The sequence below is a fragment of the Burkholderia sp. EMB26 genome (genome assembly GCF_024730645.1).
GTDB lineage: Bacteria > Pseudomonadota > Gammaproteobacteria > Burkholderiales > Burkholderiaceae > Burkholderia > Burkholderia cenocepacia.
Genome location: NZ_CP078072.1, coordinates 1 through 57,671, shown reverse-complemented (window position 1 = coordinate 57,671; position 57,671 = coordinate 1). Strand labels below are relative to the sequence as shown.

Below are 57,671 nucleotides of genomic sequence, written 5' to 3'. Positions count from 1 at the left end.
TTCGACGTCGCGGCACCGCCGCTCTGCCGCGCCATTGCGGGTTCCGCAGCAATCGCACTTTGGTTATCAGAAATCGATGCTTTTCGCGCGCGGCGAAACGTTCAACACTCTGCTGACCACGCAGCAGCCGGACCGCGGCGCCCGCCGGCACGGGCGCGCTCGGCCCGGCCATCCAACGGTTCATCGCCATGACTTCGATTTCCGCATCGCCACGCCCGCTCAATCTTCGTATCGTCGCCGCATCGCGCGACCCGGCTGCACGGCAGGCCGCGGCGCCGGTGCTCGCGCTGCCCGAACGTCACGCACCGTCCCGCGCGCAGGCGCAGGTGTTCGCCGACCCGCGTTCGCTCGCGCTGCTCGAACAGGTTCGCCGCGTCGCGCCGAGCGACGCGAACGTGCTGATCGTCGGCGAGACGGGCACCGGCAAGGAACTGATCGCCCGCCGCGTGCACGCGCTCGGCGCCCGTCGCGACGGACCGTTCGTCGCGGTGAACTGCGGCGCATTCTCCGAAACGCTCGTCGACAGCGAACTGTTCGGCCACGAGAAAGGCGCGTTTACGGGCGCGTTGAGCACGAAGCCCGGCTGGTTCGAAGCCGCGCACGGCGGCACGCTGTTTCTCGACGAAATCGGCGACTTGCCGCTCGCGATGCAGGTCAAGCTGCTGCGCGTGCTGCAGGAACGCGAGGTCGTGCGGCTCGGTTCGCGCACGGGCATTCCGGTCGACGTGCGTGTGGTCGCGGCGACCAATGTCGACTTGCAGCAGGCGGTCGCGGCCGGACAGTTTCGCGGCGACCTGTTCTACCGGCTCAACGTCGTCCAGCTCGCGGTCCCGCCGCTGCGCGAGCGGCCGGGCGACATCCTGCCGCTCGCGCGGCACTTCTTCGACGTTTACCGCGACCGGCTCGGCGGCGGGCCGCACCGCCTCGATCCGCGCGCCGAGCGCCGGCTCCACGCACACGACTGGCCCGGCAATATCCGCGAACTGGAGAACGTGATCCATCACGCGCTGCTCGTGAGCCGCCACGACACGCTGCAGGACACCGACCTGCACATCGCGCCGCCGTGTCCGCCGGCCATCGCCGCGCCCGCGGCCGATTCGTCCGCCGACGCACAGGCGGCGCTCGAACACGCGCTGCGCGACCTGTTCGACGACGGGCACGGCAATCTCTTCGAGCACATCGAGGACACGGTCATGCGCGTCGCGTTCGAATTCAGCCATCGCAACCAGATCCGGGCCGCGCAACTGCTCGGCATCAGCCGCAACGTGCTGCGCGCGCGGCTGATTCGCGCGAAGGTGATCACGGCGCTGAAGTAACGGCGCCCGGCGCACGCCGCCGTTCCGCCCCGGCGCCATGACGCCATCGCGCCGCGATCCGTGCCGCAACGTCCGAACCTGATGTATCGTGGCGCGAAGCGTACGCTTCGTTGCCCGCCCCGCACCCGGTCGTCGGTCATGCGATCGGCTGCGACAGGCAACGGCTCGCGCACGATGCTCCGCAACACGAAAGCCGTCCGGCGCCCGTGCGCGCCCGGCCGAGCCCCGTTCACCCGTCCGGAATCCTTCGCCATGAAAAAGCTTGTGAACCGCCCGTCCGACGTCGTGCGAGAAATGCTGGAAGGCATCGCGCGACAATCGCCGCATCTCGCGATCCTCGGCGACGAGCACGTGCTCGTCCGCCAGCCGCTGCCCGAGCCGTCGCAGCGGCCGGTCGCGGTCCTGTCCGGCGGCGGCAGCGGCCACGAACCCGCGCACGGCGGCTATGTCGGCGAAGGGATGCTGAGCGCGGCCGTGTGCGGCGAAGTGTTCACGTCGCCGTCGACCGACGCCGTGCTCGCCGCGATCCGCGCGAGCGCCGGCCCGAACGGCGCGCTGCTGATCGTGAAGAACTACACCGGCGACCGGCTCAATTTCGGGCTCGCCGCCGAGCTTGCGCGTGCGGAAGGCATTCCGGTCGAAACCGTCATCGTCGCCGACGACGTGTCGCTGCGCGGCCGCGTCGAGCGCAGCCAGCGACGCGGGATCGCCGGCACCGTGCTGATCCACAAGCTCGCGGGCGCCGCCGCCGCGCGCGGGCTGCCGCTGGCCCGCGTCGCGAGCATCGCGCGCGACGCGGCGGCCGAGCTCGGCACGATGGGCGTCGCGCTCGACGGCTGCACGATCCCGGGCGCCGACAAATCGGGCTTCAGCCTCGCCGATCACGAGATCGAGCTGGGCCTCGGCATCCACGGCGAGAAAGGCGTCGAGCGCCGCGCGCCGCTGCCGGCCGATGCGCTGGCCGATACGCTGCTGTCGAGCATCGTCGCCGATCTCGTGCTCGACCGCGACGAACGCGTCGCGCTGTTCGTCAACGGTCTCGGCGCGACGCCGGACATGGAACTCGCGATCGTGCTGCGCGCCGCGTTCGACAACCTGAGCCGGCGCGGCATCGTCGTCGCGCGCGCGTGGGCCGGCACGTTCCTGTCCGCGCTGAACATGCCGGGCTGCTCGATCTCGGTGCTGCGGCTGAACGACGAACGCGCGGCGCTGCTCGACGCGCCGACGCAGGCGCGCGCGTGGCCGGGCGGCGGCCTCGTGAACACGCGGATTCGCGTGGCCGCGGCCGCGTCGCAGGACGCGCCGCCGCCGCCGCTCGATGCGGCCGGCCGCGCATGGGCCGCGCGCCTGCAACCGGCGCTGCACGCCGTGGCGCAGACGCTGATCGATCACGAGCAGATGCTGACGGATCTCGATGCGGCAGCCGGCGACGGCGATCTCGGCGCGAGCATGCGGCGCGCCGCGCACGCGATTCTCCAACTACCCGACACCGCGTACGGCACGCCGTCCGGTGCGCTCGCGGCGCTCGGCGCCGCGTTGCGCCGCGCGATCGCCGGCAGCTCCGGGCCGTTCTATGCGACCGCGCTGCTGCGCGCGTCGCGCCGGCTGGCCGATCTCGCCGAGCCGTCGCCGCGCGACTGGGCCGCGGCATTCCGCGCGGCGGTCGATGCGATCGGCGAACTCGGCGGCGCGCAGGCAGGCGACCGGACGATGCTCGATGCGCTGGTGCCGGCCGTCGATGCATTCAGCCGTGCGCTCGACGGCGATCGCGATCCCGCGAGTGCCTGGACGGCGGCCGTGGAAGCGGCCGAGCGAGGCGCGGAGGATACGGCGCGCATGACGCCGCGCGCGGGACGGGCCAGCTATCTCGGCGAGCGCGCGATCGGCACGCCGGATGGCGGGGCGGTGGCCGTGTCGTACTGGTTGCGGGCGTTGCTGCCGCACGTGCGCTGAACGGTGGCGGCGCGCGCGTCAGCCTGGCGTGCGCGCGTTCTTCCGCCCCGACACGAGAGAGAACGGCACGCGGGCCGCGCGGCCCATCGGCGGCCGGACCGGCATGGCGGAAGCCGTCGTCAGGTTCATGGTCGCGTCGCGCACGGCGGATGGCCGCGCTTTCGCCATGCACATGCGTGCCGCCTACCCGCTCACCCGTTCCCGTCGAACCGGTACAGCGCCGCCGGCGTATCGACCAGTACCTGTCTGCGTCCGGCCTCGTCCGGCAGCAGCGTCGCCAGATACCGGTACGCGAGCGCATCGTCGACGGCCTTCTCGTATCCGACATGCGGCCAGTCGCTGCCCCACACGAGCCGCTGCGTACCGAACGCGTCGCGCAGCGCGCGCATCGCCGTCAGCCCGGACGCCTGCCAGCGATCGGCGCGGTCGTTCCGGTAGGCGCCCGACACCTTGACCCACACGCGCTTGCTCGCCGCCGTCGTCAACAGATAGCGGAAGCCGGGATCGTCGATCCCGAGCCGCGGATCGGGCCGGCCGAAATGGTCGAGCGAGACGTCGACGCCCGCGTCGAGCAGCGGCGGCATCAGCGCCGGCAACCGGGCGGCCTCCGCATGCAGCTCGACTTGCCAGCCATGCGCGCGCAGCAGCGGAAACAGCGTGCGCCACGCCGCGTCCGCGAAATCCGGATCGCGTTCGCCGATCAGGTTCAGCCGGATGCCGCGCACGCCGAGCGGCGTCCATGCGGCAACCTGCTCCGCATCGCGCGCGGGATCGATCACGACGATGCCGCGCAAACGCGCGGGTTGCGCGCGCAGCGCGGCAAGCAGATAGCGGTTGTCGGTGCCCAGAAAGCTCGGCTGGATCAGCACGCCATTCGACATGCCGTGCCGGTCGAGCATCGCGAGGTACTGGTCGAGCGACGCGTCGTACGCGATCGTGTAGCGATGGCCCGGCACGAGCGGCAGCGACTTCAGGAACACGTGCGCGTGCGCGTCGACGCCGGTAACCGTCCGCCGATCCGGCGTCGCGCCGGCGCATCCGCCCAGCACCTCGGCCATCGCGATGCCGGCGAGTGCGCGGTTGAACGACCGCCTCGAAATCATGGGTGTCTCCTGTTTTTTTCGATTGAGGGTGAACGGCGCGGCCCCGCCGGCCGCGAGGCGGCGCATCAGCCTACATCGTGCGCGCGACGAGGAATATCGGGACGAACGACAGCACCGTCGACAGCGCGACGACGAACGCCATCAGCCGATGGTTGCCGCCGTACTGCGTGGACAGCACGTACGAGTTGCTCGCGCACGGCAGCACCGAATAGAGCAGGATCAGGTTCCCGGACAACGGCGTCACGGCGAATGCCTTGGTCGCGGTCAGCGCGAGCAGCGGAAAGCCGACCAGCCGGATCGCGGTGGTCACGAGCCCCGCGCGCACCAGTGCCGCCTCCTTGCGCGGCAGCGGCAGCCGCAGCGCGGCGCCCACGCAGATCAGGCTCAACGGCAGCGCGGCGCCGCCGAGCACGTCGACGGTCTGGTCCACGGCGGCGGGCAGACGCCAGCCGGTCAGGTTCAGCACGACCCCGAACGCGCTCGCGACGATCAGCGGATTCGCCGCCACCTTGCCGACGATCCGCACGAGCCCGCGGCCGCCGGCCTGGCCATGTTCGAACGACAACAGCACGAGCGTATTCGAGATCGCGACCATGTACGCGACGACGACCGCCGCGATCCCGTAATCCGCGCGGCTCAGCAGCCCCGACGCGACCGACAGGAAGATGTAGCTGTTGAAGCGGATCGAGCCCTGGACGATCGACGTGAACGATGCGTGCGGCACCGCGCACCATCGGCAGCCGAGCACGACAGCGGCCAGCACCGCGAGCGTGAGCCCCGTCAGCAGCACGATCGTCGACTTCGACGACGCGTCGAGCGGGCCGGCCAGACCGATCGAATGCACGAGGAAGGCGGGAAACAGCACGTAGTGGGTGAGCTTTTCGGCGGACGGCCAGAACGCCGCATCGACCAGCGCGAGGCGGCGCACGGCGATGCCGATGCAGATCAGGGCGAAGGCGGGTGCGACGGCGACCCAGGCGAGTTCGGTATGCATGGTTGGACGGATTCGGTGAGGGAAGCAGCGGATTTGTCTGCCCGGTGGCAAAGCGGTGGCTCGGGTGCGGTCGTCGCGGCATCGGGTTCGAACGGCAACCCGACGGCGGCGAGCGCCTCGTACGCGAGGGCCGGCGCGAAGCGCACGCCGGAGCCCGACGCGCCGGCCACCGCGCAGCCGTCGCGACCGATCGGCGCGACCCGCGGATTGCGGTCGGCCGTGTACCCGTCGACCGCCGTACGCGCGGCGAGATGGGCATCGCGCAAGCCGGGGAAATGACGATCGAGCAACGCGTGCGCGAGCGCGCGCTCGTCGGCGCTCGGCGCGACGCGTGCGCCGGCGGCGCAGCCCCACGCGTGCGACGTGATGCTCAGCAGCCAGCCGCGCCGCGCATGCACCGGGGCGAGAAAGGCCCGCGCGTCGGGCAGGTAGACGACCGGCGCATCCGCCGGCGGCGGCAAGCCGCGACCGTCGACGTCGAACGCGACGATCTTCTTCGTGACGATGTCGGTTCCCGCGTCGACGCCGGCTTCGCCGTCGATGGCCGGCCACGGGCCGCTGGCACGGATGAGCCGGTCGGCGCGCAGCGTCACGCCGGGGGCGACGACGGTCCAGCCGCCGGCATCGCGCGTCACGTGCGTGACCGGCGCATCGAAGCGCTCGACGGTGCGCGCGCCCGTCAGGTAGTGCGCGACCAGCCGCGGCACGTCGACCAGCCACGCGCGGCCGCCGCGCCACAGGCGCGCGCCGGCCGGCAGCGCAACGAGTGGTGTGGCGCCGGGGTCCGGCGGATCGTCGGTCACCGGCGGCGCGAGCAACGGACCACCCGCATCGGGTGCGTCCGCAACGAAGGTGAACGGCGCGGCGCGCACGCAGCATCCGGCCCGTGCCCACGCACCGTAGTACGCGTGCGCGACCAGCGATCGCGCGCGCCGCGCGCCGCTGCCGCAGAACGGCGTGACCACGCCGGCCGACAGCGCCGTGGCCGTCTGCACGGCCGGCCGCGCATCGAACACGGCGATGCGCAGCGCGCCCGCATGCCGAGCCGCGACGTGCGCGATCGTCGCCCCCGTCACGCCTGCGCCGATGATCGCGAGATCAAACCGCATCGGCCTGCCACCAGACGGTGCTGATCACGAGCGGCGTCGCGCCGTCGTTCTGCACCTGGTGCGAGCGGTGCGATTCGAAATACAGCACGTCGCCGGCCCGCACGCGCACGGGTTCGCCGTCGTAGGTCAGCCGGCCGCTGCCCTGCGCGATCATCCAGCATTCGCGGACCGCGTGAACGTCCAGCCGCGACGTGCAGTTCGGCTCGACCGTAAACAGGCCGCCGCGAAACGGAATCTCGCCGTCGCCGAGCCCGGCGAAATCGGCCTGGCGCAACACGACGCCCGGCACATGGGACTCCGGCGGCAGCGCGCCGACGTGCGGAAACTTACGCGCGTTCATCGTGCACCTCCTCGCCGACGAGGCCCAGTTCCGCGAGAATCGCGTCGCGGTCGCGATCGAGCGCCGGCGCGGCCCGGCGCGTGGCCGGGTCGGGGCAGCCCGAGATCTTGATCGGCGTCCCGACCAGCCGGTATGGACCGACGTCGGGATCGTCGACGTCGATCAGCATGTTGCGCGCGGCCGTCTGCGGATGGACGACGGCCTGGTCGACCCGGTTGATCGGGCCGGCCGGCAGGCCCGCGCGCGCGAACCGCTCGCACCAGGCCGCGACGCCGTGCGCCGCCAGCAGCCCGTTGAGCGTGCGTTCGAGTTCGGCCTCGTGATCCTTGCGCGCCTCGCCGCCCGCGAAGCGCGGATCGGCCGCGAGCGCCGGCACGCCGAGCGCGTCGCACAGCAGCCGGAACAGCTTGTCGTTGCCGGCCGCGATGATGAGCGGGCCGTCCGCCGCGCGGTAGACGCCGAACGGCGGCGCGATCGCCGGCCGATAGCTGCCGACCGGCCCCGTGACCTCGCCGGTCGCGAAGTAACGGCCGATGAAATATTCCATCAGCGCGAGCTGGCAGTCGAACATGCCGATGTCGACCTTCGAGCCCTGCCCGGTGCGCCCGCGCCGCACGAGCGCCATCAGCAGCCCGGTCGTCAGAAACAGGCCGGCCGCCAGATCGCCGATCGACGGCCCGACCCGCACGGGCATGCGCCCGGGCTCGCCCGTCACGCTCATGATCCCGCCGAGCCCCTGGACGATCATGTCGTATGCACGGTGATCGCGAAATGGCCCGGTATGGCCGAACCCCGACGCGCTGCCGTAGATCAGGCGCGGGAAACGCGCGTGCAGCGTGTCCCAGTCGTAGCCGATGCGCGCCATCGTACCGGGCCGGAAATTCTCGGTGACGACGTCGGCCTTCTCGAGCAGCGCGTCGAGCACGCGACGATCGGACGGATCCTTCAGGTCGAGCGCGATGCTCTCCTTGCCGCGGTTGAGCGACGCGAAATACGCGGACTTGCCGCCGTACCACGGGCCGTACGCGCGTGCATCATCGCCGGTCGACGGCCGTTCGACCTTGATCACGCGCGCACCGTGATCGGCCAGCAGCATCGTGCAGAACGGGCCGGCCAGCACGCGCGTCAGGTCGACGATCAGCAATCCTTCGAGTGCGCCTTCCATCATGCGACCTCCCGCATGCCGGGCGGCAGGACCGCCGCCAGATCTCCCGGCGTAACCGGGTCGAAGTTCGCCAGCGGCGTGACGACCGGCGACGACAACCGTGCGAAGTCGCCCGCGTTCGGCTCGCCGCTCAAGCCGAGCGCCCGCCACGCGGTCTGCGCGAGCGCCGGCATCAACGGCCACGCGAGCAGCGCGAAACCCTTGGTCCAGCCGTACAGGTCGCCGGCCGCGCGCGCGCCGTCGAAGCGCGCGCTCCAGCGCTCGACGATGCCGGCCATCGCCGTCGGGTCGAACGTCGCGAAATCCATCGCGCGCTGCGCGTCGCGCCACGCCGCCTCCGCTGCCCGCACCGTCTCGTCGGTCGGCACGCGCGCGGCGAGCGGCCCGCCGATTGCCTCGGCCACATGCCGGCGTACCGTCGCGTACGGCCCGTTCACGAACCGGCAGAACGCATCGCGATCGAAGTCCGTGCGTCCGGCAACCGGATTGGTCGACGCGACGAAGCCGCGCACCGCATCGGCCGGCACGCGCGTGCGCGCCGCGAGATCCTCGACCCAGATCGCCCAACGCAGGCTCGTCGAGAACTTGCGCCCTTCCAGCGTGTAGAAATGATTGATCACGAAACGATCGAACGGCTTCGACACGCCGTCGGCCATCGCCATCGCCTGGATGCCGACCAGATGCGACACGCAGTTGTCGATCCCGAAGCCGTTGACGGTGATCACGTCCGAATCGCGATCGAACGGGTTGGCGCGCAGCCCGTGCCTGCGCGCGTAGAGATCGCCGACGAAGCGGATCGCGCCGAACAGCAGCCCGTGCCCGAACAGCGTGCGCGGCTCGCCGTCCAGCACATACGGCAACCCCCAGCCGGCATGGCTCGTCAGGCGGAAACGCGCGCCGTCGCGCGCCAGATGGCGGCGCGCGATATCGACGAACACCGGCGCGGTCTCGGTGCCCACCAGTTGCGCGACCAGCGCGGCCGGGTCCGCGATGTCGAAGAACAGGTTGTCCTGCTCGCGCATCGCGAGCGTCTCGCCCCAGCGTGCCGACGGTTCGCGCACGTCTTCCGGCTGGAAATGCGCGCCGCAGTCCTCGCAGAAGAATCCCGACACGTCGCGCGCGCACTGCGGGCAATGGCCCAGCAGAAAACTGCCGGTCACGTAACCGTCGCGCGCGGCCGAATACGGCATGCGTTCGCGCACCGTCGACACGCGCCGCTGCGCGGCCAGCCGTGCGACGAGCCCGTCGTGCGCGGCGAGGTACGCGTCGTGATGCGCATCGCCGAGCGGATCGACGAACAGATCGACGTCGATGTTCATCGCGGCGAGATCGTCGACGATGCCCGCGCAGCTCTGCCGCGCGAGCGCCGCCGCGTCGATGCCGGCCTGCCCGGCGCGCAGCGGGATGTAGGAATCGTACGGGTCGCTCGCGCATGCGATGCGTGCGACCTCGCCGCGGCTGCGCAGATGGCGCGCAAGCATGTCGAGCCGCAGGTACGGGCCCGCGATATGACCGAGGTGCAGGCGCCCGTTCGGCGCCGGCATCGCGGGGACGAGCAGGTAGTGGCGCGGGTCGCGGATCGTGTCGATCGGCATGATGGCCTCCGGGTCAGTCCAGCGTGACGGTCACGTCGGCCGCGAGCTCGCGCAGCAGCGCCACGATGTCGCGATCGAGCTCGCACTGCGCGATCAGGTACGCGATCTCGTACGCCTTGAACACGTCCTTCGGCAACGCCATCTGCGCGCCCTTGCCGGCGACGACCTGCAGAAAGCGCAGTTCCGGCCGCCGCCACAGCCGCTCGAAGCCCTCGACGCGGGCGATGCGCCCGAGCCCCGGCGGCATCACGATGCGCTGGCCCGCGCGCGTCGACGCGGTGCCGAGCCGGTCGTCGAGCGGGCCGTCGATCGCGCCGCGCGCGAGATCGAGCACGGTGCGGTACGGCGAGAAGCCCGCGACGCTGTACGGGATCAGGTGCGAGTTGATGAACTCGCCGCCGAGCCGCCCGCCGATCTCGAGAATCTTCGGGCCGTCGCGCGTCACCATCACGTCGGCGTGGAAGCCGCACCAGTCGATGCCGGTCGCCGCGACACCCGCACGCACCATGTCGCGGATCGCCGCCTGCGTGTCGGCCGGCAGCAGCGACGGCGTCACGTTCTCGTACTGGATCGGGATCGACCGGTCGAAGGTCTTGTCGATGATCGCGTTGATCGCGACGCGGCCTTGCGCGACGACGCCGGACACCGAATGCTCGCTGCCCGTCAGCTGTTCCTCGAGCAGCGCGTGATCGCCGTACAGGCTGAACATCTCGCCCTTCTCCGGCGAGTTGTACGCACGAAACGCACGATAGACCTCGACGGGATCGGCGAGCGCATCGACCGGAAAGATGCCGCGGCTGCCCGAGTTGCCGGCCGGCTTGAGCAGCGCGGGCGCGCCGATCCGCTTCAGCGCGGCGGTGAATTCGGCTTCGCTGCTGACCACCGCATAGCGCGGGTTCGCATTCGGCACCGCGTCGAGCACGCGGCGGGTCGCGGCCTTGTCGCGCACGTTGAGCGCGGCATCCGGCGCCGTGCCGCGCAAGCCGAGCCGATGCGACAGCCGGCTCGCGAGCACGACTTCGAGATCCTTCCACGCGACGACGCCGGACAACTCGACGCGATGTTCGCGCAGGTAGTCGAGAATCGTCCGTTCGGCCGCGTCGTAATCGCCGAGGCGCGTCGGAATGATGCCCGCGCAGCCGAACGAGCGGAATGCGTCGGGCGTCGGCGTCGCCACGTAGAGGTCGAGCCCGAGACTGCGCGCCGCGTCGATTTCGGCGATCCGCTCGCCCGGAAGCGCGCGTGTGTCGAGATACAGCATGGCCGGTGCATGGGTCATGGCGGTGTGCTCCTGTCAGTTCACGAGTTGTTGGGTGGCGGCCTGCGGCGCTTCGCCGTGCGGCCAGTCGACGAATCCCGGCGGCGTGCCGACTTCGTAGATGGACGCGCCCGCGATCGCGTTGGCGATCCGGCCGCTGCGCCACGCGGCAAGGCTCAGGTTCGGGTCGGCGATGCCGCGCGTCGTGCGCGCGGCGTTCTGGAAGAAAATTCGCGCGGCGCTCGGCCGGTTCCAGCGCACCGCGTAGTCGTCGTCGAGTTCCGGTGCGCCGTCGCGCGTGTGCATCTCGAAGCGCAGCGATTCGAGCGCGCCGGGCATCTGGAATTCGCTGCCCGTCGCGAGCAGCACGACGTCCGCATGCAGCGGCGCATGCACGCCGGTGCCGTCGTCGACGCTCAGCACGAAACCGCCGTCCGCCCGGTGCAGGTTCGCCATGCTGCGGCCCGGCATCAGCGCGCAATGGCCGGGACGCCCCTCGATGTGCGTGATCTCGTAGAGCCGCTGGTAGATTGCCGTCAGCAGCGGCAACGTGACGCCGTCGCTCGCGAGGCGCTGCGTCTCCAGCGCGTCGCGCTTGCGCTGCGGCGACAGCCGCGAGAAATGTTCGTTGTATTGCGGCACGAACCATTCGTTGACGAACGGCGAGTCGTCCATCGGCAGGAAGTTCTCGCGCCGCGTCAGCCAGGCGATGTGCGCGGGCGCGGCGTCGCCCGTCAGGCCGAGCAGATGCAGCGCGAGCTCGGCGCCGCTCTGGCCGCCGCCGACGATCGCGACGCGCCGGCCGGCGAGCGCCGGCCGCACGGTGCAGAACTGCGACGAATGCAGCACGTCGGCGCCCAGGTGCGGCCGCGCGCAGGCAGGCACGGTCGGGCGCAGGCCGACGCCGACCACGAGGTTCGCGGTGCGCACGACGCCGTGCGAGGTCGTGACGCGCAGCGCGCGCCCGTCGCGCACGACGCTTTCGACTTCGCAGTCGAACCGCAGGTTGTCGAGCGACGCGCACACCCACCGCATGTACTGCTCGAACTCGCGGCGGCGCACGGTCGGAAAGCGCGCGTTCGCGAACGAATACAGTCGTTCGGTGCGTTGCAGGAACGCAATGAACGAGTAGCGGCTGCACGGATCGGCCAGCGTCACGAGATCCTTCAGGAAGCTGGTCGTCAGCGACGAATCCGCGAGCATCAACCCGGGATGCCAGCGGAACTCGGGCCGGCGCTCGACGAACAGCGAACGCAGGCCGTTCAGCGGCGCCAGCAGCGCCGCCAGGCTCAGGTTGAACGGACCGACGCCGATGCCGAGCACGTCGACTTCTTCGCCGGCGAATGCCCGCGGCTTCGCGCCGTCGAGCGTCTGGATTTCGAAAGGGTTCATCGCGCCTCCCCGGCACCGGTGATCGAATCGTGAAAGGCAACGTCGTCGGCGTGGCCGAGCACGCGCGCGGCCAGCGCCGCGCCGCCGTGAACGGCCGTGGCGATCCCGCTGCCGCAATAGCCGCCGCACCAGCCCAGCCGCCCGGCCATGCCGACGTGCGGCACGCCGGACGCGGTGAAGCCGAGCGGCGCGGACCATACGTGCTCGACGTGCGCGTGTTCGAGCGCCGGGAAATACGCGGCCAGCCGCGCGCGCAACGCGGCCTTGACGCCCGCGGGCGGCACATCGGCCGACAGGCCGAGCCGGCTGCCGAACAGCAGCCGCCCGCGCTCGTCGAGCCGGAAATAGTCCTTGTCGGCGGACAGCGTGCCGTACACGCGCGGCTGCCGCGAAATGCGGCGCTGCGTCGCGTCGTCGAGGATGCGGGTCGCCAGCAGGTGCGTGCCGTAGCGTTCGAGCGGCGGGCGCAGGTCGGCCGGCAGCAGCGACCATGCGTCCTCCGCGCATACCAGCACGGCGCCGGCGTCGACCGTCGCGTCACCGAGATCGAGCACGGCCGCACCGGGCGCGGGCCGCACGGCATGCACGCGCGCGCCGCGCCGGATCCGCACGCCGAGCGTCGAGGCCCGCACCCGCATCGCATCGCGGAGCGCGCGCGGCCGGATCAGCGCGAAGCGCAGGTTCAGCAGCCCGGCGATCGCGTGCGCCGCGCCGGTTTCCTGCGTGACCGCCCGCGCGTCGAGCCACGCGACGCACGCCTCCTGCTGCGCCGCATGGCACGCGAACCGGTGCGCCAGTTGCGCCGCCGACGCGTCGTCGCACGCGAGCGTGATGTGGCCGGGATGCGCCCAGCCGCAGGCGAGGTTGCGGCTGTCGACGAAGCGCTTCAGGTAGGCGATGGCCTGCGCCGCCGTGCGTTCGGCGGCCTGCGCGTGCGCGGCCGAAACCGGGCCGCGCGGCAGTGCCGGCGCGACGCTCGCGACCGAGCCGAAGTTGAATGCGCTCGGCACGTCGCCCGGCGGATCAGCGTCGCAAACGTCGACCGTCGCGCCCTGCTCCGCCAGGTGGATCGCGGCGGACAGCCCCGTGTAGCCGCCGCCGACGATCGCGACGTCGGCGGTTCGTGTGCCGGGCGTCCTCATGCGTGCTCCAGCTGGCGTTGACGCGCGTCGACGAATGCACGGTACGGCGCGTCGAAGAAGAACGCGGGCTCGCCATCCGGCGGTTCGAGCTGGTCGAGCCAGCAGGCCGTCGCCGAATACTTCGCGAGAAACGGCCGGCGCAGCCAGCGCGGATCGCGCGCCTGCAGGAAATTCAACAGGAAGTAGCGCTGTCCCTGCAGCTCGAGCGTGCCCGCGACCTCGACCTTGCCGGGGCCTGCGCTCATCGACGGGCCGCGCGCGCTGCGCGCGAGCCCCGACACCGACGCGATCGCGGTGTTGTAGATATCGAGCGCCCGCGCGAGCGGCAGCTCGAAATAGCCGCGCGGCCCGGTATCGCGCTCGACGAACATGTAGTACGGCACGATGCCGAGTCGCACCTGCCCGACCCAGTTGCGCCGCCAGACTTCCGCATCGTCGTTGATGTGGCGCAGCACCGGCCCCTGCGAACGGATCACGACGCCGATGCGGCGCAGGTTCGTCACGGCCTGCTCGGCGACCTCCGTCGACAGTTCGCGCCAGTGGTTCAGGTGCGCCATGACCGTCACGTTGCGCCCCGCATCGATCAGCGTGCGCAGCAGCGCGAGCAGCTCGGGCGTATCCGGATCGCTGACGAAACGGTACGGCCAGTAGGTCAGCGCCTTCGTGCCGATCCGGATGTTGCCGACGTGCTCGAGCCCGGGCGCCAGCAGCGGCATCAGGTACTCGCGCAGGCGCGTCGCGCTCATCACCATCGGATCGCCGCCCGTCATCAGCAGGTCGGTCACTTCGCCGTGCGCGCGCAGGTACGCGTGCAGCCGCGCGGCTTCGCTCGACGCGAATTTCAGCGACGCGTCGCCGACGAACTGCGGCCAGCGAAAGCAGAACGTGCAGTACGCATGGCAGGTTTGCCCGTGGCTCGGGAAGTACAGCACCGTCTGCGCGTACTTGTGCTGGATGCCCGGGCACGGCTCGCCGTCGAGCTCCGGCTCGTTGAGCCGCTGGTCCGCCGGATGCGGGTTCATCCGGGCGCGCAGGCGCCCGATCAGCGCGTCCAGGTCGGCACCGCGCGCCGCGTCGCGCGACAGCATGGCCAGCTCGCCGAGATCGTCGGGCGCGAGCATGTCGGGCTGCGGAAACGTCAGCCGGAACAGCGGATCGTCCGGGACGTTGGTCCAGTCGATCAGTTGCTCGACGACATAACGGTTGACCTTGAACGGCAGCACGCGCGCGACCAGCCCGATCTGCTCGCGCATTCGCGGCGGCAACCTCGCGAGCTGCGGGAGGTCGTCCAGCTTCGACCGGTTGTACGCCTTGAACACGGGATGCACCGGGATCGGCGGCCGTGGCAGCGCGCCGTCGTGCGTGGATATCCGTTGGCCCTCGGATAGTTGGATCATTGACTCGACTCCATTCTTTTAGATGTACTAATGTAGGTCGTGTGTCTCGTCTGCTCGCCGCCGGCGGCCAGGCAGCCCGCCGGCGTTCTGCAGATACTAGAAGCAATCGCCGCGGCGAAGCATTACGCCGGTGTTATTTATCCATAAGCGTTTCGCATGCGGCTTCGCACCAATTCAACGCGGTGCGGCGGCGCCCACCGCCGGCCGCGCCGCCGGCGCGCGCGGTGCCGGACGGGTTTCCGGCATCCGCCAGTACACGATCAGCGAAATCGCCGCGCACGCCGCCACGTACCAGAAGAACATCGTCTCGTTGCCGCCCGCCTTCAGCCGCAGCGCGACGAACTCCGTCGTGCCGCCGAGGATCGCCGTCGTCAGCGCATAAGGCAGCCCGACCGCCAGTGCGCGGATCTGCGGCGGGAACAGCTCGGCCTTGACCAGCATGTGCACCGACGTGAAGCCGCTCAGCACGACGAGCCCCGCGAACACCAGTGCGAACGCGGCTAGCGGCTCGTGCACATGCCCGAGCGTCGTGAAGATCGGCACCGACAGCAGCGTGCCGCCGAGCCCGAACCACAGCAGCACCGGCCGGCGCCCGACGCGATCCGATACGAGGCCGAACAGCGGCTGCAGCGGCATGTACAGCAACAGCGCGAGCGTGCAGATCCAGGTCGCCGTTTCCTTGTGCAGGCCGACCGAGTTGACCAGGTACTTCTGCATATAGACGGTGTACGTATAGAACGCGACGGTGCCGCCGATCGTGATGCCGATCGCGAGCAGCAGTTCGCGCCAGTGCGCCGCGAGATCGGCCGTCACGCGCGTCTTCGCCGCGCGCGCCCGGCTTGCGACGAATGCATCGCTCTCGACGACGTTGCGGCGCATGTACAGCGCGAACAGCGCCAGCACGCCGCCGACGAAGAACGGAATCCGCCACGCCCAGCGCTCGATGTCGTGCGTGCCGGCGAAGATCCGCTGCATCGCCAGCATCAGGCCGAGCGCGACGAGCTGGCCCGCGACCACGCTCACCTGCAGGAAGCCGACGTAGAAGCCGCGCCGGTTCGGCGGTGCGATCTCGCTCAGGTAGGTCGCGCTGGTGCCGTACTCGCCGCCCATGCTGAGGCCCTGCAAGAGCCGCGCGGCGACGAGCAGCGCCGGCGCGAGCATGCCGATCGTCGCGTAGCCGGGCGTGACGGCGATCAGCATCGAGCCCGCGCACATCGCGAGCACCGATTTCGTCAGCGCGGCCTTGCGCCCGTGCCGGTCCGCGTACAGGCCGACGAGCCAGCTTCCCGCCGGCCGCGCGACGTAGCCGACCGCCGCGATCGCCGCGGTATTCATCAGTTGCACGGTCGGCCGGTCGGCGGGAAAGAACGACGGCGCGAAATAGATCGAGAAGATGCTGTATGCGAGGAAGTCGTACCACTCGATCAGGTTGCCGGCGAGCCCGCCGACGATCGAGCCGATGCGCGGCGGCGCGTCGCCCGCCCCGGTTGGGGAAGTTGTCACGGTTGTCTCCTGTTCGTTCTGTTTCGGGCGGCCGGCAGGCGGCCGCCCGTGCCGCATGCCGGCCTTACGGCTGCCCGGCCGCGTAGCGTGCGTCGAGCGCGTCGAAGCGCGCCTTGTCGACGAGCCGCTGCCGTTCCGCGAACGGCGCGACGAGCGCGGGGTTTTCGTCGAGCCGGCCCGTGTCGCGCAATTCGGTCAGCGCGGCCTGCATCCCGTGCACCGCGCCCTGCAACGCCGCATTCGCGTACAGCACGACGCCGTAACCGAGGCGCGCCAGTTCGTCGCGCGAGCGGGTCGGCGTCTTGCCGCCGATCACGATGTTGATCAGTTGCGGCGTATCGAACAGCGCGGGCAGCCGTTCGACGTCCTCCGGCGTGTCCATCGCCTCGATGAACAGCACGTCGGCGCCCGCTTGCGCATAGCGGTGCGCGCGCTCGATCGCGTCGTCGATGCCGTGCACGGCGGCCGCATCGGTGCGCGCGACGACCAGCAGGTTCGGATCGACGCGCGCGTCGACGGCCGCCTTCAGCTTGCCGACCATTTCCGCGGCCGGAATCACTTCCTTGCCCGCGAAGTGGCCGCATTTCTTCGGCAGCACCTGATCCTCGAGCTGGATCGCATCGGCGCCGCTGCGCTCGAGCGTGCGCACCGTATGCAGCACGTTCAGCGCGTTGCCGAAACCGGTATCGGCATCGACCATCAGCGGCAAATCGACGGCGTCGCGCACGCGCGCGGTGTGCTCGGCCAGTTCGCCGAGCCCGACGAAGCCGAGATCCGGCAAGCCGAGCGACATGTTGGTGACGCCGGCGCCGCTCAGGTACAGCGCGCCGAAGCCCAGATCGGCGGCGATCCGCGCGCTGAGCGCATTGAACGTGCCGGCGACGAGCAGCCCCTGGCGGGCGGCGATGCTGCGCCGGAAAGCGGCGCGACGAAGGGCGGTGGAATCGGTCATGCGAGGCCTCATTGGTCGAAACGAAACAGGGTGCGCGGCGAGTCGCGCAACACGCGCGCGCGTTCGCCGGCATCGGGCAGCCAGCGTTCGAGCGCCGCGCAGGTCGCGCCGAAATCGACACGTTCGCGATGCTGCGTATGCGGCCAGTCGCTGCCCCACACGAGCCGCTCCGGCGTGAACGCGCCGCGCAGCGCCTGCGCCGCGCCGAGCGCGGTGTCGGTGCCGTCGCCGGTCAGGCTGTTCCGGTACGCGGCCGACAGCTTGACCCACACGCGCCCGGTATCGGCAAGCGACAGCAGATGACGGAAGCCCGGATCGCGTTCGCCGAGCGCCGGCGACGGGCGGCCGAAATGGTCGATCACGAGCGTGCACGATTGCGCAAGCAGGCTCGCGGCGATCGCATGCAGGTCGGCCGCGTCGCGATGAATCTCGACATGCCAGCCGAGCGCGTTGATGCGTGCGAACAGCGCGCGCCACACCCGCGTGCCGAAATCCGGAATCGGCAGGCCGACCAGATTGAGCCGCATGCCCACGACGCCCGCGCGGTCGAGCGCGGCGAGCGCGTCGTCGTCGATCACCGGATCGACGACCGCGACGCCGCGAAAGCGGCTCGGGTAGCGCCGCAGCACGTCGACGAAGAACGTATTGTCGGTGCCGAGAAAGCTCGGCTGCACCAGCACCGCGTGCGTGATGCCGTGTGCGGCGAGATGCGCGACGTACGCGTCGAGCGACGCATCGTAGTCGGGCGCATGGCGCACGACCGGCGCGAGCGGCAGACCGCGCGCAAACACGTGCGCATGGGCGTCGACCGCCGCGACGGCCGTCGATGACGCGTACCACGCGGCCGTATCCGGCGCCGCTGAAACCGGTTCGACCGGCGGATTGACTGCTCGATCCATGACGACTTGCCTGCAAGAGGTGCCCGGCCCGGCAGCGAGCGACAGGGCGACGGAATGAACGAAGGACGAAAACTACAGCGATGCGCCGGCGCGCGCGTCGTCGTCGGCGCCCGGCCCGGCAGCCGCGTCGGGCAGACGGCGCCCGCGCGTTTCCGGCAGGAACCACACCGCGATCACGACGAGCCCGTACGCGATGCCCGCGTCGATGCCGAGCGCCGTGCCGAGCGGCAGCGATTCGCCCATCCGCCCGACCAGCACCGGAAAGCCCGCCGACACGATGCGGCCGAAGTTGTAGCAGAACCCGACGCCGCGGCCGCGCACGTTTTGCGGATACAGCTCGTTGAACAGCGTGCCGAGCGTCGCCGGGATGCCGGCCGAGCACAACCCGAGCGGGAACCCGAGCAGCAGCATCGCGACGTCGTTCAGCGGCAGGAACACGTACAGGTTCACCATCACCGCGCAACACGCGGCGAACAGCATCACGTTGCGACGCCGGCCGATCCGGTCCTGCAAATACGCGCTCAGGAAACAGCCGCAGATGAACGCGACGATCACGACCGCGAGATACGCGCCGGTGCCGAGCACCGACAGGTGCCGCTCGGTCTTCAGGTAGGTCGGCAGCCAGATCGTGATCGCGTGATAGCCGCCGTGCGCGCCGACGCCGATCAGGCCGCCGACCACCGTCGTGCGCAGCACCGACCGGTCGAAGATGCCCACCGTCGGCGCATCGTCCCCGTGCGCGGGCGCAGGCGTCGCGCGCGGCGGCTCGGAAATCGCGCGGCGGATATACAGCACCAGCAGCGCAGGCAGCGCGCCGATCGCGAACAGCACGCGCCACGCCCACTCGGACGGCAGCCACGCGAACACGATCATGTACAGCAGCACCGCCGCGCCCCAGCCGAATCCCCACGCGCTCTGCACGACGCCCATCGCCTTGCCGCGATGGCGCGCGCCGACCGTCTCCGCGAGCAGCACCGCGCCCGCGGTCCATTCGCCGCCGAAGCCGAGCCCTTGCAACGCCTTCAGCACCAGCAACTGCTCGAAGTTCTGCGCGAACGCGCTGAGGAACGTGAAGGCGGAGAACCAGCACACGGTGATCTGCAGCGCCCGCACGCGCCCGTAGCGATCCGCGATCGCGCCGGCCAGCAGGCCGCCGAGCGCGCCCGACACGAGCGTCGCGCCGCCAATTAGGCCGGCCTGCCCCTTGCCGATGCTCCAGGTCGCGAGCAGCGCCGGGATCACGAGGCTGAACATCTGCGTGTCGAGCCCGTCGAGCGCCCAGCCGGCAAAGCAGCCGCGCAACGTGCGCCGTTCGGTCGTCGAGAGTTCGCGCATCCAGGTCAACGGAGGTCTCCTCGTGTCGTCGCCGTGCGTCGCCTGAGCGCGCCGCTATCGGAGGCGCGGCCGGGTTCGACGACGCCCGATGTGCATCCTATGAATCATTTGGATAATTCGCTACTATGTTTCGAATAATTATTCATAACACACGCTTATGGAAATCAGGCACGTCCGCTACTTCCTCGCGATCGCGGATTCCGGCAGCTTTACGCGCGCCGCCAGCGAGCTGGGCATTGCGCAGCCGGCGCTCAGCCAGGCGCTGAACCGGATGGAAAAGGAGCTGGGGGTCCGGCTGTTCGACCGGTCGCGGCGCGGCGCGACGCTCACGCCGGCCGGGCTCGCGATGGTCGACGATCTGCGCCTGAGCGTCGCGCGGCTCGACGCGGCCGCGCACCGGGCGGGCGAAATCGGCGCGCAGCGCGCCGGGCGCCTGACCATCGGCTTCGTCACCGCGGCGCTGTTCGACACGCTGCCGCGCGCGATCCGTGCGCTGCGCGAAAGCGCGCCCGACGTCGAGCTGGTGATGCGCGAGATGAGCAATGCCGAGCAGGCGATCGCGCTCGAGCGCGGCGAAATCGACATCGGGCTGCTGCATACGCCGGTCGCGGTGAACGGCCGGATGCGCGAGCAACTGATCCGGCGCGATCCACTCGTCGCGGTGCTGCCGAAGGCGTTCCCGCGCCAGCCCGACGGCACGGTGACGCTGGCCGATCTGGCCGCGGCCGGCCTCGTGTGGTTTCCGCACGATCAACTGCCGCTGATCCGCGCCGGTATCCTCAGCGCGTTCCGCCAGGCCGGGCATCCGGTCGACATCGTGCTCGACGTGAACCGCACGCTGACGGTCGTCGCATGCGTGGCCGCCGGCTGCGGCGTATCGCTGCTGCCGACGTCGATCCACGCGTTCGCGTTCGACGGGGTCGCATACAGCCCGATCCGCGACGGCGCCGCGCTGCCGAATTTCGAACTCAGCGCGATCTGGCCCGCACGGTCGCGCCCGACGCTCGCCGACCGTTTCGCCGCGCTGCTGCCGTCGGCCGATACGCGGTCCTGAGCATCCGGCCCGCCGCCACACGGGCCGCCCCGCCACGGGAAAACCCCGATCCCCACATCGTCCTATGACATCGGGCATCGCGAATTGGCGGGATTACTTTGATCCTCGTCGGCGCCCGCCCGGGCGCATGCTGATAGCGAGGATCCCTCATGCGATACGTGCCATCGTGGACTTCCGTTTCCGCCGCGTCGTCGATTCCCGACGATGCGACCACCCAACGCGGCGAGGAGCCGCACAGTCTGCCGCGGGTCGCGATCGCGGCCGCCGCCCTCGGCAATGCGACCGAATGGTTCGATTACGGTATTTACGCGTACGGCCTCGCGTACATTTCCGCCGCGCTGTTTCCCGGCAACACCGCGAGCGCGACGCTGTTCGCGCTCGGCACGTTCGCGATCTCGTTCCTGATCCGCCCGCTCGGCGGCCTGTTCTGGGGCCCGCTCGGCGACCGGCTCGGCCGCAAGCGCGTGCTCGCGCTGACGGTGCTGACGATGTCGGGCGCGACGTTGCTCGTCGGCGTGCTGCCGAGCTATGCGACGGCCGGCTGGCTCGCACCGGCCGCGCTGATCGTGCTGCGCATGGTGCAGGGCTTCTCGACCGGCGGCGAATACGGCGGTGCGGCAACCTTCATCGCCGAATACGCGCCCGATTCGCGGCGCGGCCTGTGCGGCAGCTTCCTCGAATTCGCGACGCTCGCCGGCTTCTCGCTCGGTGCGTTCCTGATGCTCGGCTTCGCACTGCTGCTCGGCGATTCGGCGATGCATGCGTGGGGCTGGCGCCTGCCGTTCCTGGTCGCCGCGCCGCTCGGCCTGATCGGCTTCTACCTGCGCTCGCGCCTGGAGGAAACGCCGGTGTTCCGCGAACTCGAGGAACAGGCACACCGCCGCGAGCAAAGTGCGACGGCCGCGCTGCCGATCCGGCTGCTGCTGGTGCGCTATGCGAAGCCGCTGGTGCTGCTCGGCGGGCTCGTCGTCGCGCTGAACGTCGTCAACTACGTGCTGCTTGCATACATGCCGACCTACATGCACAAGGAACTCGGCGTCAGCGAGAACATGTCGCTGCTGATTCCGCTGATCGGCATGCTCGCGATGATGGTGCTGCTGCCGTTCGCCGGCTGGCTGTCCGATCGCGTCGGCCGCAAGACGATGTGGTGGATCTCGCTCGTCGGGCTGTTCGTCGCGGCCGTGCCGATGTTCACGCTGATGACGCACGGTCCGCTCGGCGCGTTCATCGGCTTCGCGGTGCTCGGCGTGCTGTACGTGCCGCAGCTCGCCACCATTTCCGCGATGTTCCCGGCGATGTTCCCGACCCACGTCCGCTATGCGGGCATGGCGATCGCGTACAACGTGTCGACGTCGCTGTTCGGCGGCACCGCGCCGATCGTCAACGACTGGCTGATCGGCAAGACCGGCAACGCGCTGATTCCCGCGTACTACATGATGGCTGCGTGCGCGGTCGGGTTGATCGCGCTGCTGGCGGTGATCGAGACGCGCGGGTGTTCGCTGCGCGGGGACACGCTTCCCGGTCAGCCGGGCTGACCCGCGCGCCGGCGGCGCCCGGCTTCCCATAAACGGTATCCATCGCATCGCCCGCCGTCCGGCCACGGACGGCGGGCGATGTGCATTTCGGGCGACCGAAACCGCCGCCGGATTGTTGTCGTCCGGACAACACGATGTGCCCCCGTGCGGCGCTGTCGGCGGGTGCGGGCCGTCACTACAATCGCTGACACGCTCGATCGGAATCCGGGCGCACCGACATGCGCGACCTTCGCGATCGCGCTCGCGAACCGCTCTGCACCGCGCAGTGCGGACTCCCTCACTCGACGAACAGGATTACTGAACATGAACGCACCCATCCGCAACGTCCAGCCGGTTGTCGCCCGCCTGGGCCACGAAGGTTCGGGCGAGCTCGTTTCGTCCCGCTACGCCGTGCGCATCGGCGCAGTCGACGTCGTACTGATCAGCGACGGCGTGTTGCCGCTGCCGACTTCCACCATGTCCACCAACGTGAGCGAAACGGACCGCAATGCGTGGTTCGACGGCCGTTTCCTGCAACGCGACATGTTCGACTGGGCGCTCAACATCGCGCTCGTGCGCAGCGCCGATCGCCTGATCCTGATCGACTCGGGTGTGGGCGACGGTTTCGAATACTTCACGCGCGCCGGGCGCTCGGTGATGCGCCTTGAATCGGCCGGCATCGACCTGGCCGCGATCACCGATATCGTGATCACGCACATGCACATGGATCACGTCGGCGGGCTGAACGTCGATGGCGTCAAGGCGAAGCTGAACCCCAACGTCCGCATTCACGTATCGGCCGCGGAAGTGGCGTTCTGGGAGAATCCGGACTTCAGCAAGACGGTGATGCCGGAAACCGTGCCGCCCGCGCTGCGCAAGGCGGCAGCGCGGTTCATGGCACTCTACGGCGAAAACATCGTGCAGTTCGATCGCACCGTGGAAGTCGCCGCGGGCGTGTCGGCGCGGGTGACGGGCGGACATACGCCGGGGCACTGCGTGGTCGACGTCGCATCGAACGGGGAAAAGCTGACGTTCGCGGGCGACGCGATTTTCGAAGTGAACTTCGACCACCCCGACTGGCAAAACGGCTTCGAACACGATCCGGACGCGGCGGTCGACGTGCGTCTCGCGCTGTTCAACGAAGCGGCCGACACCGGCGCACTGCTGGCCGCCGCCCACGTCGCGTTCCCGTCCATCGGCCATGTTGCGCGAAACGGCGACGGCTTCCGTTTCGTGCCGGTCGTGTGGGATTACTGAGTGACGATCGGTAGCCGACGCGCACCGCAGGCGATGCACTGACGGTTTGCTCGAACCGTATCCGTACCGGCAAGAAAAAACGCCGCCGCATCTGCATGCGGCGGCGTCATCTCGCGCGCCGAGGCGCGCATCAGCACCGCTTGAACCTCACGCAACGGCCGACAGGTTCCGTTCGGCGACCTCGTCCACCGCATCCTTGACGATCGCGACGATCTCGTCAGCCTCCGCACGCGTCATCACGAGCGGCGGCGCAAAGCCGAGAATGTCGCCGTGCGGCATCGCCCGCGCGATCACGCCGCGCTGCAACGCGGCCGCCGACACCTGCGCACCGATCTTCAGCGCGGGATCGAACGGCGTGCGCGCGTCCTTGTCGGCCATGAATTCGAGCGCGGCCAGCATGCCGACGCTGCGCACCTCGCCGACGAGCGGATGCGCGCCGAATGCGTCGCGCAGCTTCGCGCCGAAGTAGCCGCCGACGTCGGCCGCGTTGCCGACCAGGTTCTCGCGCTCGAGGATCGCGAGGTTCGCGAGCGCGGCGGCCGCGCATACCGGATGACCGGAATACGTCCAGCCGTGCCCCATCGGCCCGTGTTCCTGCGAGCCGCGCGCGATCACGTCCCACACCTTCTCGCCGACGATCACGCCCGACAGCGGCGCATACGCGCTCGTCAGCCCTTTCGCGACCGTAATCAGGTCGGGCTCGATCCCGAAGTGCTGCGCGCCCATCTTCGAGCCGAGCCGCCCGAACCCGCACACGACTTCATCGGAGATCAGCAGGATGTCGTGCTTGCGCAGCACGGCCTGGATCGCGGGCCAGTAGCCGGCCGGCGGTTCGATGATGCCGCCCGTGCCCATCACCGGCTCCGCGATGAACGCGGCGACCGTATCGGCGCCCTCGCGGGCGATCAGCTTCTCGAGCTCGTCGACGCAGTACGCGACGAACTGCGCCTCGCTCATGCCGGCCGGCGCCTTGCGATACCAGTGCGGACACACCGTATGCTTCACGCGGTCGATCGGCAGGTCGAAATGCTGGTGAAAGCTCGGCAGGCCCGTGAGGCTGCCCGTCACGATGCCCGAGCCGTGATAGCCGCGCTCGCGCGAGATGATCTTCTTCTTGTTCGGGCGGCCGAGCACGTTGTTGTAGTACCAGACGATCTTGACCTGCGTCTCGTTCGCGTCGGAACCCGACATCCCGTAATAGACCTTCTTCATCCCCGCCGGCGACCAGTCGATGATCCGCGACGACAACTCGATGATCGCGTCCGACGCGTGGCCGACGTACGTGTGGTAGTACGCGAGCTGCTTCGCCTGTTCGTACATCGCGTCGGCCACTTCGGTGCGGCCATAGCCGATGTTCACGCAATAGAGGCCGGCGAACGCGTCGATGTAGCGCTTGCCCTGGTGATCCTCGATGCGGATGCCTTCGCCGCCGCGCACGATCTTGCCCGGCAGCGCGCCGGTCTCGTGGTCGTATGCGTGCGTCGACGGGTGCATGAAGTGGGCACGGTCCTCGCGCAGCAGTGCGTCGATCGATTTCGTCATGATGAGCTCCTTTGAATGGGTCAGGCCGTCGCCGCAACAGGCAGGCCGAGATTGCCGAGGCAGAAGTACTTGGTTTCCGTGAACGGCTCGAAGCCTTCGGCGCCGCCTTCGCGCCCGAGGCCCGACGCCTTCATCCCGCCGAACGGGATCGGCGCACCGGTGAATTTCACGCCGTTGACCGACACCATCGCGAAATCGAGCCGCCGCACCAGCTGGAAGATCGTGTCGATGCGGGTCGCGCACACGTACGCGGCGAGGCCGTACTCGGTGTCGTTGGCCGTTTCGACCGCTTCGTCGAGCGTGTCGAACGCGCTGACGGCCGAGATCGGCGCGAAGTTTTCCTCGTCGACCACGCGCATGCCGGGCGCGGCATCCGCGATCACGGTCGGCTCGTAAAACCAGCCGCCGAGCGCGTGCGGCCGGCCGCCCGCGACGATGCGTGCGCCGCGTGCCCGCGCATCCTCGACCCGCGCCACGGTCGCGTCGAACGCGGCCTGGTGCATCAACGGACCGATGTCCACGCCCGGCTCGAACGCGGGGCCCGTCTTCAGCGCCCGCACCGCGTGCGCATACCGTTCGACGAACGTGTCGTACAGCGGTCGGGCGACGAGCATCCGGTTCGCCGCGCAGCAGTCCTGGCCGGACGTCTGGAACTTCGCGCCGACGGCAACCTGTACCGCCTGGTCGACGTCCGCATCCTCGGTCACGATGAACGGCGCATTGCCGCCCAGTTCGAGCGCGATCTTGCGGATGCCGGCCTTCGCGGCGGTTTCGGTCACGAGCCGGCCGACGCGCGTCGAGCCGGTGAAGCTCACCGCACGCACGCGCGCATCGCCGACCAGCGTTTCCATCGCCATCTGCGGTTCGCCGAGCACGACGTTGAACACGCCGGCCGGCAAGCCGGCCTCGTCGGCGAGTTGCGCGAGGGCGAGCGCCGAGAACGGCGTTTCGTGCGCGGGCTTCACGACCACGGCGCACCCGACCGCGATCGCGGCCGCCGCCTTGCGCGTGATCATCGCGGCCGGGAAATTCCACGGCGTGATCAGCGCGGCGACGCCGACCGGCTCCATCACGGTGCCGAGATGCGCGCCGTCGATATGCGTCGGGATCGTGCGGCCCGCGACGCGTTTCGCCTCGCTCGCGAACCATTCGACGAAGCTCGCCGCATAGCGGATCTCGCCGCGCGCTTCGGCCAGCGGCTTGCCCTGTTCCAGCGACAGCAGCGCGGCCAGATCGTCGACGTGACGCAGGATCAGCGCATGCCAGCGCAGCAACGCCGCGCTGCGCACCGCTTGCGGCGTCCAGCGCCAGGTCTCGTACGCGCGCTGCGCGGCGTCGACGGCCGCGACGATCTGTGCGCGTTCGAGCATCGGCACGTGGCCGATCACGGCCTGGTCCGCGGGGTTCACGACGGCGACCGTCGCGGCACTGTCGCTGTGGATCCAGCGACCGTCGACATAGCAGGTCGACTTGAACAGAACAGGGTGTCCGGGCAGCATGCTGCGTCTCCTCGTTGGTGGGCACGGACTTCATTGTGTCGCGCCGGCGCATGCGGAAATTTCGGTTTGCACGGCCGGAAATGCCGGTTTTTTCCGTATTGCCGCGCGTCGGCGCGAACTTTTACAGCCAGTCCGGCGCGCCGCCGGATTCGCACTTCACGACCTTCGTCACGATGTACGTGAAGTAGCGCTCGATGCCGAGGTCTTCCATCAGCAGCGCATCGATGAAGCGCTGGTAATGGTCGATGTCGCGCGCGACCACGTGCAGCACGTAGTCGACGCCGCCACCCGTCGCGTAGCACTGCGCGACCTCGGGTGCCGCGGCCACGCGATCCTCGAAGCGCCGCATGTCGGGCGCGGTGTGCCGCGACAGCGTCACCTCGACGACGATGCGGCTGCCCGAGAACGCGCCGATCCAGTCGACGTCCGCGCGATAGCCGCGAATCACGCCGCTTTCCTCCAGCTTGCGCACGCGCTCCCATGCCGGCGAAATCGACAGGTTCACGGCCTCGGCGAGCTTCGACTTCGTGATGCGCCCGTCGCGCTCGAGCAGGCGCAGGATCGCGAGGTCGTATCGGTCGAGCTTGATCACGTCGTGCGCGTCCTCATACGGCCACCGGAATGTTGCGCTCGACGATGTCGGCCACCACCGCGACCGTGTCGCCGGGCTGTACGATGCCCGGGAAGTGCCGGGCCGCGAGCAGCCCGCGCCGCCGCGCGACGTATTCGACCGGCGCGACGCCCGTGCGGTCGACGGCGTGCACGCGCGCGAGCACGTCGCCGGCGTCGACCTCGGTGCCGAGATCGCGGCACATCTCGAGCAGCCCGTGATGCTCGCTCGTCGTGAAGCACGAACCGTCCGGCATGTCGAGCAGCGTCGTCGTACGTGGCGCGTTGCCGTCCACGACGTCCTTCGCGATCACGCCCGCATGCGCGAGAAATCCGTACACGCCGCGCTCGGCGATCGCGACGCTCGCCGCCGTCGACGTGCCGCCGCCGCCCAGCTCGGTCGACACGAACACCTTGCCGGCTTCCTCGGCCGCGCTGTCGTAGAGACCGACGCTGTCGAGTTCCAGCATGCGCATCGAATACGGCGCGCCGAACGCGCGCATCGCACGCTCGCAGCGCGCTTCCTGCTCGCGATCCTCCAGCACGTGAATCGCCGCGAACGGCACGAAGTCGAGCGTGCGCCCGCCCGCGTGAATGTCGAGCACGTGCGTCGCGAGCGGCAGCAGGTGGCGCTGGAAGTAATCGGCGATCTTCTCGGTCACGGTGCCGTCCGGCCGACCCGGGAAGCTGCGGTTCAGGTTGCCGGCATCGATCGGCGACGTGCGGCAGCCGGCGCGGAACGCCGGATAGTTCATGAACGGCACGACGATCACGCGGCCGGTCACGTCGGCCGCCTTCAGCGAACCGGCGAGCTTCGACAGCGCGACCGGCCCCTCGTATTCGTCGCCGTGGTTGCCGCCGGTCAGCAACACCGTCGGCCCGTCGCCGCGCTTCACGACGGTCACCGGAATCATGATCGCGCCCCACGCGGAATCGTCGCGCGAGTAAGGCAGCTTCAGGAAGCCGTGCTGTTCGCCGTCCGCGTCGAAATCGACGGTCGGCGTAATCGGGGAAGCACGCATCGCCCTACTCCTTCACGAACAGCTTGCGCGGCACGTTGCAGAACGTCTCGACGCCGGTCTCGGTGATCAGGATGCTTTCCGTGATCTCCAGCCCCCAGTCGTCGAGCCACAGCCCCGGCATGAAATGGAACGTCATGCCGGGTTCGAGCACCGTCCGGTCGCCCGGACGCAGGCTCATCGTGCGCTCGCCCCAGTCGGGCGGATAGCTTGCACCGATCGGATAGCCGCAGCGGCTGTCCTTCTCGATGCCCGCGCGGCGCAGCACCGCGAAGAACGCGTTCGCGATGTCCTCGCACACGTTGCCCGGCTTCGCGGCCGCGAGCCCGGCCTCGATGCCCTCGACCACCGCGCGCTCGCCTTCGACGAAGTGCGCGGGCGGCTTGCCGAGATAGACGGTGCGCGACAGCGGGCAGTGATAGCGGCGGTAGCAGCCGGCGATCTCGAAGAACGTGCCGGCGCCGCGCGCGAACGTCGAGTCGTCCCAGGTCAGGTGCGGCGCGGCAGCATCCGCGCCGGTGGGCAACAGCGGCACGATAGCCGGATAGTCGCCACCGAAACCGTCCGCGCCGCCGATCCCGGTCGCATAGATCTGCGCGACCAGATCGCTTTTCTTCATGCCCGGCTCGATCGTCTCGACGATGTGCGCATGCATCCGTTCGACGATGCGGGCGGCCACGCGCATGTACTCGATCTCGCGCGGGGACTTCACCGCGCGCTGCCAGTTGACGAGCGCGGTCGCATCGACCCAGCGCGCGCCCGGCAGATGCCGCTGCAGCGACGCGTACGCCGCCGCGCTGAAGTAGTAGTTGTCGAGCTCGACGCCGATGCGCAGCGTGCTCCAGCCGCGCGCCGCGATCACCTCGGTCGACAGGTAATCCATCGGATGGCGCGCGCTCGACTGCACGTAATGATCGGGATAGCCGACGATGTTTTCGTGCGCCATGAACGCGGTGCGCTTCGCGCCGTTCGCGTCCTGGCTGCGGCCGAACCACACGGGTTCGCCGTCCAGTGCGAGCAGCACGCACTGGTGCACGTAGAACGACCAGCCGTCATAGCCGGTCAGCCAGCCCATGTTGGTCGGGTCGGTGACGATCAGCAGGTCGATGCCGGCCCGCTCCATCGCCGCACGCGTCTTCGCGATCCGCGCAGCATATTCGCTGCGCGCGAACGCGAGACGCGGCGCGGCTTCGTTGGTTTCGATGACTGCGGCCATCTGTCTCCTCTCAAGTCGTGAGGTCGTTGTGAAAAATCGTGCCCGCTTCGGCCGCGCGGGCGCGCTGCAGCGCGAGCACGGCGATCGCGGTGTCCTGCGCGCCGGTGCCGGTCAGGTCGCAGATCGTGATGTCGTCGCGATGCGTGCGGCCTTCGCGCCGGCCGGCGATGACTTCGCCGAGCTCGGGAAACACCGCATCGGCCGCGACCACGCCAGCCGCGATCGCATGCGCGAGCTCGCCGGCCACGCGGGTCTGCTGCAGCCGGTCGCAGAAATAGCGTGCCGCGCCGAACACCGACGGCGCGAGTTCGGTCTTGTAATCGGCGTCCGAACCCATCGCCGTCACATGCAGCCCGGGATGCAAGTCCTCCGCGTGCACGAGCGGCGCGCGGCTCGGCGTGGTCGTCACGGCGATGTCCGCGTCGGCCAGCGCCGCATGCACCGAGCGCGCGACCGTCGCATCGATGCCGTGCGCCGCGCGCACGTCGGCCGCGAACTGCGCGGCCCGCGCGGTGTCGCGCGCCCACACCGTCACGTGGGTGATGTCGCGCACCAACCTCAGCGCAGCGAGTTGCAGCCGCGCCTGCTCGCCCGCACCGACGATCGCCGCGCGGTGCGCATCGGCGCGCGCGAGCCGGCGCGCGGCCACGGCGCCGGCCGCCGCGGTGCGCACGGCCGTCAGGTAGCCGTTGTCGAGCAGCACGGCCTCGGTCAGGCCGGTGCGGGCCGACAGCACGAGCATCAGCCCGTTCAGGCTCGGCAGCCCGAGCGACGGATTGTCGAAGAAGCCGGGGCTGACCTTGATCGCGAAGCTGTCGAAGCGCGGCAGGTACGCGGTCTTCACGTCCACTTCGGCGTGGCGCGCCGGCAGCGCGAGATTCAGGATCGGCGGCATCACGACGGCGTCGGTCGCGAGCGACGCGAACGCGGCCTCGACCTGGTCGATCGCGGCGAGATCGAGCGGCACCAGCGCACGCAATTGCGCCTGGCCGAGCAACGTGACGGGATGGGCCATGTCAGTGCTCCGAAACGAGCCGGCGATGCGCGGCCATGTCGATGTTCGCGCCGCTCACGACGACCACGATCGGGCCGCCGCGATCGCGGCGCACGATCCGCTCGTCCAGCAATGCGGCGAGGCCGACCGCGCCGGCGCCTTCGACGACGAGCCGTTCTTCCCGATACGCATGCGCGATGCCGCGCGCGATCGACGGCTCGTCGAGCAGCACGACGTCGTCGGCCAGCGCGCGCGTCATGTCGAACGTGTAGCGGTTGTCGAGGCCAATGCCGCCGCCGAGCGAATCGGCCAGCGTCGGCTGCTCGTCGACGTCGACCGGGCGGCCGGCCGCGAGGCTCGCATGCATCGCGGCGCCGCGCGCCATCGAGACGCCGATCACCTCGATCGGCGGCCGGATCGCCTTCGCGGCAAACGCGACGCCGCTGAACAGGCCGCCGCCCGACAGCGGCACGACGAGCGTCGCGGTATCGGGCAGCGCTTCCAGAATCTCGACGCCGATCGTCGCCTGGCCGGCGATGATGCGCGGATCGTCGAACGGCGGCACGTACGCGTAGCCTTCGTCGCGCACCAGCCGCCGCGCTTCGACCTGCGCGTCGTCCTGGCTGTCGCCGACGATCACCACGCGCGCGCCGAGCGCCGCGACCGCGTCGACCTTGTTGGCCGGCACGAGCGACGACATGCAGACGGCCGCGTCGATGCCGAGCGCGCGTGCCGCATGCGCGACCGCGCGGCCGTGGTTGCCGGTGGACGCGGTGACCACGCGCGTCACGCGCTGCGCGGCAAGTTCCGCGAGCGCGTTGGTCGCGCCGCGCAGCTTGAAGCTGCCGGTCGGCTGCAGCGTTTCGAGCTTCAGATGAACGGGGGCGCCGACCCGCGCGGACAGCGCGGCGGACGCGACGAGCGGCGTACCGTCGGCGCGCCCGGCGAGGCGGCGGCGCGCGCGGTAGACGTCGGACAGCGACAGGAAAGACATGGAACGCACGCCTCGCGACGAATGTGATGCGATCCAGTCTAATGTTCCAAATCGCGCTTTCGAATGTCCTGATACATTGCGCGCGACATCGCGGCAGCGCCGCCGGTTCAGTGGAAATCGTTCAGGTGCGGATACTGTTCGAACACGCCGGCGATCGTTTCGAGCGCCGCGTTGCACGCGGCATCGGACGTTTCGGCGCCGATGCACACGCGCACCGCGTTCGGCCGCTCCGTGCCGCCGACGAGAAACGGATCGGGCGACGTCACCGCGATCTTGCGGGTGCGCAATTCGCGCACGATCCGCTCGGCCTGCCAGTAGTCGGGCACGCGCAGCCAGGCCGACAGCGCGTTCGGGTGCGCACCGAGCACATACGGCCCCAGCGCGGCCTTCACCATCTCCTGACGCACGGCGAGCCGCTGGCGCTGCAGTTCGACGAGCCGCCGCGCGGTGCCGTCGGCGATCCAGCGCGTCGCGATCTCCGCGATCGGCGACGTCGCCATCCAGCTGCTCACGCGCAGCACGCTCTCGACGCGCAACGCGAGCCGCCGCGGCATCGCGAGATAGCCGGTGCGCAATCCGGTCAGCACCGATTTCGTCATGCTCGTGCAGTAGAAGCCGAGCTCCGGAATCAGGCTCGCGATCGGCGTGCCCGTCTTCTCGGGCAGCGGACCGTACACGTCGTCCTCGATCACGTACACGCCGTAGCGCGTCGCGATGCGCGCGATCGAGCGCCGCCGCGACTCGGTCATCATCGACACGGTCGGATTATTGAGGGTCGGCGTGCAGACGAGCGCGCTGATCCGCTCGCCGTCGCACATCTCCTCGAAATGTTCGGGACGGATGCCGTGCTCGTCCATCTCGAGCCCCTTCAGCGTAAACCCGAGCACGTTCGCGGAGCCGATCACGCCGTGATCGGTCAGGCTTTCGCACAACACGGTATCGCCCGGCCCGACGATCGACGCGAGCGCGAGAAAGATCCCGTGCGCCGCGCCGTTCGTGACCAGCAGCGATTCGCGGTGCACCGGCATGTTCAGCGATGCGAGCCACGCGGCGCCGGCGTCGCGATGCGCATCGAGGCCGGCGATCGGCCGGAACGAGCGGATCCACGGCTGGTCGTCGGTGCCGGCCAGCGCCGCGCACACGCCGCGCCACGCGGCATCGTGCTCCGGCGTGTGCACGATGCGGGCGATCGAGAAGTCGACCAGTTCGCGCTCGGTCGTATCGAGGATGTAGTTCGACATCGATTCGGTCACGCGCGCGGCCACGAAGCTGCCGCGGCCGACCTCGCAGCGGATCAGCCCCTGGCGCTCCAGCTCCTTGTACGCATTGGTGACGGTCTGCACGCTGACGCCGAGGCTCGATGCGACGTCGCGCTGCGGCGCGAGCCGGGCGCCCGGCGCGAGCGCGCCGTTCTCGATGTCGCTGGCGATCGCCTTCACGAGCCGCTTGTATTTCGACTCGATGCCGTGCACCGCGCCGATCGCGTCGCGCCAGCCTGCCGATACCTCCGTCCGTCCCATCTCGATGTCTCCGTCGTGGCTTCCGCATGGTCGCTCAGAAAGACACCCCGAAAATATTGTCCTAGTGCAATCGCGCGCGAAAGCAGGACTTACGGGTCGAATCGGGCGATGCAATCGACGTGCCCGGGACGGAGACGAATCCGGCACCTTTATCGTTCGGACCCATGTCGCGGGCCGCCTACCCGCGCAGAATCCGCCGCGCCTTCAGGATCACCGGCATGTCGACCATCCTGCCGTCGAGCGCCACGGCCGCACCGCCGCTCGCGTCGACGGCATCGAGCACGCGCCGCGCCCACGCCTGTTCCGCGTCGGTCCATGCATACGCGCGGTGCACCGCATCGATCTGCTTGGGATGAATGCACAGTTTCCCGCCGAAGCCGAAGCCCCGCGCGTAGCGCGCATGCCGTTCGATCGCGGCCGGATCGTCGATGACCGTCGACACGCCGTCGACCGGCGGCGCGATCCCCGCCAGCCGCGACGCGAGCACGATCCGCGAGCGGAACGCGTTCAGCGCTTCGCCGTCGCCGTCGATCCCGAGGTCGACCTGGAAATCGAGCGTGCCGAACGCCACGCGCACGACGCGCGGCGCCGCACACACCTGGTCGAGCCCCGCGATGCCGGTCGCCGTCTCGACGATCGGCAGCAGTTCGAGTGCGCGATGCGCATGCGCGAGCACCGCGTCCACCTGCGCACGCGTGTCGCACTTCGGCAGCATCACGCCGGCCACGCCCGGATGCGCGGCGAGCGCCGCGAGGTCGTCCGCGAACCATGCGGTGTCGGCCGCGTTCACGCGCACCCACACGGGCCGCGCGGCATCGAGCTGCACGACGACCGCATCGCGCGCCGCCGGCTTGCCATCCGGCGGCACGGCATCCTCGAGATCGACGATCACCGCGTCGGCGCCGGCCGCGCGCGCCTTCTCGAAGCGCTCCGGACGATTGCCGGGAACGAACAGCCACGAACGGGCGGACGCGGACGTCATGCCGAGGCCTCCAGAAACAGCGTGCCGATCGCATCGCACGATGCGACCTGCCACGCGTCGGCAAGGAGCCGCTCGACCTCGGCGCCGGACGCCGCGCCCGAAAACGCGGCGAGCGTGCGTACCTTGCGCGCGATCTCGTCGCGCGACAGCGTGTTGCCCGGATCGCCCTTCGGCTCGTCGACGCGGCCCGTGAACGTGCGGCCGTCGCGCGTCGTGACCGTGACCTTGCCGATCCAGCGCGCTGGATACGCGCGATCGACTTCGTCGTCGAACGCCATCGACACGCGGTCGCGGAACGCGGCGACGTGGGCAGCCGCGTAATCGCGCTCGAATTCGTCGACGCCCGCGTGCCCGTGCAACGCGGCCAGCGCGAGCACGGTGCCCATGTTGAACTTCGCCTGATGCACGGTGCTCGGCACCGTGACCGCGCCGAGCACGTCGAGCGCACCCTGGTGCACGTGCGTGACGACCGTCCCGATGTCCGCCGCCGCCAGCCGCTCGCGCGCCATCACCGCGAGCAGCGCGTCGGCGGCCGGATGCGTGTGGCGGCACGACGCGTGATACTTGAACGACGTTTCCGCGGTCGCCCAGCGCGCGCCGAGCCGGTCGGTCAGGCGGGCCGGGTCCGCATCGGTCGACATGCCGGCCGCCATCCCCTGCGCGCCTTCGAGAATCCGCGTGGCGCCGCGAAACCCGTCGCGCGCAAGCTCGGCCGCCATCAGCCCGTTCGCGGCGGCCATCGCCGTATGCAGCTGCTTCGAATCGGCCGCATCGCGCAGGAATTCCCACAATCCGCTCGCCTGCGTGCCGGCCGAGCCGAACGCATCGAGCATCCGTTCCGGCGGCAACCCGAGCAGCCGCCCGGCCGTCGCGGCGGCCGCCACCGTACCGGCGGTGCCGGTCGTATGGAACACCTTGTAGTGCGAACGCCCGAGAAACTCGCCGACGCGGATGCCGACTTCATAGCCGGCGACCGCCGCCGCGATGAAGTCGCGCCCGCTCGCGCCGCGGGCCTGCGCCAGCGCGAGCGCGACCGGAAACACGACGGTCGCCGGATGAAACACCGCGCCGTTGTGCACGTCGTCCTGTTCCGCGAAATGCGATGCCGCGCCGTTCGTCATCGCCGCGAAGTATGGCGTCGCGCGCGTGCGGTCGATCAGCACGTCGGCCGTGCCGGGCCCGCCGGGCGAGCCGCCCGCGCGGCGCGCGAACGCCGCGATCGTCTCGACCGGGCGCGCGCCCTTGCCGGCCAGCGCGGAGCCGAGCCAGTCGACGTAGAGATTGACGGTGCGCGCGACGACGTCGGCGGGAATCGCGTCGAAGCGCAGCTGCGACGCGAACGTCGCGAGCGTGCAGCCGGGGGCGGTGGCAATGGCGGGAATCGGATGGGTCATCGTCGTCGTGAAAGCGGAATCAGATCGTGCCGTTCGCGCGCAGCGCGGCGATCCGCGCGCGGTCGTAGCCGAGTTCGGCGAGGATCGCATCGGTATGCTGGCCGAGCGCCGGCACCGCATCCATGCGCGGCTCGACGCCGGCGGGCAGCCCCGGCGGCAACAGCGCGGGCACCGGGCCCGCGGCCGTGTCGACGCTGCGCCAACGCTCGCGCGCCTGCAATTGCGGGTGCCGCCATACGTCGTCGAGCGTGTTCATCTGCGCGTTCGCGATGCCGGCCGCGTCGAGCCGCTGCATCACTTCGGCGGCCGTCAGCGTCGCGAACGCATCGACGATCAGCGCATCGACCGCGTCGCGCGCCGCATGCCGTTTCGAATTCGCGTTGAAACGCGGATCGTCGGCGAGCGCCGGCTGCCGCAGCACCTGCTCGCAGAACAGCTTCCATTCGCGCTCGTTCTGCAGCCCGAGCATCACGGTCTTGCCGTCGCCGGCCGGGAACGGGCCGTACGGACAGATCGTCGCGTGCGACGCGCCCGACGGCGCGGGCGGGCTTTGCCCGTCGATCGCGTAGTAGAGCGGGTAGCCCATCCACTCGACCATGCTCTCCAGCATCGATACGTCGATCCGGCACCCTGCGCCGGTGCGGCCGCGCATCAGCAGCGCGCTCAGGATGTTCGTGTACGCGTACATGCCGGCCGCGATGTCCGCGATCGAGCAGCCGGCCTTCGCCGGTTGCCCGGGCGAGCCCGTGATCGACAGGAACCCGGCTTCGCTCTGGATCAGCAGGTCGTACGCCTTGCGGTCGCGATACGGGCCGTCGTCGCCGTAACCCGAGATGTCGCAGACGATCAGGCGCGGATGCGTGTGCTTCAACGCGTCGTAGCCGAGCCCGAGACGCTCGGCCGCACCGGGCGCGAGATTCTGCACGAGCACGTCGGCATCCGCGAGCAGCGCGTCGAGCACGGCCGCCGCAGCGGGCTGCTTGACGTCGAGCGTCAGGCTCTCCTTCGAGCGGTTCACCCACACGAAGTGCGACGACAGCCCGTGCACGCGTTCGTCGTAGCCGCGCGCGAAATCGCCGCTGCCCGGCCGTTCGATCTTGATCACGCGCGCGCCGAGATCGGCGAGCTGGCGCGTGCAGAACGGCGCCGCGATCGCATGTTCGAGGGTGATTACCTTGATGCCGTCGAGGGGTCGCATCGTCGGCCTCCGTCAGAACGAGCGCGGCAGGTCGAGGAGGTGCTCCGCGACGTAGGCCAGGATCAGGTTGGTCGAGATCGGCGCGACCTGGTACAGGCGCGTTTCGCGGAACTTGCGCTCGACGTCGTATTCGCACGCGAAGCCGAAGCCGCCGTGGAATTGCAGGCACGCGTTCGCGGCCTCCCACGACGCGTCGGCCGCGAGCAGCTTCGCCATGTTCGCCTGCGCGCCGCACGGCGCGTGCGCATCGAACCGGCGCGCGGCGTCGAAGCGCATCAGGCTCGCGGCCTCGACGTTCACGAACGCGCGCGCGATCGGGAACTGCACGCCCTGGTTCTGCCCGATCGGGCGGCCGAACACGACGCGCTCCTTCACATACTGCGACACCTTGTCGATGAACCAGTAGCCATCGCCGATGCATTCGGCCGCGATCAGCGTGCGCTCGGCGTTCAGCCCGTCGAGGATGTACTTGAAGCCCTGCCCCTCCTCGCCGATCAGGTTGTCGGCCGGAATCTCGAGGTTGTCGAAGAACAGCTCGTTGGTCTCGTGATTGACCATGTTCGGGATCGGCCGCACCGTCAGCCCGTGGCCGATGGCCTCGCGCAGATCGACGACGAAGATCGACATCCCTTCGGATTTTTTCTTCACGTCGGCGAGCGGCGTCGTGCGCGCGAGCAGGATCATCAGGTCCGAATGCTGCACGCGCGAGATCCACACCTTCTGCCCGTTGATCACGTAACGATCGCCGCGCCGCTCGGCGGTCGTCTTGATCTTCGTCGTGTCGGTGCCGGTGGTCGGCTCGGTCACGCCCATCGATTGCAGGCGCAACTCGCCGCTCGCGATCTTCGGCAGATACGCGCGCTTCTGTTCGGCCGAACCGTGGCGCAGCAGCGTGCCCATGTTGTACATCTGCCCGTGGCACGCGCCGGAGTTGCCGCCCGCGCGGTTGATCTCCTCCATGATGATCGACGCCTCGGTGAGGCCGAGCCCCGAGCCGCCGTATTCCTGCGGAATCAGCGCGGCGAGCCAGCCGGCCTTCGTCAGCGCGTCGACGAACGCGTCGGGATAGCCGCGCGCGTCGTCGATCTGGCGGAAATACTCGCCGGGAAACTGGCTGCACAGGTCGCGCACCGCTTCGCGGATGTCCTGGTACGGGTCGTGTTGCGTCGTCTGCATGTCCGTCGTCGATGAAGGAAGAAAGGAAAGAGAGAGCGTCATGCGAGGGTCGCGGTGGCCTGCATCGTCAGCCAGCCGTCGCGGTCCTTCGCCCACAGCTCGATCGTGCGGCCGTCGTCCGACGGCTTGCCGCACAGCGTGAACGGCTGCCCGTCGAAGGTCGGGCGCACCGCGCGGAACGCGAAGCTCGCGAGCGTCGCGTCCGGCCGTTCGCGGTGCACGAGATCGACGAGCAGCGTCGCGATCAGCGGGCCATGCACGACGAGCCCCGGATAGCCTTCTTCCTGCGTCACGTAGCGGCGGTCGTAGTGGATGCGATGGCCGTTGAAGGTCAGCGCCGAATAGCGGAACAGCATCACAGCGTCGGCCGTGACCGTGCGCGACCACGTCTCGCCCGCGGGCGGCGCGACCGGCTTCGGTGCCGGCGCACCTGGCTGCGGCGCGTCGCGATAGACGATGTCGTGCTCCTCCTCGACGCACAGCGCGCCGCCGGATTCGATCCGGTGTTGCACCGTCACGAACACGAGCCGGCCGCTGCGACCCGTCTTGTCCTCGATGTTCGCGATCGTCGATGCGCGCGTCGCGCGCCGCCCCGCACGCAGCGGCGCATGGAACGTCAGGCGGCCGCCGGCCCACATGCGGCGCGGCAGCGGCACCGGCGGCAGGAAGCCGCCGCGCTTCGGGTGACCGTCCGGGCCGAGCTCGGCCAGCGGCGCGATCGGCAGGAAGTAGAGCCAGTGCCACATCGGCGGCACGACGTCGCCGGGCGACGGGCGGTCGAGCGTGGCGGCCAGCGCGTTCAGCGGGAACGCGGTGATGTCGTCGTCGAGCGTTTCGGTCTTGCCGAGCCACGCATCGAGCGATGCGGGCGTGGCGGGCTGCGAGGATGAGGTCGACACGGGTGGAGCCTCCGGTGCGCTTGCAATGACCCTAATATGCACGCCGCGCGCGCGGCCGCGAAGTCGGCTTTGCCGAACCGGGGCTTCGAATTTGCTTAACGCGCGCGGCGGTGCGCCGGGCTGCCGGACGGTTCTCGTCTGACTATTCAATATAGTCGCCGCGCCGGATGTGGACGGTTCGGGGTCGCCCCCTTACGGCTTGACCCCGGCCTGCACGCCGCCTACATTGCTTCAGACGGGCCGGCCGGGCCGCATGCGACGTGTCATCCGGGTGACAAAAAACGATAGTTTGCTATCGAATGTTTTTGCCCCTATCATCTCGCCCATGACCAATCTGCACGACCTCCGCCTCGCCGTCAGCAGCCTGCTCGTGCTCACCGCGCGCAAGTGGCGCCGCACCAGTGACGGCGTGCTGACCGCGTACAACGTGTCCGAGGCCTGCGCGACGCCGCTCCTGATGGCCGGGCGCCTCGGCGAAGGCGTGCGGCAAGGCACGCTCGCCGAACACGTCGGCATCGAAGGGCCGTCGCTCGTGCGCCTGCTCGACCAGCTGTGCGCGGCCGGCCTCGCGCGCCGCGACGAGGATCCGCACGACCGCCGCGCGAAAACGATCTCGTTGACGGCCGCCGGCCGCGCGGTCACCGCGAAGATGGAAGAAGACCTGCGCGCGCTGCGCGCCCAGGTGCTCAAGGGCGTGTCGCGCGCCGATCTCGAGGCGACGCTGCGCGTGCTGAACGCGTTCAACGCGGCCGACCCGCATCCGCCGGCGTCGCGCCCGCCCCACTCCGACGATTCCGCGTCATGACCTATCCGAGCCTTCGCGACTGGCTGTTCTCGGGCAAGACGTTCGCCGCGTCGATGCTGGCGCTGTACCTCGGCCTGTATTTCCAGCTGCCGCGCCCGTACTGGGCGATGGCGAGCGTCTACATCGTGTCGAACCCGTTCGTCGGCGCGACGCGCTCGAAAGCGCTGTACCGCGCGCTCGGCACCGCGCTCGGCGCGGCCGCCGCGATCTTCTTCGTGCCACCGTTCGTCGAGACGCCGCTCCTGTTCAGCATCATCGTCGCGACCTGGTGCGGCACGCTGCTGTACCTCGCGATCTCCGACCGCACCGCCCGCAGCTACGTCTTCATGCTCGCCGGCTATACGATGCCGCTGGTCGCGCTGCCGACCGTCACCGATCCGTCCACCGTGTTCGACGTCGCGATCGCGCGCACCGAGGAAATCGTGCTCGGCATCGTGTGCGCGAGCGTGGTCGGCAGCGCCGTGTTCCCGAACCGGCTCGCGCCGACGCTGATCGAGCGCACCGACGCGTGGTTCAAGGACGCCGCGTTCTACGGCCGCGAAACGCTGTCCGGGCACCTGGCGGGCAAGGCGCTGTCCGCGTGCCGGCAGCGGCTCGCCGCGACCATCACCGGCCTCGAGTTCCTGCTGAGCCAGTTGGGCTACGACCATGCGCATCCGCGCGTCCTCGCGCGCGCGCAGGCGCTCGCGGGCCGGATGCAGCTGTTCCTGCCGCTGATGTCGTCGCTCGCCGATCCGCTGATCGCGCTGATGCGCGACCTGCACGTGCGCCCGCCCGCGCTCGACGCACTGCTGGCCGACGCCGCGAAGTGGTTCGACGCACCGCTGCCGGCCGTGCAGACCGACGCGGGCGGCGACATGGCGCACGATCCGGTCGCGGACGACCTGCGCGCGCGCATCGCCGCGCTGCAGCCGCCCGACAGCGCGCTGGCGAGCTGGGACGGCGCGCTGATGTCGAATGCACTGTGGCGGCTGCGCCAGGTCATCGACATCTGGCAGGACTGCCGCTCGCTGCGCGCGCTGATCGCGAACGAATCGGGCGTATGGCAGCCGCGCTACCGGCACTGGCGGCTCGGCGGCACCGAGCGCTTCTTCGATCGCGGGATGATGCTGTTCTCGACGCTGACCGTCGTGTTCGCGATCGTGTTCGCGTGCTGGCTGTGGATCTCGTCCGGCTGGCACGACGGCGCGGCGGCCGTCACGCTCGTGGCCGTGTCGTGCAGCTTCTTCGCCGCGCTCGACGAGCCGGCGCCGCTGGTGTTCAAGTTTTTCCTGTCGACCACCGCGAGCGTCGTGTTCGCGGGCCTGTACCTGTTCGTCGTGCTGCCGCACGTGCACGATTTCGCGATGCTCGTGCTGATGTTCGCGGGCCCGTTCATCCTGATCGGCACGCTGCTGCCGCGCCCGCAGTTCAACATGGTGACGATGCTCGTCGCGGTGAACACGGCCACCTTCATCAGCATCCAGAGCGCGTACGAAGCCGATTTCTTCGTGTTCCTGAACAGCAATCTCGCGGGCGTCGCCGGGCTGCTGTTCGCGTACGTATGGACGCGCGCGACGCGGCCGTTCGGCGCGGAACTCGCGGTGCGGCGCCTGCTGCGCTCGGGCTGGGAGGACGTCGCGCGCTCCGCGTCGACGCAGCCGCTCGACGACCAGCGCAACCACGCGTCGCGGATGCTCGATCGCGTCACGCAACTGCTGCCGCGCCTCGGCGCGTCCGACGACCACCGCCATCCGTCGATCGAAAGCTTCCGCGACCTGCGCATCGCGCTGAACGCGCTCGACCTGCGCCGCTCGCGACGCCGGCTGTCGGGCGACGTGCCCGATGCGATCGATCGCGTGCTGGCCGGCGTCACCGATCACTACACGCGCTGCGCGGCCGCGAACGCGCGCCAGCCCGCGCCGCCCGCGCTGCTGGCGACGATCGACGACGCGCTGCGGCGCGTGGCCGGCCGCACCCTGCCGGACGCCGCGCCGACCGACGGCACGGCCGCACCCGCGGTGCCCGCCACGCACCGCCGGCTGCGCGACACGCTGCATGCGCTCGTCGGCCTGCGCCTGTCGCTGTATCCGGCCGCGTCCGCGCAAGCGCCGCAGCCGCCGGACGGAGCGCGCGCATGAGCCGGCTTTCCACCTTGTCCTTCCGACCGCGACCATGATCGGCGAAATCGATATCTTCGGCGTGTTCGTGCCGGCCCCGCTCGTGCTGATGCTGATCGCCTACCTGATCAACATCGTCGTGCGCGCGGTGCTCGAACGCGTCGGCTTCTACCGCCTCGTCTGGCACCGTTCGATCTTCGACCTCGGCATCTACGTATTCGTGCTGGCCGCCGTCGTGATCGTGTCCCACCAACTCGTGGCTACCTAACGTGAAAAAAACCTGGCTCTCGGCAGGGCAAGTCCTGCTCACCCTGATCGTCGTCGTCGTGGCCGGCCTCGTGCTGTGGCGCATCATCAACTACTACATGTTCTCGCCGTGGACGCGCGACGGGCACGTGCGCGCCGACGTGATCCAGGTCGCGCCGGACGTGTCGGGCCTCATCACGTCGGTGCAGGTCGCCGACAACCAGGAGGTCAAGCGCGGCCAGGTGCTGTTCGTGATCGACCAGGCGCGCTACGCGCTCGCGGAGCGGCTCGCCGAAGCGACGCTCGCGCAGCGCCGCGCGACGCTGGCGCAGGCGAAGCGCGAATACGCGCGCAACCTGCAGCTCGGCAACCTGGTCGCGAGCGAACAGGTCGAGGAAAGCCGCACGCGCGTCGAGCAGGGCGAAGCGAGCGTCGCCGATGCGCAGGTGTCGCTCGACACCGCGAAGCTGAACCTGCAGCGCACGACGATCGTCAGTCCCGTGGACGGCTACCTGAACGACCGCGCCCCGCGCGTCGGCGAGTACGTGCCGGCCGGCCGCGCGGTGCTGTCGGTCGTCGACCGCAACTCGTTCCGCGTCGACGGCTACTTCGAGGAAACCAAGCTGCGCGGCATCCATATCGGCCAGCCGGTCGACATCATCGTGATGGGCGAGCCGCATGCGCTGCGCGGCCACGTGCAGAGCATCGTCGCCGCGATCGAGGATCGCGACCGCACGCAGGGCGCGAACCTGCTGCCGAACGTGAATCCGGCGTTCAGCTGGGTGCGGCTCGCGCAGCGCGTGCCGGTGCGCGTCGTGCTCGACGAGGTGCCCGACGACTTCCGGATGATCGCGGGCCGCACCGCGACCGTGTCGATGCGCGGCGCCGACGCGCGCCGCAACGACAACGCGAAGCCGGTGGGCGCCAGCACCGCATCGGCGAGCGCGCCGGTTCCGGCCGCGTCCGGTACGGCCGCGAGCGCCACCGGAGCCTCGCAATGAAGCGGCACGGTCTGCGCGTCGCGGCAACGCTCGCCCCGCTGGCGCTCGCACTCGGTGCGTGCAAGTCGGTCGGCCCCGACTACACGCTGCCGCAGCAGGCGTACGTCAATGCGCCGCTCGCGAATCATGCGCTCGACGACGCGAACGGCGCGCTGGTGTCGCGCGACGCGGTGCCCGGCAACTGGTGGCAGCTGTACGACGACCCGGTACTCGACGGGCTCGTGCGCGACGCGTTGAAGTCGAACACCGACCTGCGCGTCGCCGCGGCCAACCTCGCCCGCTCGCGCGCGGCGCTGGTGGTCGCGAACGAACAGGGCGGATTCTCGGGCGGCGCGGAAGCGGCCGTGCAGCGCGCGCAGGAATCGGCCGAGCAATACCTGCTCGAAAACAAGCTGCCGGTCGTCAACGAAGGCACGGTCGGCATCAACGTGTCGTACGAGCTCGACCTGTTCGGCAAGCTGCGGCGCGGCGTCGAAGCCGCGCGCGCGGACAGCGAGGCCGTCAAGGCGGCCGGCGACCTCGCGCGCATCACGGTCGTGGCCGACGTCGTGCGCGCGTACGTCGAAGCGTGCTCGGCCGGCGACGAACTGGCGATCGCGAAGCAGTCGCTCGCGTTGCAGCAGCAGCGCGTGAAACTGTCGCAGCGGCTGCGCGATGCCGGACGCGGCAACCAGACCGACGTGACGCGCGGCGTGACGCAGGTGCGCACGCTCTCCGCCGACATTCCGCGCTTCGAGGGCCGCCGCAAGGTCGCGCAGTACCAGCTCGCCGCGCTGCTCGCGCGCGCGCCGGCCGATCTGCCGAAGGCCGCCGCCGAATGCGAACGCCTGCCGAAGCTGCGTCAGCCGATTCCGATCGGCGACGGCGCCGCGCTGTTGCGCCGCCGCCCCGACGTGCGCGAAGCCGAGCGGCAGCTCGCCGCCGCGACCGCGCGGATCGGCGTGGCAACCGCCGCGCTGTACCCGTCGGTCAGCATCGGCGCGTCGGCCGGCTCGGTCGGCGTCGCCGCCGATCTGTTCTCGTCCACCACGAATCGCTGGTCGTTCGGTCCGCTGATCAGCTGGTCGTTCCCCGTCAACGGCCAGCGCGCGCGCGTGCGCGAGGCCGAAGCCGCGACGGGCGGCGCACTCGCGCACTTCGACGGCGTCGTGCTGAATGCGCTGCGCGAAACGCAGTCGAGCCTCGCGACCTATGCCGCCGACGTGCAGCGTACGGACGCGCTGCGCACCGCGTACGAGTCGGCCCGCAATTCCGCCGCCGAAACCCATCGTCTCTACGCGGCCGGCCGCGAATCGTTCATCGCCGATCTCGATGCGACGCGCACGTTGACGAGCGTGCAGGCGCAGGTCGCGGCGGCCGAAGGCCAGGTCGCGGCCGACCAGGTGCGGCTCTTCCTCGCGCTCGGTGGCGGGTGGGAGAGCGACGGCGCGACGGCTGCCGGCTCCGCCGCCGCGACGCCCGCGAGCGGCCCGTCAGCGCCGTAGCGTCATCGCCGCCGGCACGAAACGCGCGATGACAGCGAGTTTTCGTGATGCGCGTCATGGCATCCGCTGGGCGACGCCCACCCGCGTTGCCGGTACACTGGCCGATGCATTTCCATTCATCTGCTGCCGCAGCCGGGCCGGCCGCGGCATCCACCTCGGAGAATCATCATGCGAACCAGCGCCCGCAACCAATTCGCCGGCCAGATCGGCGCCGTCAAGCCCGGTGCCGTCAACGACGAAATCACGCTGCGCACGCAGGACGGCCTCGAGATCGTCGCCGTGATCACCCACGGCAGCGCGGCGTCGCTGGGTCTCGCGGCCGGCACGAAGGCGTTCGCGCTCGTCAAGGCATCGTCGGTCATCGTGATGGTCGATGTGGACAGCAGCAAGGTGTCGGCGCGCAACTGCGTGACGGGCACCGTCGCGTCGGTCGCGAAGGGCGCGGTCAATTCGGAAGTCGTGATCAAGGCCGCGGGCAGCGCGGAGATCGTCGCGATCGTCACCAACGACAGCGTCGATCGTCTCGGCCTCGCGAGCGGCACCGCTGCGTCCGCGATCTTCAAGGCGTCGAGCGTGATCGTCGGCGTCGAGTGATCGTGTGACGATCGCGATGGTGATACGTCGTGCACGTCGCATGCGTGCGGCCTGGTTCCCGTCCGGAGGCTGACGATGACCGCTTCGGCCGATCGCACGTACGAACAGGCGTTGCAGTCGCTGCAATCTGCGACAGCCAACGCCGACGTGCCCGATGCCCGGTTGTTCGGCACACTCGTTGCGGCACGCGCGGGGCGTAACGAACTGACGCTGCTGGGCTTGTCTCCCGACCGGTTCGCCTGGCTGCTGGCCCGGCAGTTTCCGCATCTGCGATCCGCCGATATCGCCGCACTCGCGCCGACGGTCACGCCGCCAGCGCTGCCGGCCACGCACGCGGCATTCGTCGCGACGCTGCACGCGCGGTTGATGGACGACGCGAATCCCGCGGTCGCTCGCGACGATGCCGACTGCCTCGCCGCGATCATCGCGCATGCGTGTCTGCGCCCCGATCATCTGTGGCGCGACCTCGGGCTCGATGGGCGCGACGCGGTATCCGCGATGCTCGAGCGCTTTTTCCCCGCGCTTGCCGCGCGCAACGTCGCGCATCTGCGCTGGAAGAAATTCCTTGCGCAGGAAGTGGCCGCATCGCTCGGTGTGGCGCCCGGGCCCGCCCCCGGATGCCCGGGCTGCGAGGATTTCGGTTTCTGCTTTCCTCGCGCGCGATAGTCGGCGCGGCAACGTACGTACCGTCGTCTGTTTCGCCGCGTCGCTAGCGAGAACCTGCCGTTACGCGACTTCGACGCCACATTCCGCTTCCACGAGCCGGCATCGCGCGCAACATCGACCGAATGATCGTCGAACGCGCGATCCGGTTAACGGAGCGCATTCCGCACCCTCAACGCGACCCGGTGACGAGCGGCCTTCGATGTGCGGTCGCCGGCACATGCGTCGACGACCTGTCGACGACCGGCTGTCCGCGTTTCCCATAAACGGTCACCTTGCGACGCGCCACACGCATTGCTCACGACACGATCAATGCCGATGCCGGTGATGAATATCCGGAAAATGCGCATGGCTGTGCGTGATCGGCAAATGCACGTGCGGATGCGTGTGCGGTTCGTCGCCGTCATACGGAAAATCGTGCGAGTGCTGGTGATGGTCGTCGTGCCGATGCCGGTGCGTATGCTCGAGCCGCTCGTGCTCATGCGCGTGCTCGTGCCGTTCGCGCACGTGCAGCCAGATGCCGAGCGCCATCAGCGCAGCTGCGATCCAGAACGTCGCGGGCGGCAGCGCGGGCCAGATCAGCAACGACAACACGACCCCGAACAGCGGCGCGATCGAAAAATACGCGCCGGTGCGCGCGCTGCCGAGATGACGCAGCGCGACGACGAACAGCACGAGGCTGATCCCGTAGCCGCCGAGCCCCGTCAGCATCGCCGCGGCCGTAACCGGTATCGCGGGCAGCGTCGCGCCGGTCGCCAGCGCGATGCCGATGTTCACCGGCCCCGCGATCAGCCCTTTCAGGCACGCAATCACCATCGCGTCGTTCGCGGCCACCTTGCGGGTCAGGTTGTTGTCGATCGCCCAGCACAGGCACGCACCGACGATCAGCCACGCGCCGACCGGCACGCCGGCGCGGTCCGGCGTCCACGACAACAGCGTGCCGCCGGCGACGATCGCCACCATGCCGACGAATATCTGCGTATCGACGTTCTCGCGAAACACGACCCACGCGATCACCGCCGTCAGCACGCCTTCGAGATTGAGCAGCAACGCGCTCGTCGCCGCCGGCGTGCTCGACAGCCCGAGCATCAGCAAAGCCGGGCCCGCCACGCCGCCCGCCGCGATCGCACCGGCCAGCCACGGCAGATCGGCGCGCCGTAGCGGCGCCGCATCCGCGGCCGGTGCGCGACGGCTGTACCAGCCGCGCAGCAGGATCCCGATGCCGAGCCCGATGCCGCTGCCGAGATAGAACAGGCCCGCAACCATGAACGGCGACATCGCGCCGATCAGCGCCTTGGCAAGCGGTGTCGCGGCGCCGAACAGCGCAGCGGCGGCGAGCGCGACGAAAATCGCGGAATGTCTCGGGTTCATGATCCGGGTTGTATCGACGTGGATGAAGCTGAGCGTGGCTCGGGGCCGACGCGGGCTTGTCTTACTTTTCGAAAGGCTGCTTGTATCGCGGCGATTGGCTTGCCCGCAGTCCGACGATCCAGCCGTGATTATCGCGCGCCGTTTTGTCGGGATGGGCACACGGGACCGCGCGCGCGTCGATCGACGTTTTTCACGCCATCATTTCGTAAAACGAATTATCTGACTGACGCACCGGATTAATCGGTGATGCGTATTATTTACGTTCCATCAGCACGGTCGAAATATCGTGTGCGCCAGGATCGAACGTTGTCCGTCCGGTCGCGTTGATTGTTCGACGAGAGAGGGGAATGTACCGGCCGGATCGGCGCCGGTGAAGGCAGTCCCGACCTGCCTCTGTCGAGGCAAGTCGGTCTGTCGTGTGATTCATCGCATGCAACCTGCATGCGAGCACGCGCCGTACGGTCGACGGCAGCGCAGTGCGGATTACTCGTTGCCGGCCGCTTGCTGCTCGACCTGCGGCGCGACGTCGGTCTGCACCTTCGTTTCCGCTTCGGCTTCCGCCGGTTGCGGCGCGGCAGCTGCCTCGGCCTGCTGCTCGGCCTTCGGCTGCTGCGGCGCCCCCTTGGCCGACTGCGCCGCGCCCTTGTTCGGGCGGCGAGCCTTCAGGCGGCGCGCACGCGCCGCATCGTCGTGCGTCACGCGCCCGGCTTCGTTGCCCTGCAGGTCGACGCGCACCGCGTCTTCGACGAGGCAGGACCAGTAGCGATTGCCACGGCACCATGTCGACATCGCTTCGCGCAGTTCGGCTTCGTTGAGGCCGACGGCCTGCGCTTCGCGGGCGAGATCGTCCCAAATGCCGACCTTGAGCGGCACTTTGGGGGCCGGATTCTTCGGGAACGCGCGCGGAAACTTCCGCTGCAGTTTGCCGATTGCGACGATGACCGGATCGACCGGCGCCGACGGCTTTGCCGAGGCAGGCTTCGCCCGATGCTGCGCCTTCGCGCCGGCACCCGGCTTGGCGCCGCGGGACGGCTGGTCGCCGGACTTCGGCTTCACACCAGCGTCCGTCGGCGCTGCCGGCCGCTTCGCGTTGCGCTCCTGCTTGGCCTTCGCTGCGAGCTGCGCCCGCAATTCGGCAAGTTGTTCAAAACCCATAAATTCAATCCACCAGGAATATAAGGTGTGGTTCGTGCGGCCATGCCGCGCGGCACAAAAGCTTCGCCGCCATGCGCGGCCGGCCTGCCGCCGGTGCGGAATACTACGGGGCCGCATCGCGCACGCCACTCTGTTTTCAGGCACCCGGCCTCGATGCCGGACAAGGCAGGAGTGGAAGTATACCGGTACGCGGGACGGCCGGTTGACTCACCGGTCTGCATTCGCCCGATTCGGGGCACCGGAAATGCGTCCGCGCGGTCGTGTTGCGCATTATATGGATACGCTTCCGGATGTCACGCCATTCGCGGCCACGGCCGGAAATCGGGGGCGGGCCGACCGATACGCGATCTTCCGCGCGACCCACAGTCGAACGGCGGCGTATCGCATCCGCGACGCGTTGTGCGGACCTGCGACGTCGCGCGACACGCGTCCTTGACGCTCGTGTGCACCGGCATCGATACACGACTCGTTGCGTCCGCATCGATCGCGGCGCGGACGAAGATATCGGAAAGTGCGTAGTATGGCCGCATCGACTTCGTTGGCAGCATGTCTCGCCTGCTTTTCCCCACGCGCCCGGTCAGCCGGGCGCGATCCCGTTGCCTGCGAAAAGCCCCGGTTACACGAGATGGAGCGGATGCATGGTTTCCCAAGACGACACCCCACACGACGGCATCACGCGCGAGGAGATTCACCATCGGCAGATCGACATGCGCGGCTATCGGCGCAGCGACGGCCTGTTCGAAGTGACGGCCTGCCTCGCGGACCGCAAGACCAGCGATTTCACACCGCCCGGCGGCGCGCGGACGGTCGTGGCGCGGACGCCGCTCCACGATCTCGGCGTAACGCTGGTGTTCGACGTCGACATGGTCGTCCGCGCCGTATCCACGTTCATTCGTTCGCATCCGTATGCGCAGTGTCCGGGCGGCGGCGACTCGCTGCAGGCGCTCGTCGGATTGAACATCGGCGCCGGCTGGAACAGCGAGGTTCGCAAGCGCCTGCCGTCCTGCGATACGTGCACACACCTGAAGGAATTGCTCGGTCCGATCGCAACGACGGCCTATCAGACGATGGTCGGCATGCGGCGATCGTCGCTCGATTACCGCGACAGCGAAGGAAAGCCGCTCAAGATCGACAGTTGCTACGCCTACGGCGCGTCGCGCGATCTCGTGAAGCGTCTTTGGCCTGAATATCACCGGCCTTCGACCACGGTAAAAGACAGCTGAAGTGCCGGGACCCGGCGGGTTCGGCGTTTGCGGAATGAGTATTGCGCGAACAGCCGCCAATCCTGTCGATGTTCATTCGGCAGATCGACGCCGCCGCATCCGGCATCAGAAAACGCCCAGCGCAAGTCCCGCGGCAAGGCCCGCACCCAGTTCGGCGCAGCGCGCGAGTGCTTCGCTGTCGATCGTCTTCGTCGCGAGAATACGTTCTGGCGTCTGCGCATGCGTGCAGACGATCAGCCCGGGCGCCACGTTCTTCAGCCGCCATCCGGTCGCGATCCGGTCGATCTGGCGCAACGCGTTCTGTCCGTCGCTTCCCGCGCAAATCATCGCCGCATACGGCCGGCCGTTCACGCGATCGAGCGCCGCGTAGTAGCAGCGATCGAAGAAATCCTTCATCAGGCCGGACATCGCCGCAAGATTCTCCGGCGTCGCGAACAGGTACGCGTCGGCGGCCAGCACGTCCGCTGCACTCGTTGCGTCCGCGCGCTGCAACCTGACGTCGACGCCAGGCTGCTCGCGCGCCGCTGCGGCAGCCGCTGCGGCCATCTGCTGCGTGCCTCCGGTCATCGTGTGATAGACGATCAACAGCGTCTTCATGGGTCGTTGCTCGCGTCCGGCTTCGGATGCGCCGGCGGTATCGTTCAGTCTAGGCCAGATGGCCGATCGACACGGGTGGGCGCCATTTGGCGTTCGTGCTTCCAGGGATCGGCCGGTTTGCCCGCTCGTCGACGCCGCGCGCACATCGCAGTGGCTTCGAGCTGTCCGTCGATCTGGATGCTTCCGGTGGCGCGTTCAGTCTTGCTGGCGATGCGGTGCGACGCCGTCGTCCGGTCGCGCGTAGTACGCGAGGAACATGTCGGCAGCCGATTCCGCAACTTTCTGCTGCTCCTGCGCCGTCAACGGCGGCTGGCCCATCGTGATCTGCGGCCAGAACGCGAAGGCCTTCACGGCGCCATGCAACTGATGCGCGGCGAACACCGGATCGGTGACCGACAGGCGGCCGGCCGCCGCTGCCGCACGCACCCAGACCGTGAGGTCTTCCTCCCGCTCGCTGAGACGCTCGACCATGTCGCGCGCCCGTTCCGGCGAATGGATGGCCGCGCCGATCGCGACACGCGCCAGCGCGAGGAAGGCCTCATCATTCATCAAGCGCAATTTGCGGTCGAGCAAGGCGAGCAGTTGCTCGCGCAGCGGTACGTCGGCGCGATAGGTCGGCGAGCTGCCGGTCCGGGTCGCCTCCCACAGCTTGTTCAGGATCGCGGCGAACAGCGTCTCCTTGCCCGGGAAGTGGTTGTAGACGGTGCGCTTCGACACGTCCGCGCGCGCAGCGATGCGATCCATGCTCGTCGCATCGTAGCCGGCCGCGAGAAATTCCTCGATTGCCGCATCGACGATGGCCGCGCGCTTTCGGTCGGTCAGACGCTGAGGGGGAGTGCTGGTATCCATCGAGAAATTTTACACCGGGCAGTTTACTTATCCCAAAAATAAACTACACTGTTTAGTGTACTTTATTCTCCGGATGAACCGACATGGCATCGCCTCTCGTTTTGATTCACCGCATTCTGGGTTTCGCGGCCGCCCGACGTGGCCGGACGCTGTCCGGCAGTTCGCCGCAGCACGATGGCGAGCGCTTTGCCAATGTCGCGCCGCGCCCCGCCGAAGGACTGGGCAAGACGCTGGGAATCGCGTGGAACATGCTGGTCAACAAGCCGCGTCATACGGTGCCTGCCGGCACGTTGCCGGTCGATTCGCTGACCCGCGTGGAGCTCGAGGCGGCGCCCGATCGCAGCCTCTACCGGCTCGGCCATTCGACGCTGTTGCTGAAGTTGCGCGGTGAATTCTGGTTGACCGATCCGGTATTTGCCGAGCGCGCGTCGCCGTTTCGGCGTATCGGGCCCAAGCGCTTCCATGCGCCGCCGATTGCGCTGGAAGATCTTCCGCCGCTACGCGGCGTGATCCTGTCGCACGACCATTACGATCACCTCGATCGCGACACGGTGCTCGCGCTCGCCGCAACCACCGGCGTGTTCGTGACGACGCTGGGCGTCGGCGATCGGCTGATCGAATGGGGGATCGACGCGAACCAGGTCCGCCAGCTCGACTGGTGGCAAAGCGTGGACGTGGCCGGGGTGACGCTGACGGCGACGCCTGCCCAGCACTTCTCCGGGCGCAGCCTGTTCGACGGCAACAGTACGCTGTGGGCGTCGTGGGTGATCGTCGACGACGACCTGCGCCTGTTCTTCAGCGGCGATACCGGCTATTTCGGCGGCTTCCGGGAGATCGGCGAGCGCCTCGGGCCGTTCGACGTCACGCTGATCGAAACAGGCGCCTATGATACGCAATGGCCTTACGTGCACATGCAGCCGGAAGAAACCGTGCAGGCGCACATCGATTTGCGCGGGCGCTGGCTGATCCCGATCCACAACGGCACGTTCGACCTCGCGATGCATCGCTGGCAGGAGCCGTTCGAGCGCGTCACGGCGCTGGCGCTCGTGCGCGGCATCGAGCTGTCGACGCCGCGGATGGGCGAACGCCTCGATCTCGACACACCGCATCGCGGCGAACGCTGGTGGCGCACGGTCGACGAGCGCGCGACGGCACCGGCGGCGAAATCGCGACGCTGGCAGTTTTGCGCATCTCAGGCAACGAAGTAGTCCGCCAGTCGCGGCACGCACATGCCTTCCGTGAAGACGGCCGTGCCGCGATTCCAGGCGATGCACGCGTTGCCGGCCTCCCCTGCACGTCGACGGCATGCCTGTCGACCCGATTACCTGAGTGAGAAGTCATGCACCCGGCATCCGCCCGATACATATCCGGCCAACAAGACGACGACATCGCCATCGCGGCATTCGACCAGGCAAGCCACCGTTCGACCGGCCGCAGCCGCGAGAACGAACTGCGACGGACCCTCGCGGAACGCGTCGCGAGGTGGACCGAAGGTGTCGATCACCTCGACACGGCCATTCCCAACTTGAGCTTTCACCGACGGGAAGCGCCGACGCAGCCGATGGAATGCATGGTCGAGCCGAGCTTCGGCCTCGTCGTTCAAGGTGCAAAGCGGGTCATGCAGAGCGGGGATGCCTACATCTACGATGCCGATCGCTTTCTGATCACGTCTCTCGACCTGCCCGGTTCGACGCAGATCATCGAGGCCAGCCCCGACAAACCGTTTCTCGGGCTCGGTCTCAAGCTCGATTTTCGCGTCATGGCCGAATTGATGATGCAAGTCGCGCCGGATCACGACGATGCGCCAGCAGGCCGCGGACTCGTCGTCGGCGACATGACCGAACCACTGTACGACGCGCTGAATCGGTTACTCGCGCTGCTGGACGACCCGCACGCCATTGCGGTTCTCGGCCCGTACATCGAGCGGGAAATCTACTACCGGCTGCTGACGAGCGACCAGGGCGGCCGCCTGCGACAGATTGCGTCCACCGGCAGCCAGTGCAACCGTGTGTCGCGCGCGATCCGGTGGCTGCGCGCTCACTATGACGAGTCGTTGCGTGTCGATGACCTTGCGGCGCAGGTTCAGATGAGCAGTTCGACGTTCCATCACCACTTCCGTCAGCTCACCGGCATGAGTCCGCTGCAATACCAGAAATGGATACGGCTCAACGAGGCACGTCGGCTGATGCTGGCCGAGCGGCTCGACGCTGCGTCGGCGGCGTTCAGGGTCGGGTATGCGAGCCCGACGCAGTTCAACCGGGAATATAGCCGGCTGTTTGGTAATTCTCCGCGACGGGATATCGATAGCCTGCGAGGTGGAGCGGACGTCGCGCTGTCGATCGTGGCGAGTTATTGATTGCGGTGCGGCGGCGGAGATGTGTCGGTTTCGACGGGATTCGAAGGGTTGAAATTGGCTTCGCACACGCGACGTCGACGGGCTTGGGTTGAAGCGTTGGACACCGATATGTTTCCAGCTCGGATGAATGCTCGGCGTCTCAGTCGCTGTTGAACGTCAAACCGCAGCCGACGCGTGTCGAGCGGCCGCATCCCACGCTCGGATCTCACATCCGGCTACAGATAATCGCCCTGAACCGACGCTCTCTGAGCGGATCGTAGCCGCGCTCTCTTCTGAAGACTACGTTGTATCGGTCGCGCTGCGATTACCGGCCCACGAATGCCCGGCGTCAACTCCTATCTACTCCGAACCCCACCATTCCATGAATCGCGCGACCGACGTGTGCGTTGTCACGTGACAACTGGCGCTAAATATCGGTGCGCCCCGTACTCGATTGGAGGCTCAAGGGGATTCAATGGTAGCGCACCGATCCTCCCGGCTCATCGGCGGATCCCGCGAAGAATCAGCCGAAACGTATCAAAAACAACAAATCACATATCAATCAAAACAAATCTAGCCGCAGCCGTATCAATCTTCAATGCCCGGGCGTTGAAAACTCATACGCCCCTATTTCCCGAGGGTGCAGCATCCGTTTTGCGTGAAACAGCATGAAGAATATGGCGCAAACCATTGCCCGACAAGGATTTCCGGCGAGTGCTTATTTTCGGGAAATGTTTCACGATCCGACCCGTTTGGGTTGTTACATGCCTCTGACGTATGATTCAGCGCCAGTAGCAGTTCATACCTGCGGCTATCTCCGGCATCAACAGTCCGCCAGCGCAAGCACCGGCTGGCGGCCACGAAGCAACCTACCCTATCGGCCGGCACGCGTGGAAACGCAGGGTCGCGCCCCTATAAATGGGGACATATCATGACAGCCCCATGCAGCCTTTGCGACAGAGCTCGACAGCATTGCGTCAGCCCTTGAGGGTCCGCACGCCGGTAGGAATTTGGCCGCGCAACCGATCGTGCCAAGGCCTTCGCAGCCCCAAGCCGTTTCTTTGCGACAGCAACGGGGCGCTCCTCGCCATAGAGTCGCCATCGCTTGAACTTCCCGGCATCGCGTCCTGTTGTCACGTGACAACTCACCGATGGACACACGGACAAACCACCTCGGCGAAAACTATCAACTTCGTGCGTTTCCCCGACAATATGCCTCCACGCCGCGAGCGTCGACCAGCAACAACTATTCTTAACTGACCACAAATCCCCTATCCGAGACAGCACCTTGGGATTGTTTGTCACGTGACAACTCATCTTGCCAGGTAGGCGTCCGCGATTCAGCGCCCGTGCAGCGGTAATTACAGTGAAGCGATTACCCCGCGCTCCAGGTCGCAATCGAAAACTTTCGCGCGGCGTAGCATTCAGTGGAATCGATGCCCGGCGACTTGTCACGTGACAACCGGCTCTTCCTCGCTACCGGAGGATCTCAGCGCTCCGGATTTGTATCAAATTTCGTCTCAGACTGAAGCACGACGAGACATCAACTCTCTGAGATAAAGTTTCGCGATCGTTGCCGAAGACGGCGAACTGGCTCGTGCTTGTCGTTCGATTTTACAAACATGAGCGACTGGCTCGTTTTTCTTGGATCAATAAGTACGAGTAACGCCTTAGCCATTCGGCCCACTTGTCACGTAACAACCACAATGATCAACAAAATATCCTCTGCTTCGAACGCTTTTCTGGACATTCCGTTAATAACTGCATATATTACGAAAAACTCCGTGGAGGAATTTAATGGCTTTCAAGATCGCCGTCAGTAATCAAAAAGGTGGGACTGGAAAGACAACCATCTCCGTCAACATCGCGGCTGCCTTCGAAGCCGGCGGTAACAAGGTCGCGTTGATCGATGCCGACCCTCAAGGCACTTCCGTCCGTTGGGTCACGAGCGGCGAGAACACGCTGCCGATGACGGTCCTTTCGCTGGCTCCCGCGGGCCGCGGTATCGGCGGTGAGATCAAGAAGCAGGACGCGAACTTCGACGTGATCGTCGTCGACTGCCCCGGCAACCTGGAAGATCCGCGTATTGCATCCGTCCTCGAAGTAGCCGACTTCTGCCTGGTGCCGCTTTCGCCTTCGCCGGCCGACTTGTACAGCACCGTCGCGATGATCCGCATGATCGAGTCGATGCGCGCCGTTCGAAATCCTCAACTTTCTTCCGCATTGATGCTGAATAGCGTCAATGGAAAAACTAAAATGCGTGAAGAAATTTTAAAAATTCTAAGGGCTGAAGAAATAGGGGAGCATCTGCTCGACAGCCAGATCGCGCAACGCGAGGTCTATCGTCAGACGTTCGCGCTCGGCACCACGATCCATCACCACAATCGATACCTGAAGGGCCTGAAGGAAGCCCGCGCGGAAATCGAAAGGCTGGTCACGGAAATGGCCCAATACATCGCGTCGACGCGCGCTACCGGAGCCGCCCATGGCTAAGGACACCTCGAAAGACAAGAAACCGACCGGCAACCTGCATCTCGCGGCCGGCCTGTTGCGCGGACTCGCGCAGGAAAATGCGGCGCTCGAAACGCGGCTGCCCGAGCCGACGGCCGCACCGGCTGCGGTCGTCGAAGCGACGCCCGCCAGTGCTCCGGCCGCCACCACGCCCGCCGGTACGGCCGATCTTGGCGCGCCGCAGAAGGTGCTAGTCAAGGACTGTATCCCGAACCCGTTCAATCCGCGCGTGTTCTACTCGGAATCGAGCCTGCACGAGCTCGCACTGACGTTGAAACGGGAAGGGCAGATCGAGCCGATCAAGGTCACGCGACTCCCCGAGTTTCCCGGCAAGCTCGTCGTGATCGACGGGCAACGCCGGCTGCGTGCGACGAGCATCAACGGCGACGAGACGATCAATGCGACGTTCCGCACGGATCACACGCCCGAGCAGCTCTATACGATCGCGTATCGCGCGAACCACGACCACGAACGCCAGACGATCTTCGACGATGCGGTTGCGTGGAAACGTCTCCTCGACGAGAAGGTCTTTTCCGACCAGAACACGCTGGCAGAAAAAATCGGCAAGGACAAGGCCTCGATCAGCAAGACGCTGTCGCTCAACGCGCTGCCGAACACGCTGCTGGAGCGGATGGCCAGTGCGAACGACGTCGTCGGTCTGCAGGCGGCGTACTTCCTCAAACTGATCTATGAACGCCTGGGCGAGCCGACGGCCGACCGGCTGCTGACGGCCGTGATCGACCGGAAAAAATCCGTCCGCGATCTCGAGAATTTCCTGCGTGCGCAGAGCGACGGCACCAAGAAGGCCGGACGCACGCGCTACAGCGTTCGTCACGACTTCGCGCTCGAATCGCGCGCGATCGGCCAGTTGAAGACGTATCCGGACGGGCGTCTGGATCTGCAACTCAAGGGCGTCGACGCATCCCACCAGGAAGCGCTTGCGGACAAGCTCAAGACCGTCATCGACGCGTACGTGGCGGATCTGGCGACGGCCACGTCAAAGTAACGCGCCACCGACGAAAGGCCTCGTCTTCGCACTGCGCCGCCAACCCGGACCGCAACACGGTTCGGCGCACGGCGCGCACGACGGCGAGGCCGCGTTCAGTTGCCTGCGAGGCTGCTTTTCAGCAGGAATTCCAGCAGGTCGTCCGAGGTCGGCTCGCCCCAGGTATCGAGCGCCAGCCATCGGAAGAAGCTCGTCTGCGCCAGCTTGCTCGCCTTCTTCTTCGGCGACAGCGTCAGGTCCTTCGACCCCGCCACCGTCTCGTTGTAGCGCTCGATCAGCTTGGTCTGGTCGTCGATCTCCAGCTCGCGGAAATACGCGCCGGCTTCCTCGACCTTCGCCGCCAGATACTTGTCGCGGATCTGCTCCTGCTTGCTCTGCGCGGATTCCTTCGCCGGTGCGGCCGTTTCGGTGCCCTGACCGTCGGCCAGCGTGTAGCCGTGCGTCAGCGCCTTGCGGAAATACGCGGCGACGTTGTCGACCGGCGTCGCATTCTTCTTCGTAGTCCGATTGAGCGTATAGGCGATCGCCGCCTTGATGCGCTGCACGCCGTATTGCGTGATCAACCGGCGCGCTTCCGAGCGCGGAATGCCGAACTTCGCGACTTCCTCGACCAGCGCTTCGTTCTTGACGTCGCCGTCCTCGACCGTATCGGTGCTCTGCTTGCGCGTCACCTTGAACTGCACGGCTTCCACGCTGCGGCCGGATTTGTGTTCGATCAGCTCGAGCGTGTGGTCCGATACTTCGTTCACCTCCTGGATGCACGGCACCAGCACCTTGCTCTTGAACAGCTTGTATTCCTTGTACGACTGCGACGCCTTGTCCTGGCCGAGGATGAGGTCACGGAATTTCGGCAACGGAATCTTCGCGGTGATGCCGATTCCTTCGTAGCGCACCGTGTTTTCCCACAGCGCGAGCGAATGCGATCGCCGGAACTCGCGAGCGATCCGCATATCGATCAGCGCGTAGATTTCGGGATTGAGCAGTTCGCTGCGAATCTGGTCGGAGAAGCTGTACTTCAGCACCGATTGTTCGAGCTCCGCGCCGGCGAGCAGGCCCGACGCCTTCCAGACCGTCGAACGGTCCGCGGCCAGGTAGTCCCAGTTGACGACGGTACTGATCAACGAGTTGACCGTGTCCTTCACGTACTTCGTGTTGTTGCTGTTCAACCCGCTCTCGTGCGACAGCGACGCGATCGAGATCGAGAAGCTCGTCCGGCCGGGTTCGAACGCCTCCTGCCGAAGCGCGTTCTTGATCAGCGAGCTGAACATCTTGCGCTGCTGCAGACCGATCTTTCCGGACTTCGGTGCGATATGAATCGCCTGGACCGCCTTGCGCAACAGGTCGGGAGGCTCGGGTGTCTGAAACAGCGAAACCTGTTTGTCTGAGCCTTTGCTTGCGGGCTTGCGCGGCAT

At 68.4% G+C, this 57,671-nt stretch carries 50 protein-coding genes (1 of these 50 running past the window's edge); 17 read left to right on the top strand and 33 right to left on the bottom strand.

Features of this window, described 5'->3' with window-relative positions; genetic code table 11:
• On the bottom strand, positions 1-190 hold the start of the coding sequence (locus KU887_RS30605) for a hypothetical protein (RefSeq protein WP_258258687.1). Its footprint begins 236 nt before the window's first position; only the first 190 of its 426 coding nucleotides appear in the window; the start codon lies at positions 188-190; its stop codon lies beyond the left edge, outside the window.
• Here KU887_RS30605 and KU887_RS30600 point away from each other — a divergent pair.
• The gene (locus KU887_RS30600) at positions 189-1,316 is read left to right on the top strand and encodes a sigma-54-dependent Fis family transcriptional regulator (protein ID WP_258258686.1); all 1,128 of its coding nucleotides are present in this window, start codon (positions 189-191) and stop codon (positions 1,314-1,316) included. The two genes, KU887_RS30605 and KU887_RS30600, sit on opposite strands and share 2 nt — an antisense overlap.
• Positions 1,317-1,568: 252 nt before the next feature.
• The gene (dhaL, locus tag KU887_RS30595; protein WP_258258685.1) at positions 1,569-3,269 is read left to right on the top strand and encodes a dihydroxyacetone kinase subunit DhaL; all 1,701 of its coding nucleotides are present in this window, start codon (positions 1,569-1,571) and stop codon (positions 3,267-3,269) included.
• Between the two features lie 191 nt (positions 3,270-3,460).
• Here the strand turns inward: dhaL and KU887_RS30590 are convergent, their stop codons facing one another.
• From KU887_RS30590 to KU887_RS30525, 14 genes are all read right to left on the bottom strand, one after another.
• Positions 3,461-4,372, bottom strand: a complete 912-nt coding sequence (locus KU887_RS30590) for an amidohydrolase (RefSeq protein WP_006491299.1) — start codon at positions 4,370-4,372, stop codon at positions 3,461-3,463.
• 70 nt (positions 4,373-4,442) lie between these two features.
• Positions 4,443-5,366 carry an AEC family transporter gene (locus KU887_RS30585; RefSeq protein WP_034203818.1) on the bottom strand — a complete coding sequence of 308 codons (924 nt, stop codon included), beginning with the start codon at positions 5,364-5,366 and terminating at the stop codon, positions 4,443-4,445.
• A complete protein-coding gene (locus KU887_RS30580) occupies positions 5,318-6,475 on the bottom strand; it encodes an FAD-binding oxidoreductase (RefSeq protein WP_034203817.1) in 1,158 nt (385 codons plus the stop codon). The genes KU887_RS30585 and KU887_RS30580 overlap by 49 nt, the downstream gene beginning before the upstream one ends.
• A complete protein-coding gene (locus KU887_RS30575) occupies positions 6,465-6,815 on the bottom strand; it encodes a cupin domain-containing protein (protein ID WP_006489684.1) in 351 nt (116 codons plus the stop codon). Before KU887_RS30575 ends, KU887_RS30580 begins: the two co-directional genes overlap by 11 nt.
• Positions 6,802-7,983: a CaiB/BaiF CoA-transferase family protein gene (locus KU887_RS30570; protein WP_006497874.1), complete on the bottom strand. Its 1,182-nt coding sequence runs from the start codon at positions 7,981-7,983 to the stop codon at positions 6,802-6,804. The genes KU887_RS30575 and KU887_RS30570 overlap by 14 nt, the downstream gene beginning before the upstream one ends.
• Positions 7,980-9,575 (bottom strand): methionine--tRNA ligase, encoded by a 1,596-nt coding sequence (locus KU887_RS30565; RefSeq protein ID WP_212157864.1) that lies wholly within the window; start codon positions 9,573-9,575, stop codon positions 7,980-7,982. Before KU887_RS30565 ends, KU887_RS30570 begins: the two co-directional genes overlap by 4 nt.
• A gap of 13 nt (positions 9,576-9,588) precedes the next feature.
• Positions 9,589-10,854, bottom strand: a complete 1,266-nt coding sequence (locus KU887_RS30560) for an ATP-grasp domain-containing protein (RefSeq protein WP_080331722.1) — start codon at positions 10,852-10,854, stop codon at positions 9,589-9,591.
• Between the two features lie 15 nt (positions 10,855-10,869).
• Positions 10,870-12,225 carry a lysine N(6)-hydroxylase/L-ornithine N(5)-oxygenase family protein gene (locus KU887_RS30555; protein WP_006493536.1) on the bottom strand — a complete coding sequence of 452 codons (1,356 nt, stop codon included), beginning with the start codon at positions 12,223-12,225 and terminating at the stop codon, positions 10,870-10,872.
• Positions 12,222-13,367, bottom strand: coding sequence for an FAD-binding oxidoreductase (locus tag KU887_RS30550; RefSeq protein ID WP_258258684.1), 1,146 nt, complete (start codon positions 13,365-13,367; stop codon positions 12,222-12,224). The genes KU887_RS30555 and KU887_RS30550 overlap by 4 nt, the downstream gene beginning before the upstream one ends.
• Positions 13,364-14,764, bottom strand: coding sequence for a KamA family radical SAM protein (locus KU887_RS30545; protein WP_077190515.1), 1,401 nt, complete (start codon positions 14,762-14,764; stop codon positions 13,364-13,366). Before KU887_RS30545 ends, KU887_RS30550 begins: the two co-directional genes overlap by 4 nt.
• Positions 14,765-14,938: 174 nt before the next feature.
• A complete protein-coding gene (locus tag KU887_RS30540) occupies positions 14,939-16,324 on the bottom strand; it encodes an MFS transporter (RefSeq protein WP_006489636.1) in 1,386 nt (461 codons plus the stop codon).
• A gap of 7 nt (positions 16,325-16,331) precedes the next feature.
• Positions 16,332-17,219, bottom strand: coding sequence for an oxaloacetate decarboxylase (locus KU887_RS30535; protein WP_006489642.1), 888 nt, complete (start codon positions 17,217-17,219; stop codon positions 16,332-16,334).
• Positions 17,220-17,227: 8 nt separating this feature from the next.
• Positions 17,228-18,118: an amidohydrolase gene (locus KU887_RS30530; protein ID WP_006497867.1), complete on the bottom strand. Its 891-nt coding sequence runs from the start codon at positions 18,116-18,118 to the stop codon at positions 17,228-17,230.
• 72 nt (positions 18,119-18,190) lie between these two features.
• On the bottom strand, positions 18,191-19,453 hold the full coding sequence (locus KU887_RS30525) for an MFS transporter (protein WP_369718508.1): 1,263 nt from the start codon (positions 19,451-19,453) through the stop codon (positions 18,191-18,193).
• Positions 19,454-19,610: 157 nt separating this feature from the next.
• On the opposite strand from KU887_RS30525, the gene KU887_RS30520 reads away from it, so the two are divergent.
• The 3 genes from KU887_RS30520 (at position 19,611) to KU887_RS30510 (ending at position 23,278) form a co-directional block, all read left to right on the top strand.
• Positions 19,611-20,507 carry a LysR family transcriptional regulator gene (locus tag KU887_RS30520; protein WP_058903796.1) on the top strand — a complete coding sequence of 299 codons (897 nt, stop codon included), beginning with the start codon at positions 19,611-19,613 and terminating at the stop codon, positions 20,505-20,507.
• A 149-nt stretch (positions 20,508-20,656) separates the two neighbouring features.
• Entirely contained in the window at positions 20,657-22,042 is a 1,386-nt protein-coding gene (locus tag KU887_RS30515; protein WP_006489635.1) for an MFS transporter, read from the top strand.
• A 303-nt stretch (positions 22,043-22,345) separates the two neighbouring features.
• The gene (locus KU887_RS30510; protein ID WP_258258833.1) at positions 22,346-23,278 is read left to right on the top strand and encodes an MBL fold metallo-hydrolase; all 933 of its coding nucleotides are present in this window, start codon (positions 22,346-22,348) and stop codon (positions 23,276-23,278) included.
• A 147-nt stretch (positions 23,279-23,425) separates the two neighbouring features.
• Here the strand turns inward: KU887_RS30510 and KU887_RS30505 are convergent, their stop codons facing one another.
• The 13 genes from KU887_RS30505 to KU887_RS30445 form a co-directional block, all read right to left on the bottom strand.
• Positions 23,426-24,820 carry an aspartate aminotransferase family protein gene (locus tag KU887_RS30505; protein WP_006489628.1) on the bottom strand — a complete coding sequence of 465 codons (1,395 nt, stop codon included), beginning with the start codon at positions 24,818-24,820 and terminating at the stop codon, positions 23,426-23,428.
• Positions 24,821-24,840: 20 nt separating this feature from the next.
• Entirely contained in the window at positions 24,841-26,319 is a 1,479-nt protein-coding gene (locus tag KU887_RS30500; RefSeq protein ID WP_006497861.1) for an NAD-dependent succinate-semialdehyde dehydrogenase, read from the bottom strand.
• A 121-nt stretch (positions 26,320-26,440) separates the two neighbouring features.
• Positions 26,441-26,911 carry an Lrp/AsnC family transcriptional regulator gene (locus KU887_RS30495; protein WP_006497860.1) on the bottom strand — a complete coding sequence of 157 codons (471 nt, stop codon included), beginning with the start codon at positions 26,909-26,911 and terminating at the stop codon, positions 26,441-26,443.
• A gap of 13 nt (positions 26,912-26,924) precedes the next feature.
• Positions 26,925-27,950, bottom strand: coding sequence for a N(2)-acetyl-L-2,4-diaminobutanoate deacetylase DoeB (gene doeB, locus KU887_RS30490; protein ID WP_006489637.1), 1,026 nt, complete (start codon positions 27,948-27,950; stop codon positions 26,925-26,927).
• Between the two features lie 4 nt (positions 27,951-27,954).
• Positions 27,955-29,163: an ectoine hydrolase DoeA gene (gene doeA, locus KU887_RS30485; RefSeq protein ID WP_006497858.1), complete on the bottom strand. Its 1,209-nt coding sequence runs from the start codon at positions 29,161-29,163 to the stop codon at positions 27,955-27,957.
• Positions 29,164-29,173: 10 nt separating this feature from the next.
• Positions 29,174-30,178, bottom strand: coding sequence for a cyclodeaminase (locus KU887_RS30480; protein WP_059721488.1), 1,005 nt, complete (start codon positions 30,176-30,178; stop codon positions 29,174-29,176).
• Position 30,179: 1 nt separating this feature from the next.
• Positions 30,180-31,151: a hydroxyectoine utilization dehydratase EutB gene (eutB, locus tag KU887_RS30475; protein WP_006482160.1), complete on the bottom strand. Its 972-nt coding sequence runs from the start codon at positions 31,149-31,151 to the stop codon at positions 30,180-30,182.
• Positions 31,152-31,258: 107 nt separating this feature from the next.
• On the bottom strand, positions 31,259-32,671 hold the full coding sequence (locus tag KU887_RS30470) for a PLP-dependent aminotransferase family protein (protein ID WP_006482158.1): 1,413 nt from the start codon (positions 32,669-32,671) through the stop codon (positions 31,259-31,261).
• Positions 32,672-32,849: 178 nt separating this feature from the next.
• Complete coding sequence (locus KU887_RS30465) at positions 32,850-33,653, bottom strand: CoA ester lyase (RefSeq protein WP_258258683.1); 804 nt, start codon at positions 33,651-33,653, stop codon at positions 32,850-32,852.
• Entirely contained in the window at positions 33,650-35,047 is a 1,398-nt protein-coding gene (locus tag KU887_RS30460) for an MmgE/PrpD family protein (protein WP_258258682.1), read from the bottom strand. The genes KU887_RS30465 and KU887_RS30460 overlap by 4 nt, the downstream gene beginning before the upstream one ends.
• 19 nt (positions 35,048-35,066) lie before the next feature.
• A complete protein-coding gene (locus tag KU887_RS30455; protein ID WP_006482159.1) occupies positions 35,067-36,245 on the bottom strand; it encodes a CaiB/BaiF CoA-transferase family protein in 1,179 nt (392 codons plus the stop codon).
• 12 nt (positions 36,246-36,257) lie between these two features.
• Positions 36,258-37,421: an acyl-CoA dehydrogenase family protein gene (locus KU887_RS30450; protein ID WP_006497852.1), complete on the bottom strand. Its 1,164-nt coding sequence runs from the start codon at positions 37,419-37,421 to the stop codon at positions 36,258-36,260.
• Between the two features lie 38 nt (positions 37,422-37,459).
• A complete protein-coding gene (locus KU887_RS30445) occupies positions 37,460-38,320 on the bottom strand; it encodes a MaoC family dehydratase N-terminal domain-containing protein (protein ID WP_084752255.1) in 861 nt (286 codons plus the stop codon).
• A 325-nt stretch (positions 38,321-38,645) separates the two neighbouring features.
• Here KU887_RS30445 and KU887_RS30440 point away from each other — a divergent pair, with 325 nt between their 5' ends.
• The 7 genes from KU887_RS30440 to KU887_RS30410 all read left to right on the top strand — a co-directional run bounded on the left by KU887_RS30440 (position 38,646) and on the right by KU887_RS30410 (position 45,215).
• Positions 38,646-39,125 (top strand): MarR family winged helix-turn-helix transcriptional regulator, encoded by a 480-nt coding sequence (locus tag KU887_RS30440; protein WP_006482157.1) that lies wholly within the window; start codon positions 38,646-38,648, stop codon positions 39,123-39,125.
• Positions 39,122-41,245 (top strand): FUSC family protein, encoded by a 2,124-nt coding sequence (locus KU887_RS30435; protein WP_006497849.1) that lies wholly within the window; start codon positions 39,122-39,124, stop codon positions 41,243-41,245. Before KU887_RS30440 ends, KU887_RS30435 begins: the two co-directional genes overlap by 4 nt.
• A gap of 34 nt (positions 41,246-41,279) precedes the next feature.
• Positions 41,280-41,492, top strand: a complete 213-nt coding sequence (locus KU887_RS30430; RefSeq protein WP_006481008.1) for a DUF1656 domain-containing protein — start codon at positions 41,280-41,282, stop codon at positions 41,490-41,492.
• A gap of 1 nt (position 41,493) precedes the next feature.
• A complete protein-coding gene (locus KU887_RS30425; protein WP_006481647.1) occupies positions 41,494-42,471 on the top strand; it encodes an HlyD family secretion protein in 978 nt (325 codons plus the stop codon).
• Positions 42,468-43,955: an efflux transporter outer membrane subunit gene (locus KU887_RS30420; RefSeq protein WP_084752253.1), complete on the top strand. Its 1,488-nt coding sequence runs from the start codon at positions 42,468-42,470 to the stop codon at positions 43,953-43,955. The genes KU887_RS30425 and KU887_RS30420 overlap by 4 nt, the downstream gene beginning before the upstream one ends.
• A 168-nt stretch (positions 43,956-44,123) precedes the next feature.
• Complete coding sequence (locus KU887_RS30415; RefSeq protein WP_077056899.1) at positions 44,124-44,549, top strand: molybdopterin-binding protein; 426 nt, start codon at positions 44,124-44,126, stop codon at positions 44,547-44,549.
• 75 nt (positions 44,550-44,624) lie between these two features.
• Complete coding sequence (locus KU887_RS30410; RefSeq protein ID WP_034203800.1) at positions 44,625-45,215, top strand: nitrogen fixation protein NifQ; 591 nt, start codon at positions 44,625-44,627, stop codon at positions 45,213-45,215.
• 306 nt (positions 45,216-45,521) lie between these two features.
• Here the strand turns inward: KU887_RS30410 and KU887_RS30405 are convergent, their stop codons facing one another.
• Both KU887_RS30405 and KU887_RS30400 read right to left on the bottom strand, forming a co-directional pair.
• The gene (locus KU887_RS30405) at positions 45,522-46,583 is read right to left on the bottom strand and encodes a DMT family transporter (protein WP_062885904.1); all 1,062 of its coding nucleotides are present in this window, start codon (positions 46,581-46,583) and stop codon (positions 45,522-45,524) included.
• Between the two features lie 483 nt (positions 46,584-47,066).
• Positions 47,067-47,738, bottom strand: a complete 672-nt coding sequence (locus tag KU887_RS30400; protein WP_006497845.1) for a ProQ/FinO family protein — start codon at positions 47,736-47,738, stop codon at positions 47,067-47,069.
• A 638-nt stretch (positions 47,739-48,376) separates the two neighbouring features.
• Between KU887_RS30400 and KU887_RS30395 the strand changes: the two genes are divergently transcribed.
• A complete protein-coding gene (locus KU887_RS30395) occupies positions 48,377-48,961 on the top strand; it encodes a DUF2889 domain-containing protein (protein ID WP_006497843.1) in 585 nt (194 codons plus the stop codon).
• 105 nt (positions 48,962-49,066) lie between these two features.
• Here the strand turns inward: KU887_RS30395 and KU887_RS30390 are convergent, their stop codons facing one another.
• Both KU887_RS30390 and KU887_RS30385 read right to left on the bottom strand, forming a co-directional pair.
• Positions 49,067-49,558 (bottom strand): flavodoxin family protein, encoded by a 492-nt coding sequence (locus tag KU887_RS30390; RefSeq protein ID WP_006489078.1) that lies wholly within the window; start codon positions 49,556-49,558, stop codon positions 49,067-49,069.
• A gap of 195 nt (positions 49,559-49,753) precedes the next feature.
• On the bottom strand, positions 49,754-50,407 hold the full coding sequence (locus KU887_RS30385; RefSeq protein WP_006489088.1) for a TetR/AcrR family transcriptional regulator: 654 nt from the start codon (positions 50,405-50,407) through the stop codon (positions 49,754-49,756).
• A gap of 83 nt (positions 50,408-50,490) precedes the next feature.
• Here KU887_RS30385 and KU887_RS30380 point away from each other — a divergent pair, with 83 nt between their 5' ends.
• The 4 genes from KU887_RS30380 to KU887_RS30365 all read left to right on the top strand — a co-directional run bounded on the left by KU887_RS30380 (position 50,491) and on the right by KU887_RS30365 (position 56,259).
• Positions 50,491-51,615, top strand: coding sequence for an MBL fold metallo-hydrolase (locus KU887_RS30380; protein WP_258258681.1), 1,125 nt, complete (start codon positions 50,491-50,493; stop codon positions 51,613-51,615).
• Positions 51,616-51,746: 131 nt separating this feature from the next.
• Complete coding sequence (locus tag KU887_RS30375; RefSeq protein ID WP_006491931.1) at positions 51,747-52,763, top strand: AraC family transcriptional regulator; 1,017 nt, start codon at positions 51,747-51,749, stop codon at positions 52,761-52,763.
• Between the two features lie 1,776 nt (positions 52,764-54,539).
• Positions 54,540-55,235: a ParA family protein gene (locus KU887_RS30370; protein WP_006489070.1), complete on the top strand. Its 696-nt coding sequence runs from the start codon at positions 54,540-54,542 to the stop codon at positions 55,233-55,235.
• Complete coding sequence (locus KU887_RS30365) at positions 55,228-56,259, top strand: ParB/RepB/Spo0J family partition protein (protein ID WP_060213374.1); 1,032 nt, start codon at positions 55,228-55,230, stop codon at positions 56,257-56,259. Before KU887_RS30370 ends, KU887_RS30365 begins: the two co-directional genes overlap by 8 nt.
• Before the next feature lie 95 nt (positions 56,260-56,354).
• Here the strand turns inward: KU887_RS30365 and KU887_RS30360 are convergent, their stop codons facing one another.
• The gene (locus KU887_RS30360) at positions 56,355-57,671 is read right to left on the bottom strand and encodes a replication initiation protein (RefSeq protein ID WP_006489076.1); all 1,317 of its coding nucleotides are present in this window, start codon (positions 57,669-57,671) and stop codon (positions 56,355-56,357) included.

Coding starts and splice junctions, on each gene's coding strand:
- KU887_RS30600 (WP_258258686.1), top strand. CDS start 189: ATGACTTCGATTTCCGCATCGCCACGCCCGCTCAATCTTCGTATCGTC.
- dhaL (WP_258258685.1), top strand. CDS start 1,569: ATGAAAAAGCTTGTGAACCGCCCGTCCGACGTCGTGCGAGAAATGCTG.
- KU887_RS30590 (WP_006491299.1), bottom strand. CDS start 4,372: ATGATTTCGAGGCGGTCGTTCAACCGCGCACTCGCCGGCATCGCGATG.
- KU887_RS30585 (WP_034203818.1), bottom strand. CDS start 5,366: ATGCATACCGAACTCGCCTGGGTCGCCGTCGCACCCGCCTTCGCCCTG.
- KU887_RS30580 (WP_034203817.1), bottom strand. CDS start 6,475: ATGCGGTTTGATCTCGCGATCATCGGCGCAGGCGTGACGGGGGCGACG.
- KU887_RS30575 (WP_006489684.1), bottom strand. CDS start 6,815: ATGAACGCGCGTAAGTTTCCGCACGTCGGCGCGCTGCCGCCGGAGTCC.
- KU887_RS30570 (WP_006497874.1), bottom strand. CDS start 7,983: ATGATGGAAGGCGCACTCGAAGGATTGCTGATCGTCGACCTGACGCGC.
- KU887_RS30565 (WP_212157864.1), bottom strand. CDS start 9,575: ATGCCGATCGACACGATCCGCGACCCGCGCCACTACCTGCTCGTCCCC.
- KU887_RS30560 (WP_080331722.1), bottom strand. CDS start 10,854: ATGACCCATGCACCGGCCATGCTGTATCTCGACACACGCGCGCTTCCG.
- KU887_RS30555 (WP_006493536.1), bottom strand. CDS start 12,225: ATGAACCCTTTCGAAATCCAGACGCTCGACGGCGCGAAGCCGCGGGCA.
- KU887_RS30550 (WP_258258684.1), bottom strand. CDS start 13,367: ATGAGGACGCCCGGCACACGAACCGCCGACGTCGCGATCGTCGGCGGC.
- KU887_RS30545 (WP_077190515.1), bottom strand. CDS start 14,764: ATGATCCAACTATCCGAGGGCCAACGGATATCCACGCACGACGGCGCG.
- KU887_RS30540 (WP_006489636.1), bottom strand. CDS start 16,324: ATGCGGCACGGGCGGCCGCCTGCCGGCCGCCCGAAACAGAACGAACAG.
- KU887_RS30535 (WP_006489642.1), bottom strand. CDS start 17,219: ATGACCGATTCCACCGCCCTTCGTCGCGCCGCTTTCCGGCGCAGCATC.
- KU887_RS30530 (WP_006497867.1), bottom strand. CDS start 18,118: ATGGATCGAGCAGTCAATCCGCCGGTCGAACCGGTTTCAGCGGCGCCG.
- KU887_RS30525 (WP_369718508.1), bottom strand. CDS start 19,453: ATGCGCGAACTCTCGACGACCGAACGGCGCACGTTGCGCGGCTGCTTT.
- KU887_RS30520 (WP_058903796.1), top strand. CDS start 19,611: ATGGAAATCAGGCACGTCCGCTACTTCCTCGCGATCGCGGATTCCGGC.
- KU887_RS30515 (WP_006489635.1), top strand. CDS start 20,657: ATGCGATACGTGCCATCGTGGACTTCCGTTTCCGCCGCGTCGTCGATT.
- KU887_RS30510 (WP_258258833.1), top strand. CDS start 22,346: ATGAACGCACCCATCCGCAACGTCCAGCCGGTTGTCGCCCGCCTGGGC.
- KU887_RS30505 (WP_006489628.1), bottom strand. CDS start 24,820: ATGACGAAATCGATCGACGCACTGCTGCGCGAGGACCGTGCCCACTTC.
- KU887_RS30500 (WP_006497861.1), bottom strand. CDS start 26,319: ATGCTGCCCGGACACCCTGTTCTGTTCAAGTCGACCTGCTATGTCGAC.
- doeB (WP_006489637.1), bottom strand. CDS start 27,950: ATGCGTGCTTCCCCGATTACGCCGACCGTCGATTTCGACGCGGACGGC.
- doeA (WP_006497858.1), bottom strand. CDS start 29,163: ATGGCCGCAGTCATCGAAACCAACGAAGCCGCGCCGCGTCTCGCGTTC.
- KU887_RS30480 (WP_059721488.1), bottom strand. CDS start 30,178: ATGGCCCATCCCGTCACGTTGCTCGGCCAGGCGCAATTGCGTGCGCTG.
- eutB (WP_006482160.1), bottom strand. CDS start 31,151: ATGTCTTTCCTGTCGCTGTCCGACGTCTACCGCGCGCGCCGCCGCCTC.
- KU887_RS30470 (WP_006482158.1), bottom strand. CDS start 32,671: ATGGGACGGACGGAGGTATCGGCAGGCTGGCGCGACGCGATCGGCGCG.
- KU887_RS30465 (WP_258258683.1), bottom strand. CDS start 33,653: ATGACGTCCGCGTCCGCCCGTTCGTGGCTGTTCGTTCCCGGCAATCGT.
- KU887_RS30460 (WP_258258682.1), bottom strand. CDS start 35,047: ATGACCCATCCGATTCCCGCCATTGCCACCGCCCCCGGCTGCACGCTC.
- KU887_RS30455 (WP_006482159.1), bottom strand. CDS start 36,245: ATGCGACCCCTCGACGGCATCAAGGTAATCACCCTCGAACATGCGATC.
- KU887_RS30450 (WP_006497852.1), bottom strand. CDS start 37,421: ATGCAGACGACGCAACACGACCCGTACCAGGACATCCGCGAAGCGGTG.
- KU887_RS30440 (WP_006482157.1), top strand. CDS start 38,646: ATGACCAATCTGCACGACCTCCGCCTCGCCGTCAGCAGCCTGCTCGTG.
- KU887_RS30435 (WP_006497849.1), top strand. CDS start 39,122: ATGACCTATCCGAGCCTTCGCGACTGGCTGTTCTCGGGCAAGACGTTC.
- KU887_RS30430 (WP_006481008.1), top strand. CDS start 41,280: ATGATCGGCGAAATCGATATCTTCGGCGTGTTCGTGCCGGCCCCGCTC.
- KU887_RS30420 (WP_084752253.1), top strand. CDS start 42,468: ATGAAGCGGCACGGTCTGCGCGTCGCGGCAACGCTCGCCCCGCTGGCG.
- KU887_RS30415 (WP_077056899.1), top strand. CDS start 44,124: ATGCGAACCAGCGCCCGCAACCAATTCGCCGGCCAGATCGGCGCCGTC.
- KU887_RS30410 (WP_034203800.1), top strand. CDS start 44,625: ATGACCGCTTCGGCCGATCGCACGTACGAACAGGCGTTGCAGTCGCTG.
- KU887_RS30405 (WP_062885904.1), bottom strand. CDS start 46,583: ATGAACCCGAGACATTCCGCGATTTTCGTCGCGCTCGCCGCCGCTGCG.
- KU887_RS30400 (WP_006497845.1), bottom strand. CDS start 47,738: ATGGGTTTTGAACAACTTGCCGAATTGCGGGCGCAGCTCGCAGCGAAG.
- KU887_RS30395 (WP_006497843.1), top strand. CDS start 48,377: ATGGTTTCCCAAGACGACACCCCACACGACGGCATCACGCGCGAGGAG.
- KU887_RS30390 (WP_006489078.1), bottom strand. CDS start 49,558: ATGAAGACGCTGTTGATCGTCTATCACACGATGACCGGAGGCACGCAG.
- KU887_RS30385 (WP_006489088.1), bottom strand. CDS start 50,407: ATGGATACCAGCACTCCCCCTCAGCGTCTGACCGACCGAAAGCGCGCG.
- KU887_RS30380 (WP_258258681.1), top strand. CDS start 50,491: ATGGCATCGCCTCTCGTTTTGATTCACCGCATTCTGGGTTTCGCGGCC.
- KU887_RS30375 (WP_006491931.1), top strand. CDS start 51,747: ATGCACCCGGCATCCGCCCGATACATATCCGGCCAACAAGACGACGAC.
- KU887_RS30370 (WP_006489070.1), top strand. CDS start 54,540: ATGGCTTTCAAGATCGCCGTCAGTAATCAAAAAGGTGGGACTGGAAAG.
- KU887_RS30365 (WP_060213374.1), top strand. CDS start 55,228: ATGGCTAAGGACACCTCGAAAGACAAGAAACCGACCGGCAACCTGCAT.
- KU887_RS30360 (WP_006489076.1), bottom strand. CDS start 57,671: ATGCCGCGCAAGCCCGCAAGCAAAGGCTCAGACAAACAGGTTTCGCTG.